The 47749-nt window shown below is 60.7% G+C and carries 45 protein-coding genes; 17 read left to right on the top strand and 28 right to left on the bottom strand.

Annotated features, from left to right (window positions below):
* Window positions 1–216 precede the first annotated feature (216 nt).
* Genes ACKVY0_RS05705 through ACKVY0_RS05690 form a run of 4 tightly spaced genes read right to left on the bottom strand, consistent with a single transcriptional unit; the run spans window position 217 to window position 4264 of the window.
* Complete coding sequence (locus ACKVY0_RS05705) at window positions 217–789, bottom strand: hypothetical protein (protein WP_409213827.1); 573 nt, start codon at window positions 787–789, stop codon at window positions 217–219.
* 14 nt (window positions 790–803) lie between these two features.
* Complete coding sequence (locus ACKVY0_RS05700; protein ID WP_409213826.1) at window positions 804–1862, bottom strand: hypothetical protein; 1059 nt, start codon at window positions 1860–1862, stop codon at window positions 804–806.
* Window positions 1862–3475 (bottom strand): hypothetical protein, encoded by a 1614-nt coding sequence (locus ACKVY0_RS05695; protein ID WP_409213825.1) that lies wholly within the window; start codon window positions 3473–3475, stop codon window positions 1862–1864. Before ACKVY0_RS05695 ends, ACKVY0_RS05700 begins: the two co-directional genes overlap by 1 nt.
* A gap of 15 nt (window positions 3476–3490) precedes the next feature.
* On the bottom strand, window positions 3491–4264 hold the full coding sequence (locus ACKVY0_RS05690; RefSeq protein WP_409213824.1) for a metallophosphoesterase: 774 nt from the start codon (window positions 4262–4264) through the stop codon (window positions 3491–3493).
* Window positions 4265–4356: 92 nt separating this feature from the next.
* On the opposite strand from ACKVY0_RS05690, the gene ACKVY0_RS05685 reads away from it, so the two are divergent.
* Window positions 4357–5091, top strand: a complete 735-nt coding sequence (locus ACKVY0_RS05685; protein WP_409213823.1) for an ABC transporter ATP-binding protein — start codon at window positions 4357–4359, stop codon at window positions 5089–5091.
* A 3-nt stretch (window positions 5092–5094) separates the two neighbouring features.
* Here the strand turns inward: ACKVY0_RS05685 and ACKVY0_RS05680 are convergent, their stop codons facing one another.
* A complete protein-coding gene (locus ACKVY0_RS05680; protein WP_409213822.1) occupies window positions 5095–5460 on the bottom strand; it encodes an ArsR/SmtB family transcription factor in 366 nt (121 codons plus the stop codon).
* An 80-nt stretch (window positions 5461–5540) separates the two neighbouring features.
* On the opposite strand from ACKVY0_RS05680, the gene ACKVY0_RS05675 reads away from it, so the two are divergent.
* The 3 genes from ACKVY0_RS05675 to ACKVY0_RS05665 are packed head-to-tail and all read left to right on the top strand — an operon-like array spanning window position 5541 to window position 8189.
* Complete coding sequence (locus ACKVY0_RS05675; RefSeq protein ID WP_409213821.1) at window positions 5541–6107, top strand: rhodanese-like domain-containing protein; 567 nt, start codon at window positions 5541–5543, stop codon at window positions 6105–6107.
* 4 nt (window positions 6108–6111) lie between these two features.
* Window positions 6112–7743: an FAD-dependent oxidoreductase gene (locus ACKVY0_RS05670; protein ID WP_409213820.1), complete on the top strand. Its 1632-nt coding sequence runs from the start codon at window positions 6112–6114 to the stop codon at window positions 7741–7743.
* Window positions 7740–8189 (top strand): rhodanese-like domain-containing protein, encoded by a 450-nt coding sequence (locus tag ACKVY0_RS05665; RefSeq protein ID WP_409213819.1) that lies wholly within the window; start codon window positions 7740–7742, stop codon window positions 8187–8189. The genes ACKVY0_RS05670 and ACKVY0_RS05665 overlap by 4 nt, the downstream gene beginning before the upstream one ends.
* Window positions 8190–8249: 60 nt before the next feature.
* Here the strand turns inward: ACKVY0_RS05665 and ACKVY0_RS05660 are convergent, their stop codons facing one another.
* Window positions 8250–8666 (bottom strand): RNA recognition motif domain-containing protein, encoded by a 417-nt coding sequence (locus tag ACKVY0_RS05660; RefSeq protein WP_409213818.1) that lies wholly within the window; start codon window positions 8664–8666, stop codon window positions 8250–8252.
* 279 nt (window positions 8667–8945) lie between these two features.
* Window positions 8946–9884: a glucosamine-6-phosphate isomerase gene (locus ACKVY0_RS05655; protein ID WP_409213817.1), complete on the bottom strand. Its 939-nt coding sequence runs from the start codon at window positions 9882–9884 to the stop codon at window positions 8946–8948.
* A gap of 120 nt (window positions 9885–10004) precedes the next feature.
* Here ACKVY0_RS05655 and ACKVY0_RS05650 point away from each other — a divergent pair, with 120 nt between their 5' ends.
* Both ACKVY0_RS05650 and mazG read left to right on the top strand, forming a co-directional pair.
* Window positions 10005–10661: a Uma2 family endonuclease gene (locus ACKVY0_RS05650; protein WP_409213816.1), complete on the top strand. Its 657-nt coding sequence runs from the start codon at window positions 10005–10007 to the stop codon at window positions 10659–10661.
* A gap of 41 nt (window positions 10662–10702) precedes the next feature.
* On the top strand, window positions 10703–11515 hold the full coding sequence (mazG, locus tag ACKVY0_RS05645) for a nucleoside triphosphate pyrophosphohydrolase (protein WP_409213815.1): 813 nt from the start codon (window positions 10703–10705) through the stop codon (window positions 11513–11515).
* Here mazG and ACKVY0_RS05640 read toward each other — a convergent pair.
* Both ACKVY0_RS05640 and ACKVY0_RS05635 read right to left on the bottom strand, forming a co-directional pair.
* A complete protein-coding gene (locus ACKVY0_RS05640) occupies window positions 11499–11924 on the bottom strand; it encodes a PIN domain-containing protein (RefSeq protein WP_409213814.1) in 426 nt (141 codons plus the stop codon). The genes mazG and ACKVY0_RS05640 overlap by 17 nt on opposite strands.
* Before the next feature lie 6 nt (window positions 11925–11930).
* Window positions 11931–12191 (bottom strand): hypothetical protein, encoded by a 261-nt coding sequence (locus ACKVY0_RS05635; RefSeq protein ID WP_409213813.1) that lies wholly within the window; start codon window positions 12189–12191, stop codon window positions 11931–11933.
* A 93-nt stretch (window positions 12192–12284) separates the two neighbouring features.
* On the opposite strand from ACKVY0_RS05635, the gene ACKVY0_RS05630 reads away from it, so the two are divergent.
* Window positions 12285–15008: a DEAD/DEAH box helicase gene (locus tag ACKVY0_RS05630; protein WP_409213812.1), complete on the top strand. Its 2724-nt coding sequence runs from the start codon at window positions 12285–12287 to the stop codon at window positions 15006–15008.
* Window positions 15009–15012: 4 nt separating this feature from the next.
* Here ACKVY0_RS05630 and ACKVY0_RS05625 read toward each other — a convergent pair whose 3' ends face one another.
* The 3 genes from ACKVY0_RS05625 to ACKVY0_RS05615 all read right to left on the bottom strand — a co-directional run bounded on the left by ACKVY0_RS05625 (window position 15013) and on the right by ACKVY0_RS05615 (window position 18697).
* A complete protein-coding gene (locus ACKVY0_RS05625; protein ID WP_409213811.1) occupies window positions 15013–17451 on the bottom strand; it encodes an MFS transporter in 2439 nt (812 codons plus the stop codon).
* A gap of 8 nt (window positions 17452–17459) precedes the next feature.
* Window positions 17460–18125: a 2-C-methyl-D-erythritol 4-phosphate cytidylyltransferase gene (gene ispD / locus ACKVY0_RS05620; protein ID WP_409213810.1), complete on the bottom strand. Its 666-nt coding sequence runs from the start codon at window positions 18123–18125 to the stop codon at window positions 17460–17462.
* Window positions 18126–18244: 119 nt separating this feature from the next.
* Window positions 18245–18697 carry a GatB/YqeY domain-containing protein gene (locus tag ACKVY0_RS05615; RefSeq protein WP_409213809.1) on the bottom strand — a complete coding sequence of 151 codons (453 nt, stop codon included), beginning with the start codon at window positions 18695–18697 and terminating at the stop codon, window positions 18245–18247.
* 129 nt (window positions 18698–18826) lie between these two features.
* On the opposite strand from ACKVY0_RS05615, the gene ACKVY0_RS05610 reads away from it, so the two are divergent.
* Window positions 18827–19675, top strand: a complete 849-nt coding sequence (locus tag ACKVY0_RS05610) for a PIG-L deacetylase family protein (protein WP_409213808.1) — start codon at window positions 18827–18829, stop codon at window positions 19673–19675.
* A gap of 66 nt (window positions 19676–19741) precedes the next feature.
* On the opposite strand, the gene ACKVY0_RS05605 is transcribed toward ACKVY0_RS05610, so the two are convergent.
* The 3 genes from ACKVY0_RS05605 to ACKVY0_RS05595 all read right to left on the bottom strand — a co-directional run bounded on the left by ACKVY0_RS05605 (window position 19742) and on the right by ACKVY0_RS05595 (window position 23713).
* The gene (locus tag ACKVY0_RS05605; RefSeq protein ID WP_409213828.1) at window positions 19742–20221 is read right to left on the bottom strand and encodes a peptidylprolyl isomerase; all 480 of its coding nucleotides are present in this window, start codon (window positions 20219–20221) and stop codon (window positions 19742–19744) included.
* 397 nt (window positions 20222–20618) lie between these two features.
* Window positions 20619–21059: a hypothetical protein gene (locus tag ACKVY0_RS05600; protein WP_409213807.1), complete on the bottom strand. Its 441-nt coding sequence runs from the start codon at window positions 21057–21059 to the stop codon at window positions 20619–20621.
* A gap of 92 nt (window positions 21060–21151) precedes the next feature.
* Entirely contained in the window at window positions 21152–23713 is a 2562-nt protein-coding gene (locus ACKVY0_RS05595; protein ID WP_409213806.1) for a M16 family metallopeptidase, read from the bottom strand.
* 89 nt (window positions 23714–23802) lie between these two features.
* Between ACKVY0_RS05595 and ACKVY0_RS05590 the strand changes: the two genes are divergently transcribed.
* Entirely contained in the window at window positions 23803–24462 is a 660-nt protein-coding gene (locus ACKVY0_RS05590) for a Uma2 family endonuclease (protein ID WP_409213805.1), read from the top strand.
* 56 nt (window positions 24463–24518) lie between these two features.
* Window positions 24519–25304, top strand: coding sequence for a hypothetical protein (locus ACKVY0_RS05585; protein WP_409213804.1), 786 nt, complete (start codon window positions 24519–24521; stop codon window positions 25302–25304).
* 3 nt (window positions 25305–25307) lie between these two features.
* On the opposite strand, the gene ACKVY0_RS05580 is transcribed toward ACKVY0_RS05585, so the two are convergent.
* From ACKVY0_RS05580 to ACKVY0_RS05545, 8 genes are all read right to left on the bottom strand, one after another.
* Window positions 25308–25706 carry a Minf_1886 family protein gene (locus tag ACKVY0_RS05580; RefSeq protein ID WP_409213803.1) on the bottom strand — a complete coding sequence of 133 codons (399 nt, stop codon included), beginning with the start codon at window positions 25704–25706 and terminating at the stop codon, window positions 25308–25310.
* Window positions 25707–25721: 15 nt separating this feature from the next.
* Entirely contained in the window at window positions 25722–27017 is a 1296-nt protein-coding gene (locus tag ACKVY0_RS05575; protein WP_409213802.1) for a glycosyltransferase family 4 protein, read from the bottom strand.
* Window positions 27018–27082: 65 nt separating this feature from the next.
* Window positions 27083–27628, bottom strand: a complete 546-nt coding sequence (gene ilvN / locus ACKVY0_RS05570; protein ID WP_409213801.1) for an acetolactate synthase small subunit — start codon at window positions 27626–27628, stop codon at window positions 27083–27085.
* 45 nt (window positions 27629–27673) lie between these two features.
* On the bottom strand, window positions 27674–28549 hold the full coding sequence (locus tag ACKVY0_RS05565) for a DNA-methyltransferase (RefSeq protein WP_409213800.1): 876 nt from the start codon (window positions 28547–28549) through the stop codon (window positions 27674–27676).
* Between the two features lie 51 nt (window positions 28550–28600).
* Window positions 28601–30328: a biosynthetic-type acetolactate synthase large subunit gene (gene ilvB, locus ACKVY0_RS05560; RefSeq protein WP_409213799.1), complete on the bottom strand. Its 1728-nt coding sequence runs from the start codon at window positions 30326–30328 to the stop codon at window positions 28601–28603.
* A 594-nt stretch (window positions 30329–30922) separates the two neighbouring features.
* A complete protein-coding gene (locus tag ACKVY0_RS05555) occupies window positions 30923–32158 on the bottom strand; it encodes a PQQ-binding-like beta-propeller repeat protein (RefSeq protein WP_409213798.1) in 1236 nt (411 codons plus the stop codon).
* Window positions 32159–32306: 148 nt separating this feature from the next.
* Window positions 32307–34364: a carbon starvation CstA family protein gene (locus ACKVY0_RS05550; RefSeq protein WP_409213797.1), complete on the bottom strand. Its 2058-nt coding sequence runs from the start codon at window positions 34362–34364 to the stop codon at window positions 32307–32309.
* Between the two features lie 73 nt (window positions 34365–34437).
* Window positions 34438–35364 (bottom strand): ThuA domain-containing protein, encoded by a 927-nt coding sequence (locus ACKVY0_RS05545; protein WP_409213796.1) that lies wholly within the window; start codon window positions 35362–35364, stop codon window positions 34438–34440.
* A gap of 88 nt (window positions 35365–35452) precedes the next feature.
* Here ACKVY0_RS05545 and ACKVY0_RS05540 point away from each other — a divergent pair, with 88 nt between their 5' ends.
* Together ACKVY0_RS05540 and ACKVY0_RS05535 are read left to right on the top strand one after the other, a co-directional pair.
* Window positions 35453–35968 (top strand): peptidoglycan endopeptidase, encoded by a 516-nt coding sequence (locus ACKVY0_RS05540; protein WP_409213795.1) that lies wholly within the window; start codon window positions 35453–35455, stop codon window positions 35966–35968.
* Window positions 35965–36435: an RNA pyrophosphohydrolase gene (locus ACKVY0_RS05535; protein WP_409213794.1), complete on the top strand. Its 471-nt coding sequence runs from the start codon at window positions 35965–35967 to the stop codon at window positions 36433–36435. The genes ACKVY0_RS05540 and ACKVY0_RS05535 overlap by 4 nt, the downstream gene beginning before the upstream one ends.
* A gap of 4 nt (window positions 36436–36439) precedes the next feature.
* Here ACKVY0_RS05535 and ACKVY0_RS05530 read toward each other — a convergent pair whose 3' ends face one another.
* From ACKVY0_RS05530 to ACKVY0_RS05520, 3 genes are all read right to left on the bottom strand, one after another.
* Complete coding sequence (locus tag ACKVY0_RS05530; RefSeq protein ID WP_409213793.1) at window positions 36440–36847, bottom strand: hypothetical protein; 408 nt, start codon at window positions 36845–36847, stop codon at window positions 36440–36442.
* 108 nt (window positions 36848–36955) lie between these two features.
* Entirely contained in the window at window positions 36956–38062 is a 1107-nt protein-coding gene (recA, locus tag ACKVY0_RS05525) for a recombinase RecA (protein ID WP_409213792.1), read from the bottom strand.
* A gap of 115 nt (window positions 38063–38177) precedes the next feature.
* Window positions 38178–39170, bottom strand: coding sequence for a type II secretion system F family protein (locus ACKVY0_RS05520; RefSeq protein ID WP_409213791.1), 993 nt, complete (start codon window positions 39168–39170; stop codon window positions 38178–38180).
* 94 nt (window positions 39171–39264) lie between these two features.
* On the opposite strand from ACKVY0_RS05520, the gene ribD reads away from it, so the two are divergent.
* The gene (gene ribD / locus ACKVY0_RS05515) at window positions 39265–40335 is read left to right on the top strand and encodes a bifunctional diaminohydroxyphosphoribosylaminopyrimidine deaminase/5-amino-6-(5-phosphoribosylamino)uracil reductase RibD (protein WP_409213790.1); all 1071 of its coding nucleotides are present in this window, start codon (window positions 39265–39267) and stop codon (window positions 40333–40335) included.
* Window positions 40332–40886, top strand: a complete 555-nt coding sequence (locus ACKVY0_RS05510) for a D-glycero-alpha-D-manno-heptose-1,7-bisphosphate 7-phosphatase (protein WP_409213789.1) — start codon at window positions 40332–40334, stop codon at window positions 40884–40886. The genes ribD and ACKVY0_RS05510 overlap by 4 nt, the downstream gene beginning before the upstream one ends.
* 22 nt (window positions 40887–40908) lie before the next feature.
* On the opposite strand, the gene ACKVY0_RS05505 is transcribed toward ACKVY0_RS05510, so the two are convergent.
* Complete coding sequence (locus ACKVY0_RS05505; RefSeq protein ID WP_409213788.1) at window positions 40909–42336, bottom strand: N-acetylmuramoyl-L-alanine amidase; 1428 nt, start codon at window positions 42334–42336, stop codon at window positions 40909–40911.
* A gap of 144 nt (window positions 42337–42480) precedes the next feature.
* Here ACKVY0_RS05505 and gpmI point away from each other — a divergent pair, with 144 nt between their 5' ends.
* Together gpmI and ACKVY0_RS05495 are read left to right on the top strand one after the other, a co-directional pair.
* On the top strand, window positions 42481–44031 hold the full coding sequence (gpmI, locus tag ACKVY0_RS05500) for a 2,3-bisphosphoglycerate-independent phosphoglycerate mutase (RefSeq protein WP_409213787.1): 1551 nt from the start codon (window positions 42481–42483) through the stop codon (window positions 44029–44031).
* Window positions 44028–44351, top strand: a complete 324-nt coding sequence (locus ACKVY0_RS05495; protein WP_409213786.1) for a low molecular weight protein tyrosine phosphatase family protein — start codon at window positions 44028–44030, stop codon at window positions 44349–44351. Before gpmI ends, ACKVY0_RS05495 begins: the two co-directional genes overlap by 4 nt.
* Here ACKVY0_RS05495 and ACKVY0_RS05490 read toward each other — a convergent pair.
* Window positions 44348–46936, bottom strand: coding sequence for a VWA domain-containing protein (locus ACKVY0_RS05490; RefSeq protein WP_409213785.1), 2589 nt, complete (start codon window positions 46934–46936; stop codon window positions 44348–44350). The two genes, ACKVY0_RS05495 and ACKVY0_RS05490, sit on opposite strands and share 4 nt — an antisense overlap.
* Before the next feature lie 132 nt (window positions 46937–47068).
* Between ACKVY0_RS05490 and ACKVY0_RS05485 the strand changes: the two genes are divergently transcribed.
* Window positions 47069–47647, top strand: a complete 579-nt coding sequence (locus ACKVY0_RS05485) for a hypothetical protein (protein ID WP_409213784.1) — start codon at window positions 47069–47071, stop codon at window positions 47645–47647.
* Window positions 47648–47749: the final 102 nt, after the last annotated feature.

Here is a 47749-nt window from a genome sequence, read left to right as displayed (position 1 = left end):
AGCGTCCTGGAGTGCGCCAGTCCTCTGGCGCTTTCGAGCGTCCCCGGGCCTGCGGTAAGCTCCAGAGGGCTGGAGCACTCCAGGACGCTGCCGCGCTCAGCGCAAACCCAACTGCATGGTTACGGCTGAGCCAACCGGCAGGTTGCTGGCAACCCTCCTGAGCGAGCTTGCGCTGCACGACATCGAAGGCGCGACGCATGGCGCTGTCACATTCCATCAGCGCGCGGGATACAGCTCGGGCATCAGCAGCGGTCGCAGCACCACCGGTATGAGATCGCGCGGCAGAGGCTTCCAAGGATGACTTTTGTCCGCAGATAAACGCCCCCACCAGAGCCGACCGCCTTGACGCCAAGGGTCGATGACCAAGCCATCCTCAAAACGCTGGCCGTTGGCGGTGACGACGATGGCGTTGTGTTCGCGCATGGTGGCACGGCGTGACGAGGTGAGGTGGAGGTTGAGCGTTTTGAGGTTCAAGCGGTGCAGATGGGGGAACAAATCATCGCGCCACTGGTAGCAGAGGCCGCGCCTGCGCAGGCCGATGTTCACGAGGCCGTTGTTCATCCAGGGAAAGCGCAGCGGTTTGAAATCGTGCGCGAGCTTGGCGGATTCCTCAATGGCGGTGAGCGCCAGTCTGTCGGCTTCACCGGCCAGAACCATCGGGCTGAGCTGCTGGAGGTCGTGGCTGAGCTGACGAGCTTTTTCCTGATGTTCGGCTGGCGTGCCGGGATTGACGCAGGAAGCAACGAGGAGGGGAAGAAGCAATGAGACGAGGCGTGAAACGGCTGACATGTGAGAAGTAGAAATCAGATAAGCGGACCATGGGCGGCTTCATGCAGGCTGCGGGCCTGCTCCTGCCATTTTTCACGCGTGGCGCGGTTTTTGAAGGCCAGGAGATCGCTGAAGGCACGGAGTTCGTCGGCATCCCACTGCGCGATCTGTTTCCAGGTGCGGATGCCGTGGGCGCGAAGCTGCTCGCTGATGACTTTTTTGATGCCTTTGATCTGCGTGAGGTCGTCATCGGCCACGGCTGCGAGTGCGGCGGCTTTTTCATGGGTGCGATGCAGCACGCGGGCCTGGCTTTGCAGGCGTTCGATGGCAGTGCTGGCGGTGTGGAGGCGTTTTTCGCTGTCGGCAAGGCTGCGGCGTGCGAGACCCAATCCAGCGGCGTCCTTGGGTGATTTTTCTTCGAGTTTTGCGACGCGGCGCAGCCAGTCGTCATGTTCTCGGGTGAGAGTGGTGATGGTGGACTGATGCTGGGCAAGATCGTTGACGAGCGCGGTGGTTTTTTCGCGAAGTGTGGCCGGTGTTGCTGCCACAGGCTTTGCTTTGGCCGGGGTGCTGCGCTTGCGCTTCGGTTTGGCCGGAGGCTCGGTGGCGGTTGCAGTGGTAACTGCGACAACTTCCGGCACCTGCGGCTGAACCTGGCGACTGCTGAGTTCGGCTTGTGCGGCGGCGGCTTGATCGCGTTCATGGCGCAGGAGTTCGAGATCACGCAGCAGTCTGGCCACTTCGGTTTCGAGAGCTTGGCTGCCTTCGCGGGCTTTGGCGGCCTCGCCTTCGCGCAGGTGGGTTTCATGCTGTGCGGATTGCAAATCTTCGCGCAGGGTGCGGAGTTCGTCCTCAGTCTGCTCTCGCAGTGTGTTGGCAGCGGCGGTGGTGGTGATGATTTGGCTGTGCGCAGTCTCGCGCTCGGTCTCGGCGGTGTGCAGAGCTTGCTGGGTGTCGGCGATCTGGGTTTGGAGATCTGCCATGCGCTTTTGCATGTCGCTGCCACGCCATTGCCAGCCAAACCAAGCGAACACTGCGGCGGTGAGGCCGAGCAGTGGGGCGAGGTAGAGCAGCAGCCAGAGGGCGGAGGACATCAGTGATTTGAAATTTGAAATTTGAAATTTGAAATCCAGAGGCGGAGCTGCTCGATGGCTTCGGCGGAGAGTGCTTCGATGAGGGCGGCGGGGATGTCAGCGGGAAGCTGCTTGGATTTCGCGAGGCCGCCGGCTTCGACAAGTTCGTTCGTGACGGGAATGAGCGTCCAGGTGCTGCCGGGAGTGGCGATGGCAAAGCTGCCTGCGCTGTGGGCGGGTGGCGGCGGTGGGAGGCTCTTGAGCGTATGAAAGGCGTTGCTGGCGGGCTGACAGTTGCCGTTGATGCGTAGTTCGTCGCTGAGGACGAGGATGCGCGGCGCATAGGCCTGACGTGCGGCGGCGATGAGCTGTGCGTGCAGCGCTGCTTCGGCGATTTGACCGGAGAGGATGGCCTTGGAACCGAACAGGGCGAGCGTGATGACGGCGGGCTGGGGTTTGGCGGGAACGGGCATGACTTTGTCGGTGCCTTGCAGCCAGTCGATGAGCGTGGCGCTGTCGCCTTGCAGTTCGGCGGGATCGAGTCCGACGGGGAGGTCTTTTTTCCAAGGTTGTCCGGCACTGGCGATCTGCCAGTCCACGGGTTTCCAGGCGTCGCCGCTCAGACTAAGGAAGAAGGATTTGCCGTTCGGTTCTTTCTCCAAGGGCAGCAAGGCGGTGGTGATGGGTCCGAAGTCACCGGTGGGACGCCGCCGTGGGCTGAGGCGGATTTCATCGATCAAACGACGTGGGGCGAAGACACGGAGCGCATCATCCAGGATGGCACGCTTCATCGCGGCGGAGCCGATTTCACCACGCATGATGACCTGCTGATCGCGCACCGCGACGAACAGATGACCCGGAGGCAGTCTGGCGAGGCGGCTGCTTTCGGCTTCGGCAAGGCTTTGCAGTTGCCAAGCATCACGCAGTTCGTTCAGCGCAGGAAGGAGGTGGTGCTGCCATTCCGAGTCACTGACACCGAGGGCGCGTGCTTCGTCCTGCAAGGTTTCAGCCGGTTGCTGCAGCGAGATTTCCCGCCACGGCTGGCCGATGCGGGCGAGATGCGCCTGTACCGTCTGCTGCGGGCTAGGCAGACCGCGTAGCGTGGTGGAAACATTGGCGGCTTCATCGTGGTTGTCGCCATCAGTGCCGAGCGTGCCCTCGGCCACGCCGCCTTTCACGCTCCAGCTTTCCTGCACGCTGCGCGTGAGGTCGCGTGCCTCGTAGTCGTTCGCGGCGGTGCCGGACAGCCGTGCGCGGGTGCCGGTGGCGGCCAGCAGCATCCAGCCAGGCGGATATGGGGCCACTTCGATCTCATTGTACACCACACTGACGGGATTGAGCCGCAGACCGAGGCTGGCGGTCAGCGGTGTGGGTGCGCGTACGAGGTCGCGCACGGTGGTTTCGATGGTGAGACGGTCCTGAATCGTACGCACGCTGCCGCTGAGGTGCGCCTGCTGGCCGTCGAAGGCGAGGCGCAACCTGCCGAGCCGTTGGAAGAGCGTGGACTGCTGATCGAGGGTGTGCTGCGCCGCTGTTTCAAGCTCACGCTGCATGCGCGGCACCACCAGCAACGCGCCGATGAGCCACAGCACGCACAGCGTGACTGCGGAAAGGGTCCAGCGCGCGCGAGTCATGGCGGAGATGAGTGATCACTCTTTCTCGGTGAGCATGCGCACTTCATCAAAGCTGAAGCGCCGCACCTCGCCACGCTGGCTGGTCTGCACAAAAGTTTCCGCGCCGACATTGTACGCAGTGAGCCAGCCTTCGCCATACACCCAGGTGTCGAGGCAGATGCGTGAGGGCCAGACGCGTGGCAGCCCGCCTTTCTGCGCGGTATGACCGCAGACCAGTGTTTTGCCGGAGAAATGCGGATGCGAGTCATCGAACCGCCGCCAGAACAGCCAGTCGTCGCTTTGGTCCGGCATGGGCAGCATGGCGTTCACGTTCGCGTGGGCGAAGATGTGGGTCGGCGTCGCATGCCAGCGGCGCAGGCGCTGGCTGAGAAAGTCCCAGTGCTCCTGTGGCACGGCGTTCCAGTCCGGCCTGTCCATGCAGCCATAAGACTGCATGGTTTGCCTGCCGCCCACGGCATACCATGAGTCGGCATCGACCATGCTGTTGCGGGCGTCGAGCATGAGAATTTCGTGGTTGCCAAGCAGCGGGATGAGCTGGGTGCGCTTTTCCAGATCCAGCAGGGTATGCAGCACACCGCGGGTGTCCGGGCCACGGTCCACATAGTCCCCCAAGGTCACCACCAGGTCATCACTGCGCGGGGACAATTCCTCCAGCATCAGGTTCAACGCCGTCGAGCATCCATGGATGTCACCGATGACCAGGGTGCGGCCGCAGGTGACTTCTCGCGGGGTCAGTCGGACCTTCGACGTGTGAATGTCGGGGGCGTCGTCGCTAACCAGAATGGGCATCCTCCATTGTTGCGCGAGGAACGCCGGACGCAACCACCGATCATGGGGATGGCGCAAAGTCTTCTCCGGTGCAAAATGCAACTCCAAGCCGCATGAACGCCCCCCAGCAGCCCCCAGCCGCCGCCCCGCCGATCTTTCAGGCGCGGGGCCTGCGCAAGGTGTACCACACTGGCGAATTCGACGTGGTGGCGCTGCAAGGGGTCGATCTCGACTTCCACTCGAGCGAGCTGGTGGTGCTGCTCGGCGCTTCTGGCAGTGGCAAATCCACTCTGCTGAACATTCTCGGCGGTCTCGACGTGCCTACGGCCGGTTCGCTGCGCTACAAAGGCTGGGATCTCAGCGGTGGCGGCGAACGCACGCTCACGCAGTTCCGCCGCAACTGCGTCGGCTTCGTGTTTCAGTTCTACAACCTCATCCCCAGCCTCACCGCCCGCGAAAACGTCGCCCTCATCACCGAAATCGCCCCGGACCCGATGAAACCGGAGGAGGCGCTCGACCGTGTCGGTCTCAGCCATCGCCTCGATCATTTTCCCTCGCAGCTCAGCGGCGGTGAGCAGCAGCGCGTGGCCATCGCCCGTGCCATCGCGAAAAAACCCGAGGTGCTGCTGTGCGATGAACCCACCGGCGCCCTCGACGTCACCACCGGCATCACCGTGCTGGAGGCCATCGAGCGCATCAACCGCGAACTCGGCACCCTCACCGTCGTCATCACCCACAACGCCGCCATGGCCGCCATGGCCGACCGCGTCCTCCACCTCTCCGACGGCCACATCGTCAAAGAAAGCCGCAACGAGCAGCGGGTGGATGTGAAAACACTCCAGTGGTGAGTATCACCCCAGTGCCCGCATGCGCTCTGCGTGCTCGGTTTTAAGCTTCGCGCACATGATCTCACAGAGCTGGTGAATCGAAAGATCGGCGATGGAGCAGAGCGTATTCAATCCATCGCGACGGGTGGCGATCATACCGGCGTGTTTGAGGATGGACAGGTGCTTGGAGACGTTCGCCTGGCCCGTTCCAGCGGCTGCAACGAGCTGGGTCACATTTTTTTCACCGTCCATCAGTGTGCTGAGCAGCCGCAGCCGCACCGGCTCGGACAGGGCACGAAAACGGTGGGCGATCATCTCCAGCGCTGAATCCGGCAGGGGGTTTGGCGTGGCGGTCTTTCGATTGCGCGTGGTGGGTGATTTCCTGGGCATAGGCTGTTATGGTTTGACTCTATATCGTTATATGGCGATATGGCAACATCGTTGATCCAACAAAAACAACCGTCCCACCCATGAAAACCGCCGCCGAATGCCCTTCCCTCTCCCCGCACGAGCTTGCCGAGCGCCTCAAGCTGGACGGTTGCCAGCTCGTCGATGTGCGTGAACCCGTCGAGCATGCAGAGGCTCACGTCTCCGGTGCCAAACTCATCCCGCTGGGCGAGATCGAGGGCCGTTGTGGTGAAATTGACCGCAATCGTCCTGTCATCGTCATGTGCCAGGCCGGGAAGCGCGGTCAGACGGCGGCGGAAAAGCTGCGCGCACACGGATTCACCGATGTGCGCAATCTCGCCGGTGGGCTGAACGCCTGGAAGGACGCCGGCATGCCCTGCGCCGCTGGTTCTCGCAACATCATGCCGCTCATGCGCCAGGTGCAGATCGCCGTCGGCTTTTTCGTGCTCACAGGTTCGCTGCTGACCGCCTTGGTCGATCCCCGTTGGGCCTATCTGACGATGTTCTTCGGCGCTGGCCTGCTCTTTGCCGGTTTGTCCGGCTTTTGCGGTCTCGCCATGATTTTGGCGAAAATGCCGTGGAATCGAGTGGAGAACACTTCCTGCTCGAAAACCTCCTGCTGCTCCTAACGCCATGACTGAGTCCAAAAAAGTCATCATCGTCGGCGGCGTGGCCGGTGGTGCGTCCTGCGCCGCAAGGTTGCGCCGTCTTGATGAACGTGCGGAGATTACGATCTATGATCGCGGCCCGTTTGTGTCTTTTGCCAACTGCGGACTGCCTTACCATGTCGGCGGCGTGATCCCGAACGAGGCCAGCCTGTTGCTCGCTTCGCCGCAGTTGTTTCATGACCGCTTCCGCATCGGCGTGCAGGTGCATCATGAGGTCGTTTCAATCCAGAGGGACACGAAAACGGTCACCGTGAAGAATCTCCTCAGCGGCGAGTCGTTTGAAGATCGCTACGATGCACTCGTGCTTTCGCCTGGAGCCGCTCCGCTGAAGCCAGAACTGCCCGGTCTCGAGCTGCCCGGCATTTTTACCGTGCGCAGCATTCCCGACACGCGGGAGATTCGCGGCTGGATTGCTAAAACGAACGCGAAGCATGCTGTGGTGGCAGGTGGCGGCTTCATCGGACTCGAAATGGCCGAAAACCTCCGCCACCTCGACCTGGAGGTTGTTTTGGTGCAAAACGGGCCGCAGGTGATGTCCACGATGGATGCTGAGATGGTGACACCGCTGCACGCGCATCTCGAAAAGCACGGCATTCAGCTCCGCTTGAACACGCCACTCACCGGAGTGACGCAGCGTGATGGCAAGCTCGTCGTGAATGGCGACATTGAAACCGACATGGCCATTCTCGGCCTTGGCGTGCGGCCAGAAACCGGACTCGCGAAAGCTGCGGGCCTCACGCTTGGTACGCGGGGCGGCATCAAGGTGGATTCACACATGCGCACGAGTGATCCGACCATTTTTGCCATCGGTGATGCTGTGGAGGTGCATGATCTGCTCACCAATCAGGACATCCTGCTCGCGCTGGCCGGTCCCGCGAATCGCCAGGGCCGCATCGCGGCGGATGTCATCGCCGGACGTGACAGCAGTTTCCGTGGCGTGCAGGGCACGGCCATTTGCGGTGTGTTTGACCTCGCCATGGCGCAAACGGGTGCCACGGAGAAGTCGTTGAAGCGTGCAGGCATCACCGATTACGAAAAAGTGTATCTGCATCCGAAGCACCACGTCGGCTACTATCCCGGCGCGCAGACACTGCACCTGAAACTTCTCTTTGCGAAGCCTGATGGCCGCATTCTCGGCATGCAGGCCGTGGGAACGGTGGATGTGGCGCGCAAGATTGATGTGGTCTCCGCCTTGATTCAGAAGAACGGCACGGTCTTTGACCTTGAAGAAGCGGAACTTTGCTACGCACCGCAGTTTGGTGCTGCGAAGGACGCACTGAACTACGCGGGCTTCATTGCCGCGAATCATCTGCGGGGCGATCTGCCGCTGTCGCAATGGAATGCACTGCCTGCGGACGCATTCCTGCTGGATGTGCGTGATGCTGACGAATTCGCCGAAGGCCATGCGGCCGGAGCCGTGAACATCCCGTTGCCCGAACTCCGCGACCGCCTTGGCGAACTGCCACGAGATCGTGCTTTGCACACCTACTGCGGTGTCGGCCAGCGTGCCTACTATGCAGTGCGTATGTTGCAGCAAAACGGCTTCGATGCGCGAGACATCTCGGGGGGCTGGATCACCGCTGGCATGATGTCATGATCTGGACGCTCGCCATTCTCATCTTTATCGTCCTCGGCTGGTATGCGTTCGAGGGGCGATGGGATCGGCGTTTGTTCAAAGCCGAGCCGGGTCGCGTGTGCGTGAATGTGCATCCAACGGAGGCGAAAGTTTTTCTCGACGCGCATCCCGACACGCAAGTGCTCGATGTGCGTTCGGATGCGGAGTTCAGCGGCGGGGCGCTGCCGGGGGCCATTCATATCTCACTCGGCGACGCCGCATTTCAGGAGAAGCTGGGCAAGCTCGACATGGCGAAACCGGTGCTGGTGTATTGCGCGGGCGGTTTCCGCAGTCGCAAAGCGGTGGCGGCGCTGAAAGCGCAGAGCTTCACGAACATCCAGCATCTGCATCGCGGCTATCATTCCTGGCAGCTTGCCCGGCTGCCAGTGCAGCGCCATCCAAGTTCAACCGTCGCTCAAGGCTCATAAAAAGCGGCATCCCGTTGCCAGGATGCCGCCGTGAATTGATTGGGGGGGTGTCAGGGGCGCTTAGTAGCGACCGCCACCACCGCCCCCACCGCCACCACCGCCGCCGCCACCGCCGGAGTAGCCGCCACGGCCACCGCCGCCGCCACCACTCTTGCCGCCACGGCCACCGCCGCCGCCGCCACCATATCCGCCGCCACCACCGCCGCCGCCTGCATAGGCTGGACGATCTTCTTTCGGACGGGCTTCATTGATGGTCAGGTTGCGACCTTGGAAGTCTTTTTCATTCAAGCCACGGATGGCTTCGTTCATGGCCGTTGCGGAGTCGAGAGTGACAAAAGCGAAGCCACGTGGACGACCGGAGTCGCGGTCCATAGGCAGGTGGATGTCAGTAACAGTGCCGTAGTCGGAGAAGAGAGCGCGGACGTCGTCTTCGGTGGCGGTGAAGGGCAGGTTGCCCACATACATTTTGGTATTCATAATCGTTTTCTTGGGTTCAGTCAGCCTGCATGAGGCTGAAGTAAGCTCCGAGATCGGATTTAAGAACACCAAAGAAACAACCTGATGAACGACTTAGCTTAGCCTTTATCAGGTTAACTTGCGGCGGGTATGTCGTCGCCTTCGCGGCATTAGCAAACGTTAGTTTGGATTGTTTGCCACCATTGCCTCATCCCTGCCGCCCAACCACGGCGCTCCGACGTCGGGTTCGTTCTGCGCTTCAAGGGGGCGACAACCTTGAACTCCGAACCTTGAACCAAATCAGTGCATCTCCACCGCACATTGCCCAAGGCCGCCGCGGAAGTAGTTGAACTGCACATTCGGGTGATCGGCCAGCAGCGACATCGGCACGGACGAGTCGGCGAGACGCTTCGAGATCATCAGCGCAGACAGGCGCTGACCCAGCGGATTGTCATGCATGCCCGCGTGCCAGATGCTGATCTTCTCGGCCATCCACGTCTCTTTCGGCCCCACGGTGATCGCCATTTGCGGCACCATGGTGATGTTGCCGCCACCCGAGGTGCGGGCGTTCTGCATAAGGGTCACGGGATGCAGTTCAACGATGCGCGTGGTGAGTTTGCGATACTCCGCCGGCGGTGGCGGCTCGTTTTTCCATTTGCCGGTGCGCTTCGGCGGATCATTGAAGGCCCAGTGCTTGATGTCGCCCTGGCCGCCCTGCATCACCGCGCAGCGCACGCCGCTCTGCCAGCTCTTGATGTAGTTCGCGGTATCCGCCTTCGGGAAATGCAGCTGCGTGTCCGGCATGCAGAGCTTCTTTTGCATGCGGTCAAAGCACAGCTCGCGGTCCGCCTTCTCAAACGACAGCGGATGCTCCATCGAGACTTCCTTCTTCGTGGCCTCGTCATACCACTCGTCCATGCCCCAGAAGTGACCGTCTTTGATCGAGATGCCGAGATCGTTCACCAGACGTGCGACGAGCGGCAGTTGCTCCGTGGGCCCAATCGGGCCGCAAATGCCGGCTGGATTGTCCGGCGTGGCCTGCTTCCACGCGTGGATGTATTCCAGCGCCTCAGCCAGATAGAAATCCTCCAGCGTGTCATACATCACCACCTTGAAGCCGGGTCGTGTGAGCTGCCGTAAATCACGTTCCGTGAGCCGGGCGGCGTCGTTGATGAGATCGTTTTCTAAAGTGGTGTAGTCCCACCAGTCCGGTGCGATATGGCTGAGTTTGCGCGGCATGGTTTGATTAAGGTTGTTACGGGATAGTCATGGAGAACGTCCGTTTTGCCAAGTGCTCATCATTCGGGGTGAAAAAAATCTCCCGGATGACAATCCGGGAGCACTGGTGCATCATCGCTCATGGTATCCCCCGCTCTGACAGAGCTTCTGGACACACCGACACTGCCGGAGGCGTTCCAGATCATCCAACGCCGCCTCGACCACGAGCGCGAGCGGCGGGACATTTTTTATGCTGAGGTCACGCCGGACATGAAGGCGGAGTTCATCAATGGAGAAGTCATCATGCACTCGCCTGCCCTTGCCCGCCACACCGCCACCCGCCGTAACCTGACCGCCCTGCTCAATCCTTTCGTCATCAGTCGTGATCTCGGCATCGTCCACGATGAAAAGACCCTCTGCGTCTTCCCTCGCAACGATTACGAGCCAGACGTGGTCTTTTTCGGCCCCACCAAGGCCGCCACGATCACGCCTGACACGATGAAGTTCCCGCCGCCGGACTTCGCCTGCGAGGTGCTCTCCGAATCCACCGAGAAACGCGACCGTGGCGTCAAATTCCAAGACTACCAGGCCCACGGCGTCGCCGAATACTGGATCATTGATCCCGTGGCGCAGCATGTGGAGCAGTTCGTGCTCGATGCTGCTGGATGCTACAGTTTGCGGCAAAAATCCAGCTCAGGAGACTTCACCAGCACCGTCATCCCCGGCTTCACGATCCCCGTGGATGCCATCTTTGACGAAAAGCGAAACCTGGAAGCGCTGCGCCGCATCCTCGGCTGAAAAATGATTCGCAGCGCGTCCCCCACGCGCTACCAACACGCATGGATGACGCCACCATGCTCAATCACCCCGATGCCCTCACCCGCCTACGCTACGTCGTACACCGCCTGCGCGCGCCCGGCGGCTGCCCGTGGGACATGGAGCAGACGCACGCGTCGCTGATCCCGCATGTCATCGAAGAAGCCTACGAAGTGGCCGATGCCATCCGCAGCGGCGATCCCGCCCAGATTTGCGACGAACTCGGCGACATCCTCCTTCAGCCGGTGCTCCACGCCGAGATCGCCAGCGAGACCGGTGCCTTCGATCTCGACCAAATGGCCAACGGTTTGACCGACAAGCTCATCCGCCGCCATCCGCACGTCTTTGGAGACACCACCGCCAACACCTCCGCTGCCGTGCTCAACCAATGGGACGCCATCAAGCGCACCGAAAAGGGCACTGAGCACGAAGGTCTGCTGCACGGCACGGGAAACGGCCTCCCAGCACTCATGCGCGCGCAAAAGCTGCAAAAGAAAGCCGCCCGCGTCGGTTTCGACTGGCCGGACGCCACGCCCGTCTTCGCCAAGATTCGCGAAGAAGCCGCCGAACTCGAGGAAGCCATCGCCAGCGGCAACAAAGCGCACATGGAAGACGAACTCGGCGATCTCCTCTTCAGCGTCGTCAATCTCGCGCGCAAACTCGGCATCGAATCCGAGCCCGCCCTCGCCGCCGCTAATGAAAAATTCACCCGCCGCTTCCACGCCATGGAAACGCACCTCCGCGCGCAAGGCCACGAACTCGGCAAACTCTCGTTGGAGCAGATGGACACGGCCTGGGATGCGGTGAAGCAAGCCGCTGCTACGAAACGGGCATAACCGGGAACCGCAGCAGAAAATCCTGCGGCGTGATGGCTGCGACTGCGCTGAGGCCAAAGTCAGCGGCGTTGCGAGTCACAATCCAGTCAGCATGACAGGCCTCGGCAGAGGCGGCTTGCAGTGCGTCCTCAAAATCACTGAAACCAAGCGAACGAGCGCGCCGTGCAGCGGCATCCGTGGCTTTTGCCACGCTTGCCCACGCGAGAATCTTGTCCACTTCCACCATTGTGTCTGCCTCACTGCGGCCGCGTTTCAGCAGGTAGTAGGCGGTCGCCAGACCGTGCCACGCCACAAACAGGTCATCCCCACGCGCTTCACAGCTTGTGATCACCGCCTCGCTGTCAACGACGAACAAAGTCCGGTTCATCAGCACATCCAGCAGGATGTTGGTATCGAGAAAGACACGCATGCTGGATCAAGCGTTCAGGCCGTATTTCCCAGCATAGTAACTCATGCGTGCATCATCGACGGTCTCGTTGGCCGACAGTTTCACGCTTCCTCGCGCGCTGAGCAGCCATTCGCCGGCCTTGCCGCGTGGTGGCGTGCTCTGATCGTCCGCGCGGCTGATCTCCACGAGAAACGCCGAATCCACCAACGACACGATGTGGAGCGTGTCGCCTTGGTGGAGGTCCAGGCCTTGCAGTCTTTCGGCAGGAATGGTTTTGGTCATTGTCATGGTGGAAGTTATCGCCTGAGCTTGTCTTTGCGAGATGAAATTCATCTCCCAGTTTGGCAATCCAAAGCGCCACGCTATGCATGCAGGCTCGTCATGATCATCGGCAACTTCTCATTCCCCAAGCTCTGGGCGCAAGTGCGCTCGAAGTCCTGGCTGTGGTTGTTTCGACGGCAGCACATCGAGGAAGCGGGACGCTTGCTCAAGCATGGCGATGTGGGGCTGGCAGGCGTGCATGTGTGTGCGGAAAACGAGTTGGAGATCATCGCCGGAGTCGGCACGGGCTTGTTCAATTCGGCATCTGTCACGGTGCATCTGCGACTGCGCGAGGATGACAGTTTGGCCATGACTTCCCACTGCACCTGCGCCGTGGGCACGCTCTGCCAGCATGCGGCCACAGTGATGCTGATGCTCGATCATGATGAAGGCAAACGCCGCATCCAAGCGATGGCACGCGTACAGGAGCGTGCTTCACCCGCACCGGATAATGATGCGGTGCCGAAGCCTGAATCGGTCGAATTACCACCTACCGAGCCGATGCCGCTGCTCCTCGTGTGTCGCATGACAGTGCAGATGCCGCAGATCACCGCGAAGCGAAACATCGGCGGCTGGGCAGACAAGAGCATCGCCTTCATCCACCCCTGCGCCGAGTATGAAGGCTGCCCGCTGCGTTTTGAGATGCTGGTGCGCAGTCCGGCGCATGAATGGAAAGATGCAGATGGCGAGCGGCACACACTCCTGCGCAATGCACGCTCCGAGCGCCTGCTGCTGGCCGATTTGACCAGCCTTGGCTTCACATCATTCTCTGAGGCACTGCCTGGAGCGAAAGCGCCTGAGTCCACGCTCGGCTTCATGGCCGTGCCGGGCGATCAGGCGTTGTTTTGGTCGCAGTTCCTCAAAGATCAGGTGCCCAAGCTGCGCGAGAGCGGCTGGCGCGTCGAAGTGCCGGAGGACATAGGCTTCCAAATTCATGAGGCAGATGAAGATGCGTGGTTCTCGGATCTCACGGGCGACCAAGGTGGCAAAGATTGGTTCGCGCTCGATCTTGGCGTCGAGATCGAAGGCCGCCGCATCTCCATGGTGCCGCTGCTGGTCGATTGCATCGATCAGGGCCTCACCGCGTCCGTCTTGGAGAAAAATCTCGACCAGCGCTTCCTGCTCTCGCTCGGTGGCGACAGCGGCGACGTGCTTTCCGTTCCCGCGAAGCGCCTCGTCGTGCTACTGCGCTTTTTTGACGAACTGCTCGCAACGCGGCCCGTGCGCAAAGACGGCAAGCTCCAACTCGACAAACTGCGTGCCGCCCAGCTCGCCACACTCGATGGCATGCCCATTCGTGCTCCAGCGGAGCTAACGGTGCTCAGTCAGCAACTCGGCAGCTTCCGTCAAATCGGCCTCATCGACCCACCCGCGACGCTGAAGGCCAGTTTGCGCGACTATCAGCGCGAAGGCGCCTCGTGGATGCAATTCCTGCGCGAGTTCGGCCTGCACGGCATTTTGGCCGATGACATGGGTTTGGGCAAAACACTGCAAACGTTGACCCACATCCTCATCGAGAAAGAAAGCGGCCGCATGACGCATCCCTGCCTCATCGTGGCCCCGACGAGCGTATTGAAGAACTGGATCAACGAAGCGCTTAAATTCACCCCCACGCTCAGTTTGCTGCTGCTGCGTGGCCAATCGCGCAAAAGCGACTTCAAGCATCTCAAGCAATACGATCTCGTCGTCACCAGCTACCCGCTGCTCGTGCGCGATGCCGATGTCATGCAGGCGCAGGAGTGGCACATCGTCGCGCTGGATGAAGCGCAGAACATCAAGAACCCCAAGAGCCTGGCTGCGCAGACTTGCAGTGGCTTGAAGGCCAAGCACCGCCTCTGCCTCACCGGCACACCGATGGAAAACCACCTCGGCGAGCTGTGGAGCCTCTACAACTTCCTCATGCCCGGCCTGCTCAGCGACGCCGACACCTTCCGCCAGCATTATCGCAATCCCATCGAGCGCGATGCCGATGCCGAGCGCCAAAAGCAGCTCACCACACGCATTCAGCCGCTGCTCCTGCGCCGCACCAAGGACGCCGTGGCCAAAGAACTGCCGCCAAAGACCGAAATCCTCCACAGCATCGAACTCGGCCCGGCGCAGACCGATTTATACGAGACCATTCGCGCCGCCATGGACAAACGCGTTCGTGAAGCCATCGAAGTCAACGGCTTGGATCGCTCGCAGATCATCGTGCTCGATGCGTTGCTCAAACTCCGCCAAGTCTGCTGCCATCCACGCCTCCTAAAACAAGAGACGGCCCAAAACGTCGAGGACTCCGCCAAAACCGCCTTCCTCATGGATGAGTTGCTGCCCGAACTCATCGAAGAAGGCCGCCGCATCCTCATCTTCTCACAGTTCACCGAGATGCTCGCACTCATTGAGGCCCGCTTGAAGAAAGACGGCACGCGCTATGTGAAACTCACCGGCAGCACCAAAGACCGCGAGACGCCCATCCAGGAATTCCAAGCCGGCCAAGTCCCCGTCTTCCTCATCAGCCTCAAAGCCGGCGGCGCAGGCATCAACCTCACCACCGCCGACACCGTCATCCACTACGACCCCTGGTGGAACCCCGCCGCCGAAGCCCAAGCCAGCGACCGCGCCCATCGCATCGGCCAAAAGAACCCCGTCTTCGTCCACAAGCTCATCTGCGAGAACACCATCGAAGAACGCATCCTCAAGATGCAGCAAAAGAAAGCCGCCCTCGTCGAAGGCCTCCTATCCGGTCGCACCGACAAACTCCAGCTCACTCAAGCCGACATCCAGGCGCTGTTCATGGCGGAGTGAGGTTTCAGATCACCAGAAAGCCATCTTCATCGAACTTCACTCCGGCGATGGTGATCACACGGGGGTCCTCTGGCATCAAACCGCTGATGCGCACGCTGTCGGCGGTTGATTCGATGTTGAAGCCGGGCAGCAGGCGACCGAGGGAGCCGGGCTTTTTGCCCAGTTGCAGGCCTTCATCGCCAGTGACCATCTGTGGGTCGGGGACTTCGGTGCTGAGGAGAATGCCGGTGGTGGCGTCGATGTAGCCGCGCAATGCGGTGGTGGCGGGCAGAGGCGAGAGATCGCTGTCGAAGCAGAAGGCGAGGCGCTCGTGGCCGGTGAGCTTGTCGAGGCTGGCACGTGTGCCGAAGGCGATGATGTGCGTGGCGTGGGCTGCGTCGGCGTGATCAATGTATTTGGAGCCGGGAATCAACTGGGTGAGCGCTTTGATGGTGTGCTGAATGATGGTGCCTGCGGGTTCGAGGCTGAGGAAGACATCACCTGCGCGATGCCATTCGGCTTCGCTAAGACGCAGGGCATTGGCAAAGGCGACTTTGTCCTCACCGGCATCGTCCCAGATGGAGCGAGACATCAGCGCTGTGCTGCTCATGGCGAGGATAGAATGACGTACGGCCTCGGCGGTGCCTTCGCGTGCTGTGTAGGGTTCGCCGAAATGCACCTCGACGGGATAGCGCAGGTGCTTGGGCCGTTTGGTGAAAAATTTGCCGCCCTGAAACGAGAAGATGCTGCCATAAAGGCCGGCGAGACACACAGGGACGACCTGTGCATCGCCTTGACGGGCCATGAGCTCGAAGCCTTTGCGCAGCTCGTTGATCATGCCATGACGGGTGATCTGGCCTTCGGGGAAGAGGCAGACGACTTCGCCTTCTTTGAGCGCAGCGGCGACGGAGCGAACGGCGTCTTTGGCACGCGTGGGTGAGATGGGCACGGTACCAATGAGACGCAGGAAGCCGTTCAACCACCACAGGCGATACAACATGTCCCAGATGACGAAACGCACCGGCCTGCGACAAGATGCGGCAACCACGAGGGCATCGACGTAGCTGACGTGGTTCGGCAGCAGCAACACTCCGCCGGTGGCGGGAACACAGCCCGCATGAAAGGGCTTCACTTTGTAGATGAGGCGCACGGCGGCGAGCAGGAGCAACTTCACCAGATCCTGCGGCAGCAGGCGCATGATATAGACGGCGGCGACAAACGTGGGAATGGCGAGCAGGAGGAATTGCGTGGAAGAGCTGAATTCCAGCCATTTCATCAAGCCGACGATGGCCACGGCAACCAGGGTGCCGAGGCAGTCCATTAAATTCATGCCGGCATGAATGCGGGCTTTCTCGTGCTTCTCCGCTTTGTCCTGGGCGAAGGCATAGAGCGGCACCATGAAACAGCCGCCTGCCGCGCCGGTGAAGATGATCCCGGCATACATCCAACTGCTGCCGAGTGTGGCGAGGCCCGACCACAGCAGGCCGACGACGAGGCCAAAGCCACCGAGGGGGATGAGGCCCATCTCGATGCGATTCTTGCTGACATGCGAGGCGAAGAAGCTGCCGCTGATGACGCCGATGCCGAGGATGCCGGCGACTTTGGCGAGTTCCATCGGCCCGTCGCCACCGGTGGTGCCGGGATGCAGTTCTTTCGTGAGCGTGACGAGGATGAAGCTGATCGCGTTCGAGATGAACCAGAAGTAGGTGACGCCGAGCGCGGCGAGGCGGATGGAACGACGGCGAAAGACGATCTTCACGCTCTCGAAATGCTCCAGCGCCATCGACTTGCGCCAATGAACCTCAGGATGCGCTGGCGTTTTCTGAATGCAGAGCGAGGCGAGCAGCTCGCCGATGCCTAGAACGCTGATGATGATGAGCGGCCAGAGCGCGGACATCCAGGCGTCGCCGGTTTTTTCATACTCGGTGCCATACCAGGTGCCGCCGGCCCACATGCCACCGAGAATGCCCGCGAGCATCGTGACCTGCAGCCAGCCGGAGACACGGCCGAGGCGGCGTGAACCAGCGAGTTCCTTCATCACGCCCATCTTGGCCGGGCTGAGCACTGCCGCCTGCACGGCGAGTAAAAAAAAACCGACAAGGCAGATTTCCAGCGAGCCAGGCACGCGCTTCATCCACAGCGCGATCGTCAGCCAGATGAAGCAAAGGATCTGCATCACCTGCATCCAGATGATGACGTTGCGCTTCGAAAAGCGATCTGACCAGTAACCGGCAAGCGGCGCGAAGATCATGTAGGGCAGCGAAAAGATCGCCCCGAGCCACAGTTCCATGTGGCGGCCCACCCACGAGTCCTTGGCGATGATGATCGACAGCGCGATCAGCAGCATCTTGACGAAGTTGTCGCTGAACGAGTTGAGCGCCTGCACCACGAGCACGAGCACGATGGAAGCCCAGTTCCGGCGTGGCAGATGCGTGGCGTTGTCGAGTGCGTCGGAGTCGGGCATGACGTCGTTCAATCCACAAAACGTTCTGCGAGCACGATGTCTGCCGGGAACGTGATCTTGGGGTTGGGCTCGGAGTTTTCGACGACAAAAACGGGTTCGCCGAGGTGCTGTACGGCGGAAACTTCATCGGTCACTAGCAGGGAGTCGCGAATGACGGCCTCGTAGGCGCGCACAAGCAGTTCGCGGTGGAACACCTGCGGTGTTTCCATGATCCACGCGTTCGCACGGTCGATGGAATCGGTGATGCGGCCGTCGCTATCACAGCGCTTGAGCGTTTCGGTCATCGGTCGAGCGCAGGCGACAGCGGCCCGCGTGCGCGCGGCTTCGATGCAGCGCGTGATTTGATGCACCGAGATCAAAGGGCGCGCGCCATCATGCACGGCGACGATGTCGCAGGCCGGATTCAATGCTTGCAGGCCGGCGTGAACGGAGAGATGCCGTTCGGCACCACCGGTGATGATTTGGGTGATCTTCTCGCAGCCGCTGGAGCGCCAGACGTCGATTTCCATGCGCAGCGCGTCGCTGGTGACGACGATGATCTCATCAATGGCCGCGCATGTTTGAAACACACCCAGCGTGCGCCGCAGCACCGGTTCGCCACAGAGCGGAGCCATGAGCTTGTTGAAACCCATGCGCCTGCTGCTGCCGGCGGCGACGATGATGGCGGAGGTCATGGTTTGAAGAAGTGGGGAAGTGCTCAGTTCTTAGTGCTCAGTTAGAAGCCAGCGGTGATAGAAATGTAACTGAGCACTGAGCACTGAGCACTGAGCACTGAGCACTGAGCACTCGACCGTCAAGCCAGCCGTTTCGCCACCTCCGTGGAGATCGACTTGCTGTCAGCACGACCGGCGACGCGTTCTTGCAACGCTTTCATGACGTTGCCCATGTCTTTCTTGGAGGTGGCGCCGAGTTCGGCGATGACGGCTTCAACGAGCTTCCCCAGCTCATCCGTGCTCATGGCGGCAGGGAGATATTTTTCCAACACAGCGATCTCAGCCTTGGCGGCGGCTACGGCTTCAGGCCGACCGGCTTTTTCCGCGCCTTCCACAGAATCCTGCAGCTTCTTGATCTCCTTGCGGACGACGGCGAGGGCGTCGGTGTCGCCGAGTTCGCCGTCAGCGCCGAGTTTTTCGATGGCGGCGTACTTGAGGGCGGACTTGAGGTTGCGGATGACGTTGAGGGCCACGGTGTCCTTGGCCCGCATGGCGGTTTTGAGGTCTTCGGAAATGCTGGCGATAAAGCTCATGGAAAAGTGGATGGGTGGGTGGAACTGGGCCGCGATCATGGCGTGGCGGGTGGCTTTGTCCAGACGATAGGCAGCATGGGATGGATTGCCCTTTGCGCTGCTTCTCCAGCCGCGCATGATCGGCTCACTGTGCAATTTCGACATCCCAAACACGACCTCTACATCCCCGACGAAACCGAACCCTGGACCGCGCTGCGCCGCGTGACGCACCTGGGCATCGTTTCACATCAGGATGACCTCGAAATCGCCGCCTACCATGGCATCACCGAGTGTTTTAAAAGTGAAGACCAATGGTTCGGCGGCGTGGTGGTGACGGATGGCGCAGGCAGTCCGCGCAAGGGGCCGTATGCCAAATACACGGACGAGGAAATGCAGAAAGTGCGCCTCATCGAGCAGCGCAAGGCGGCCTATGTAGGCGAGTACAGCTTCATGGCGCAGCTCGGCTATCCGAGCGAGGAAATCAAGAAGCCGAAGCATGAGCCAGCCGTGGCGGATTTGAAGTTCGTGCTGGAGCATGCCCAGCCCAAAATTCTCTATCTTCACAATCCCTGTGACAGGCATGACACGCATGTGGCGACCTTTCTGCGCTGCCTGGAAGCCATTCGCGAACTGCCGCCGGAAATGCGGCCGGAGAAAGTCTATGGCTGCGAGGTCTGGCGCAAACTCGACTGGCTGCTCTCGGATGACAAAGTGATGCTATGGGTGGACAAGCACCCGCACATGCTGCGTCCGCTGCTGGGCGTGTTTGATTCGCAGATCAGCGGCGGCAAACGCTATGACCTGGCGGAGGAAGGCCTGCGCCATGCGAATGCGACTTACTTCGACTCGCACACGACGGACAACACCAGCCTGCTCACCTTCGCGATGGATCTGACGCCGCTGACGCAGGACGACAGCCTCTGCCCGGTCGAGTACGCGGTGAATTATGTGAAGCGCCTCGAAACCGATGTGCGTGACCGCGTGAAGAAGTTCATGTGATCATAAAAAATGCCAGCCGGAGCGACCGGCTGGCATTTTGAATTTTGAATCGAGTCGTATCGGAAACTATTCCGCGAGCTTGGCGCTCTTGATGATGACCGGCTCCACTGGCACGTCTCTGGCCCCGGTTTTGACCGCCGCGATGGCATCGACCACGTCTAGGCCTTTCGTCACCTTACCGAACACGCAGTAGCCCCAGCCATCCTGTCCTGGATAGTCGAGGAAGCTGCTGTCTTTGTGGACGATGAAGAACTGCGAGCTGGCGCTGTGCGGATCCGGCGTGCGCGCCATGGCGATGGCACCACGCACATTTTTGAGGCCGTTCTTGGCTTCGTTCTGGATCTTGGCGTCGGTTTCCTTCTGCTGCATGTCGGGGGTGAAGCCGCCGCCCTGAATCATGAAGTCGGAGATCACACGATGAAAGATCAGGCCGTCATAAAAGCCCTTCTTCACATAGCTGACAAAGTTGGCAACGGAGATCGGTGCCTTGGCGGCGTCGAGTTCGAGTTCGATGGTGCCTTTGGAGGTCTCCATCACGATTTTCACAGGTTTGGCATCACTCACGGTTTGTGCTGGGGTTGTGCCGGTCAGGCCAGCAAGCGTGAAGGCGATGGCGGCAAGAGTCGGTGCGATTGATTTCATAATGGTTGGGTTGAGGGCGGCGAATGAGCCACTAAGTCCTTGATATGCAATGATCAAATCACCACCGGCAGGTCAGCCGGAACCGAGTTGTCTGAAAACAACTCGGCCCGGAAGGACCCAACCAAAATCCTTCCGGGCCTTTAGGTGACCAGAGAGCCCCCAACCATGAAGCGACTCTCCAGCTCGTTGTGTTTTTCCCCCAGGCGAACCCGGGGAAATTGTGTGTGGCTTGCGCCCCAACCGAGTTCTTGATAGAGCAGCCGCCGGGCCAAGTTTGGCGGCGAATTTCAGAATTTTTCAGTCACGGCGAGTTTTCTCCGCCACCGGAGAGATTTTGGATCACGCTGACCAGCGGTTCAAAGAGCGCGGCGACGGCGAGATGACCAGTCACGATCAATGTCAGTGCTGTCACCACGGCAGTGACCCAGACATACCGGGCGCGTTTGACCGTGAACATCAGAACCGTCGCCAGGGCGGTGAACAACCAGATCACCGCCAGCAGCGGCAGTGCATAATCAAGCAGCATGCTGGTCAGGACGGGCAGCTTGGCCTTCGATCCCAGCATGTCTTCGAAGATCCGCTCAAACTTGGGCGCTGCCAGCAACACACGTGTGCAGTAGTAGAGCGGCAGAATATTCAGCACCACGAAGACGCAGCGAATGCCAAACGCCCACTCTTTGACCTCGGCGCTCAGCTTGGAGTCATTGCCGGGAACCGCGGTGCTTTCGTTTTGAGTGTGCATGAAACAGGCAATACCAAATCTGACACCTGCCTGTCACGCACAAACGTCATGCTGCTTCAGCAGCGAAGCAGCATGGAATGCCGACACCAGCACTACTTCGGCGTCACGCGGACGATGAAGGCTTTCTTCTCGCCGAAGTATTTGGCGGCGACGCGCTGGATCTCTTTGGCAGAGATGTCGGCCATGATGCCGGGGAGTTTTTGGAAATGGTCCCAGCCGAGGCCGTTGATTTCATTCCAGGCGCAGATGTCAGCCATGCCGGGGTTGCCCTGCTGGGCGCGAAGCCAGGAGGAACGCCAAGTCACTCGCGCACGGTCGATTTCATCGACGGTGAGGCCGTTGGCGGCGAGATCGTTGATCTGGGCCATGAGCTCTTTCTCGGCGAGCTTCATCTTCTTGGGATCAGTGCCGACGTAGAAGTAGAAAGCTCCAGCGCCCATGGCGGCGAAGTTTTGTGCGCCAACATAATAAGCGAGGCCGAGTTCTTCGCGGATGCGGTTGAACAAACGGCTGCCCATGTCGCTACAGGCTTCGTCGATGAGATTGAGCGCATGCACATCGCGATCTTCGAGGCCGACGGTGCGGAAGCCGACGACGATGACGGCCTGTTCTTTGTCGAGATGCTGGGTCCATGCCGCAGGTTTGGCGCTGGCGTGGTATTCACGCCCTTGCGCGATCTGACGCGGGCCACGTGGGAGTTTGGCGAAAGCTTTTTCGACCTGCTGCTTGACCTCATCTGCTTTCACGTCGCCAAACACGGAGATGACGCCGTTGCCAGTGGCAAAGCTGGCGCGGAGCATGTTGCGGCAGTCGGCAAGCTTCAAGACGGCGACAGTTTGCTCGTTGCCGAGCGCGGTGCGGTGGAAGGGCTGACCGGCGAAAATCTCGCGGCGTGCTTTGCGCATGGCGACGGTGAGCGGGTCTTCCTGTTCCTCGATGATGTTGGCAATCTGGCGCTTCTTCACTTCAGCGAGCTGCGGTTGTGGCAAAGCGGGATTGAGGATGAGATCGGCCAGCAGGTCGAGCGCGGCAGTTTCATCGCCGCGCATGACATCGGCGCCGAGGATGTAGCGGTGCGCGTCAGCCGTGCATTGGAGGCTGCCGCCGCGATTTTCGAGTTCGGCGGCAATTTCGGCCGCAGTACGCTTCTTGGTGCCTTTGAGCAGCATCTGCGCGGAGATCATCGTCACACCGGCGGTGGCATCAGTTTCGGCGAGAACTCCAGCGAGGAAGTTGGTGCGCACGCTGACGAGCGGGAGGCGTGGATTTTCGCCAACGAGCAGGATGAGGCCGTTGGTGAGCTTAAAGCGCTGAATGGCCGGACGTGCGGAGTCGGTGGTGGAACTGGCTTTGCTCGCGGTTTCAACCTCGGGGCCGACGAGCACCGTGCTGAACGCGTTTTGCGGCAGATAACGCCGTGCGGCATCACGAATCACGTCCGGAGTGAGTGCGATGATGGCGGCGAGGAACTGGCGCTGGTAGTCGAGCGAACCGGTGAGCAGCCAGCCGTTGCCGAGGGTGCCGGCCTGGCCTTTCACCGTGCTCAAGGAGCGCACCTGGCTGCTGAGTGTGGCGCACACGGCTTTGTCGAGTTCCGCACGGCCTGGGCCGGTACGCTGCATCTGCGCGATGACCTCGTGCATGCCGCGTTGCAGTTTTTCAGCATCGGCGGGATTGCATTCGGCCTCGATGGTGAACAAGCCACACTCGGGCGCGCACCATGCACCGGCCGAGACGTAGTGCGCGAGACTGCGCTTCTCACGCAGCTCTTGGTACAGGCGTGAACTGCGGCCAGAGCCGAGCAGGAAGGCCAGCACGTCGAGCGCAGGCTTGTCAGCGTGGGTTTCGCCGGGAATCTGCCAGCCGAGCGCGATACGCGTAAGCTCAGTGGCAAAGTTTTTCGCGGCGAAGCGGCCGCCCTGCTGGCGCGGCTCATCGGGAAGCTGCACAGGGTCAAAGGCGCGGCGCTGCCATTCACCGAAGTGACTGCGGATGGTTTCGATGACGGCGGCGGCCTCGACATCGCCGGTGATGACGATGAAGGCGTTGTTCGGCACGTAATGGCGCTGCACGAAGCCATGAACATCCGCGCGGGTGATTTGATCGAAGACGGCACGATGACCGATGATGGGATGACGCAGCGGATGTTGACGAAACGCGGTGGCTTGCAGCAGATGCTGGATGGTGCTGCCGGGATCATCGTGATCCATGGCCATCTCACGGCGGATCACGTCTTTTTCACGGGTGAGTTCATCCGCGTCGATCTTCGAGTGGCGGATCATGTCGGCGAGGATGTCGAGATAGCCGTCCGTGTGCTCGGCGAGGCCGTCGATCCAATAGACGGTGCGGTTGAAGGAGGTGTAGGCGTTCACATAACCGCCGAGGGCCTGGATGTGTTGCGAGATCTGTGCGGCCTCGCGCTTCTGGGTGCCTTTGAAGAGCATGTGCTCCACGCAGTGCGCGATGCCGGCGCCGCTGTGCTGTTCTTCATGCAGGCTGCCCGCCTTGATCCACACCTGCACGCTGACGAGCGGGTGGGCGTGGTCTTCGCGCACGATGACTTCGAGGCCATTGTCCAAGGTGGTCACGCTGGCATCCAGCGGTGGCACGGTGATGGCGGAGGCTTTGGCGGACGAGGAGCGGCGTGGGGTCATGGTGGGGGCGCTTACATGGCAAGGGATGGCGCGTGGGCAAGGCGGAGAGAAGGATTGAAAGACAGTTTGAGCCGCGTTAGGATCGAGCCATGCCAGTAGCGACTCTGCCAGCGCCCAAAGTTTCACGCCGTCGTGCGCATACGACGGCACGGCATGGCGGTCACGTTTCGCTGCCGTTTCCGAAACCCTCGCCGGGGCAGACCGTCATGGTGGGACTTGGAGACTGGGACAGCTATCTGAATCTGGATCAACTGTGCGAGAAGCGCGGGATGAGGGTGCGCTTTCATCGTGGCATCATCGAAATCATGAGCATCTCGTTTCCACATGAGTCGTTGAAGTTTGCCATCGGACGAATGGTGACCGCCTGGTGTGACAGTCATGAGATCGACTACAACGCCTGGGGCAGCACCACGCAACGGGTCGAGGGCGTGATGGGCGGCGAGCCGGATAACTCGTTCAGTTTTGGCGCGGAGCTGAAAGCACAGCCGGATTTGTTCATCGAAGTGGCGCTGAGTTCCGGCGGGATCGACAAGCTGGAGTTCTGGAGCGAGATCAAGGCCGCTGAAGTGTGGATCTGGCAAAACCAGAAGCTGCACGCCTTTGTGCTGAGCGGTGAGGGCTACCAACCGGTGAAAACGAGCCAGGTGCTGCCGGGCATTGATTTGAAGCTGATCGAGGAACTGGCGGAGCTGAAGCCGCACTCGAAGGCGATTCGTGAATTCCAACAAAGGTCCGTGCGCAAGGAGTGAGCGACCAGCCTGGACTCCGGTATTGACGAATCTGGAACGACAGGCACACTCCGGCAGTGAATCCTGCGCTGCTGCAAGAAGCCATCGACTCCATCCTGACCCATGCCCCGCTTTCAAACCAATCCCAAGAAACTGCTCGAGGCGCGATTGAAGTCGCCCAAGCCGTCCTTGCAGGACGCGCAAAAGCGGGCGCAGGCTGGCATCACCGCACAAACCGCGCTTTCGCCTTACCCGCCCAAACCGCGTGTTTAGCGCAGGCCGTAGTGCCATTTGAGATTCCTGGAAGCGCAATCGGACAAGGCGGTGAACATGTGGCGAAATACGATCCTGCCGCAGGGATCGTGTACAAAACCAACCTGCCAGAAGCTCGCAAATACGGCTATGTGGTGGATCAGGCGGGCGAGGCGGATGACTTGCGCCTGTGCCTGCGTGAAGCCCTGCCGTCCGAGTATCTATTGCGTCTGGGACTGCAAAATGTGGTGTTTGGTGATGCGATCAGCCTGCAAGCCATCGCCAGCAATCCGTGCATTGAAGATTATCCGCTGATCGTCACCGCCCAGCCCTATGCTGGTGGAGAGATGCCGACTCTGGAGGAAATCGCCATGCTGATGATGGATGCAGGATTCAAGGAGCTGCCCATGGCAATGCTCCGCCCGGCGGCATTTCGCTCACCAGTTTGGTATCACGCAGAAAACGAGATCGCCGCCACAGACGCCACGCCAGGCAATTTTACCAAGCTGAGCAACGATGTGATTGTCCCGATTGATTTGATCATTCATCCGCTGCCGCTGGCAATTCTGCAGGAGACGGCACGACGCACGAAGATTGATCTCGCTGTTTGAAGCTCACGCCAGCGCCCGCTGCGACGACGGCAGAAACGGCTCGCTGAACGCGGTGGTGAAAGCGTAGCCGCCAGCGAAGTCTTCGAGGCTGTCGCCGTCGTTGCGGCCGAAGTAGCCGACTTCGATGAGGTTGTAAACGATGTTGCCAACGTCTTCGCCGCGCTGGAGGCCCCATTGATCGAGGAGGATGGAGGACATGGGGCCGTATTCGGCCAAAACGTGGTCGCGAAAGCCGGCGAGCAGTTCCTGGCCGCTGACGTGCTGGTCGTCGGCATTTTCATCGCGGAATTTCTTCGCGGCGATGTGCAGTGCATCACGCACCAACTCATACGCGGCCGGGTGGTAGCGTGGGTCTTGATGAATCGAGCGCCGGACGGCCTCGCCAAAGCTGATGGATGTCATGGGCAGGCGGCAGCTTTAAACGGCGACTGCACAGGCTTCAAGCAGCACGGCTTCAAAACGTTCGGCCATGCGGGTGGCGCTGAATTCTTGGCGGACCTTTGCCATGGCGGTTTTGGATAATTTCTCACGCTGTTCGTCGTCGTTGAGCAGCGTTTCGAGGGCGTCGGCGAGGGCTTTGGCGTCATCCGGTTGGCACAGCACACCACCGCCGGTGGCGGCGACGAGTTCGGGGAAGGCACCGTGAGCGGGCTGCACGACGGGCACACCGCTGGCGGCGGCCTCGATGACATACAGGCCAAACGCTTCGCCATAGGTGGCAGGAACGCTGAAGACGGTGAGGTCGTGGAAGAAGTGAACCTTGTCCTTGAAGCTGACATTGGGATGAAACTCGACGCGATTCGTGAGACCGGCGGCCTTGAGCTTGCCCACGAGTCCGGCAACGTAAGTTTCATCGACGGGTGTTTTCGCGCCGCCGATGCGCAATTTGACGCGTGGCACGGTGCCACGTTTGGCGAGTTCGATGAAGGCATCGACGAGGGTGGTGAGGCCCTTGCCATGAATCATGCGGGCGAAGTAGCCGATGGTGGGCCAGTTTGGGTCCGGCGATGACGTGGTAAATGAAGATGCATCAATGCCATTGGGGATGACTATCATTTGATCGGGAGCGGCAGCGAGCCGCTGGCGCATGAGGTCCGCGTAATACTGGCTGGGGGCGATGAAACGGCGGATGCTGCGGGCGTTGGTGCGCATGGCGTCCCAGCATTGCTCACGATAAGGTTCGGGCAGCGTGTCGAGGAAGGAGTCCTCGCCTTGGAGCGAGCAGACGACGGGGATGCCGAGTTCTTTGGCAATCGTGGGCGCGAGGCCGGAGAGCAGGCTGTTCGAGAAAGAAACCACGTCAAACTTCGGCTCGTTACGAATCCATTCGATGAGTTTTTGCCACTCGCCCCACTGACGGCCTTCGGTGCCGAGCAGGCTGCCGAGCGCCATTTCGCCGAGGGATTTGGCGCTGGTCATGCCCATGCGGCGCGCCGCTTTGCGCAAACGATCCGGTGTGTTCAGCCAGCGATGGACGAACTTGGGCAGCCTGTGAAACCAGGTGAATTTCTGCTGCAAAAACAGCGAGATGCCGCCGATCTGCACCGGCAGCTCCTGCGTGCCGAACTCGCGATCGGTGACGAGTGGTAGATACAACGGCGCCATGAGCGCATCATGGCCGCGAACGCGGAGAGCTTTGATCAGCGCATGGTCACGCAGGCAACTGCCGCAATGGAAATTGCCGGTGCCGGGGGTGAGATGAAGGATGCGCATTGGGGTTTCCAATAGGACGCATAGGCCCCGTGAGTCATATAGGACCTATGAATGGTGGCGAACGCTTATGTTTCGGCCAAACCGCGGGCCATGACGACTTTGCCGGTGCGCACGGTCTCGACGATGTCGAACTTGCTCAGCAGACGGACAGCAGCGTCGAGTTTGTCGGTGTTGCCGGCGATCAAGGCGATGAGGCTGTCTTCCTGGAGATCGACGGTCTTGCCGTTGTAGTGCTCGATGATCTGGAGGATCTCGGTGCGCTCGGCGGCACTGGCGGCGACTTTGATGAGGACGAGTTCCTTGGCAACGGCGTCGCGGTCGGTGTGCTCGATGCAGTGGATGACGTCGATGAGCTTGTTCACCTGCATGATGATCTGGTGCAGGCCCTCAGGATGACCGCTGATGCCGATGGTCATGCGGCTGAAGCGCGGATCACGGGTCTGTGAGACGACGAGTGACTCGATGTTGAATCCACGACGGCTGAACACGGCGCAGATGCGACCGAGGACGCCGGGCTGGTTGTTCACCATGACGCTGAGCGTGTGGATGTTGATGATGTCAGCCTGCGGGGCGGGCTTTTTGTCGGTGGTGGCGGGGATGCGGTCGGACATGGCGGGTGGTGGAAAGAGAGAGGTGGGTGTGGTGGAGGGGAGTGCTCAGTGCTCAGTGCTCAGTTCAAAGAGATCGGGCAGCGCTTTTGATGACTGAGCACTCGGCACTGAGCACTGAGCACTTGATCTCACACTAGATGAATGACGTTCGACCGCCTTGAGCCGTTCGGTCGCGATCTGGACGTACCCGGCGTCTTTTTCGATGCCGATCCATTTGCGTCCGAGGCGCTTGGCTGCGGCGGCGGTGGTGCCGGAGCCGAGGAAAGGGTCGATGACGAGGTCGCCTTCATCGGTCGAACAGGCGATGAGTTTGTCGATGAGGTCGATGGGCTTCTGCGAGGGGTGACCGCACTTTTCCTTCGAGATGCCTTTCAAACTGGGGACGCGGAGGATGTTGGTGGCGAATTTGCCGGCGTCGAGATGGGCGCGGCGGGCGTCCATGTCCTTGTAGCGCTTGTCTTTGAGGTAGGTCTCGATGGTTTTGGCATCGTAGGGGATGCGCACGGCGTCTTTGTTGAACTTCACACGGTCGCCTTTGCGCAGCACGATCACCATCTCGTACTGCGGCGTGAAGCTGTCGCGCCGCTCGTCATAGCCGACCGCACGATCCCAGATGATGAGATCGTGAAACTGGTGCTGCATGGCGAGGCGGGACATGAGGTGCAGGAAGGTGTGCTCGCGCTTGCCTAGCTGGCCGAAGATGAAGGCGAGGCCGTCATCACGCAGGACGCGCATGGATTCGCGCACCCACGCATCGCACCAGGCGAGGTAGTCGGCGGCGGTTTTCCATTGGGTGTCCCAGGCTTCATCTTCGAGCACGTTGAAGTAAGGCGGATCGGCGATGATGGCCTGGGCGGCGGCAGCGGGGAGTTTGCTGAGCTCCGCGAGGGCGTCGCCGTGGATGATCTGGTTGGTTTTCATTGGTCAGATCGGTCAGATCGGTCGGATCAGACCGATCATCGCGGAAGACGATCACGTCGAACCGGTGGGCTTTTCCATTTTGTGCTTCGGCGCCTCGGTGAGCATGTCTTCGAGGGCGGCACCGGCGGGGATCATGGGGAAGACGTTTTCGAGCTTGATGCACTCGGCTTCGATGATGCAGGGGCCGTCGTTGTAATCGAGCGCCTGCTGCAGGATGCGCTCCACATCAGCAGGGCGGCGGATGTGCCAGCCTTTGATGCCGTAGGCTTCGCCAAGCTTCACGAAGTCGGGATTGCCGATGAGATCGACGCCGCTCTCGCGATTTTCAAAGAACAGTTCCTGCCACTGGCGGACCATGCCGAGGTAGCTGTTGTTGAGGATGAGGATCTTGATCGGCAGCTTGTGAATCGCGGCGGTGGCGAGTTCAAAGAGGGTCATCTGGAAGCCGCCGTCGCCGGAGATGGAGACGACGGTTTTGTTTGGATAGGCGAGCTGGGCACCGATGGCCGCAGGGAAGCCGAAGCCCATGGTGCCGGCACCGCCGGAGCTGAGCCAGTGGTAGCTGCTGTCGTTCTTGTAGAACTGTGCGGCCCACATCTGATGTTGGCCCACATCGGTGGAGACGATGGCCTTGCCCTTGGTGAGATTGTACAGCTCATCAATGACCTGCTGCATGCGCAGACCGCCCTGCTTCTTATAAGAGAGCGGGAACTTCTTCTTGTAGCCGTCAAGATGGGCGAGCCAGTCTTCGGTCGGCAGTTTTTCGACGTGTGGCAGCAGGTCGCTGAGCGCGGCCTTGGCATCGCCTTTGATGGCGACATCGACCTTGATCATCTTGTTGAACTCAGCAGCGTCGATGTCGATGTGGATGAGCTTGGCGTTGCGGCCGAACATGTGCGGCTTGCCGATGATGCGGTCATCGAAGCGGGAACCGACATTGAAGATGAGGTCGGCTTCGCAGATGGCTTTGTTGGCATAAGCGGTACCGTGCATGCCGAGCATGCCGAGGGAAAGCGCATGCGTTTCCGGGAAGACGCCTTTGCCCAGCAGGGTCGTGGTGACCGGGCAGCCGAGGGTTTCGGCCAGCGTGATCAGTTCCTTGTCCGCACGGGCGATCATGGCGCCTTGACCGGCGAGAATGACGGGGCGCTTGGCTTGGGAGAGCAGGCGGGCGGCTTCTTTAATACCAACCTGATCAATCTTGAAGTTTTCTTCGGGATGGTAGCCGGGCAGATCCATCGGCTCGTCAAAGGTGCCGGTGAAGGCACCTTGGCTGATGTCCTTCGGAATATCGATGAGCACCGGACCCGGACGCCCTGTGGTGGCGATGTGGTAGGCCTCTCTGGCGATACGCGGCAGCGCATTCGAGCTTTTGACCAGGAAGTTATGCTTCACGACCGGAGCCGTGATGTTGAAGATGTCGGCTTCTTGGAAAGCGTCCTTCCCCAGCATCCAGGTGACCTGCTGGCCGCAAAGGATGATCATGGGCACGCTGTCCATCTGCGCGGTCATGATGCCGGTGACGGTATTACCAGCGCCGGGGCCGGAGGTGACGAGCACGACGGCTGGTTTGCCGGTGGCACGGGCGTAACCGTCAGCCATGTGAACGGCACCCTGCTCGTGACGGACGAGGATGAACTTCATGTCCGTCTTCACCGTCTGGAGGGCGTCAAAGATCGGGATGGCAGCGCCGCCGGAGTAGCCGAAGACATACTCGATGCCGAGATCGCCGAGAGTTTTGATGAGCGCCTGCGCGCCGTCCATTTTTTGCTGACTCATGATGATTGGGGTGAAAATTGCGGTTTGGGCGGCCAAAGTGGGGTTAAAGACGAAAATCACAACTAAAAGTTTGGCTTTTGAAGGCAAAGACGAAGCTTGTCGTTGGGGCTTTTGCCAAAAAAGTGCCAATTAGAGCCTGAATCATGATTCTAAAGGAGCGACTCGTCGAAAGATTGCCCTTTGAGAGATCTTGGCGTTTTTCGGAGACTGGGGGCCGTGCAAGAGCCGCCGACATCCTTACCCCAGGGGAAACTCAGTGAGCCAGTTCTTCTCTGCGACCGTCCATCCTCTGCGGTTACCTGGTTTTAACCGCAGAGGCTGGACGGTCGCAGAGGCTCATTGACATTCCTTGTCACGGTTCGAGAAGCGCCCGAGGGCAGGATGTCTGAGCCTCCCCAAGGGTTTTTCGGTCATTCGGATTTCCAGAGGTGCCGCCGAAGCGGTTTTCCGGTCACTCCTGTTTTAGGGGGTGCTTCATGGCGTCGTCGGCACGAAAGAAAAGCAGAATAGCCTCCCAATTCTCAAGCAGAGGCCCAACAGGGGCTCAAGAATGGCGGCGACGAGTTCGGACATGATCTGGCAAGTCGCAGGGTATCACTTCTTGATCCGATACAGATTGGCCTCGGTGCGAATGAGGAGGTCGGAGCCGATGACAGCGTAGGAGGCGAGGCTGCGCTCGGCGAGATCGTTTTTGGCGAGGATTTGGAAGGTCTTGCCGGGTTTCACGACGACGCCGAGGCCTTTTTCGTCCTGAAGATAGAGTTTGCCGTCGGCAACGAGCAGGGAACTGGAGATGGGGCCGGTGCAGCGCTCGGAGTAGTGGATCTGGCCGGTTTTGGCGTCGGCGCAGGTCAGGATGCCGTTGTCGGCCACGAAATACAGTTCATCACCGATGACGGCCATGCACGGAGTGTGCGGCGCGGCTTTGTCGATGGTCCAGGCGAGGTGTGTGGCGGTGACATCGCCATTGCCGTCGGCCTTGATGGCAAGGAGCACGGGCTTGTCGTAGCCGGTGGAGATGTAGAGCATGCCGTGGGCGTAAACCGGGCGAGGGATGACGGAATAGCCCTGGTCGTAGTTGCAGCGCCAGATTTCCTCGCCGGTTTTCGGGTTCAGCGCGTTCACCACGCCGCTGCCGGGGGTGATGAGCTGCTTCTGGCCGTTCACCTCAATGATGAGCGGCGTGCAGAAGGAGAATTTCTTTTTCGCCTCCGACTGCCGCGCGAAGGCCCAGCGCTGTTTGCCGGTGGTTTTGTCGAGCGCGATGACTTTCGGGTCGGTTTCAGCGTCGGCGGAGAAGATGAGCAGGTCTTCAAACAGCACGGGGCTGCTGCCATTGCCATGCACGGGCGAGTACGCGAACTCCTGCGTGGCCCAGATGGACTTGCCGGTGGCGGCATCCAAACAGGCGGTGCCGAGGTGGCCAAAGTGGACGTACAGCCTGCCGTCCTCATAAACGGGCGTCGGGCTGGCATGGCTGTTTTTGCGATGCATGCGCGGCGCAGTGGCCGTGAAGATTTCCACATCCCACACCGGCTTTCCGGTGGCGACATCAAGCGCCAGGGCGTGCAGCGAGCGGTCGGCCTTGGGGTCTTCCACGCCGCCGATGGGTAGCGCGGAGGTCAGGAAGATGCGATTCCCAATCACTACGGGCGAGGACCAGCCAATGCCTGCAACGGCGGACTTCCACACCACATGCTGTGATGGACCCCAGTATTGCGGGAGGTTTTTCGCGTCCGAGTGGCCTTGGGCGGCGCTGCCGCGGAATTCGGGCCAGTCGGCGGCGAAGAGATACGATGTCGAGAGGAGAAGAGCGAGAGTGGTGCGCATGGAGCACAAAGAACGCAACGAAGACACCGGCGTTTGCAAAGATCGCGGCAGCGTTTTGGAGTGCTCCAGTCCTCTGGAGCTTTTCGTGGGCTCGAAGACGCTCGAAAGCGCCGGAGGGCCGGCGCACTCCAGGACGCTGTCGCGCCGCTCACGTCCCTTCCGGCAGCGCCACATACGGCGCCTCATTCAGCACGATCTGCTTCGAGCCGCTGAGGAGCTTGATCCACTCGCGCAAGCAGCCGAGGAAGATGATGGCGACGGCGAGGAGGAAGAAGGCGGTGACGACGGTATCGACGGTGAAGTTGAACTGCTGTGCGGCCCATTCCTTCATTTCCTTGTCGGTGCCGCCGGCGGCGATCTTACCGGCGTAGAACTTGGTGGCGGAGATGAAGCCCATCTTCGGATTGGGGTCGAAGAGCTTGATGTAACCGGCGGCGAACGTGACGCTCATGAGGAACAGCAGCGGGATGACGGTCACGGCAAGGTAACGCGCCTTGCCCATCTTGATGAGGATGGTGGTGCCGAGGCAGAAGGCGATGACGGCGAGAAGCTGATTGGCGATGCCAAACAGCGGCCACAGCGTGTTGATGCCGCCGAGCGGATCGACCACGCCCTGATAAAGGAAGAAGCCCCAGGCGGCGACGAGCAGGGCGCTGGCGAAGACATTGGCAGGCAGGCTGCGCGTGTTGCCGAGCGGCTTCCAGATGCCGCCGAGGAAGTCCTGGAGTATGAACCGTCCAACTCGCGTGCCCGCATCAATGGTGGTCAGAATGAACAATGCCTCAAACATGATGGCGAAGTGATACCAGAACGCCATCCAGGACGGGCCAAAGGCGCGTGCAAACATCTGCGCCATGCCGACGGCAAAAGTCGGCGCACCGCCGACGCGGCCAAACATCGTCTTCTCGCCGATGTCAGCGGCCAGTTTGTCCATGCCGGCGACGGTGACGGGGAAGCCGGCCGTGGTGATCATCTGGGTCACGGCAGCAGCCTGGGAAGGATCGGTTTGAACGATCTTGGCGGCACCGGCATTGATGGCGAAGTACTCACCGGGCTGCAACGCGCACGCGGCGACGAGCGCCATCAGCGCGACGAGCATTTCCGTGATCATCGCGCCATAGGCGACGCTGCGGATCTGGTCCTCGCGGTCGAGCAGCTTCGGCGTCGTGCCGGATGAAATGAGCGCGTGGAAGCCAGAGATGGCACCGCAGGCGATGGTGATGAAGACGAAGGGAAAGACGGTTCCCAAAAAGACGAGGCCCGTGCCGTCAATGAACTTCGTGAGCTTCGGCATCTGCAAATCGGGAGCCACCCAGATCACCACGACGGCCAAAACGGCGACCGTGCCGATCTTCATGAAGGTGCTGAGGTAGTCACGCGGCGCGAGGAGCATCCAGACCGGCAGCACGGAGGCGGCGAAGCCGTAAATCATGATCGACCACGCAATGGTTTCACCTTTGTAGTCAAATAAGTGCTCGATGCCCCAGTCCTTGAGGTGGCTGCCCGCCCACACGCTGACAATGAGGCCGACGATGCCGAAAATCGTGATGTCGCGCACGCTGACTTTGAAAATCGTGTGACCGAAGCCCATGATGAAGGCCAGCGGGATGGTCATGGCGATGGTGAACAGGCCCCAGGGGCTTTCCGCGAGCGCTTTGACCACCACGAGGCCGAGCACGGCGAGGAGGATCGTCATGATCGCCAGCACGGAAATCATCGCCACAAAACCGACAAACGGATTGACCTCCTCCTTGAGCATCTGGCCCACCGATTTACCGCCACGGCGGATGGAGGCAAACATCACGATGGCATCATGCACACCGCCGCCGAGCGTGGCACCGATCAAGATCCACAACATGCCCGGGAGATAGCCAAACTGCGCCGCGAGCACCGGCCCGACGAGCGGCCCCGGACCTGCGATGGCGGCGAAGTGATGGCCGAAGACGACCCATTTGTTCGTGGGTACATAGTCCTTGCCGTCCTTGTTCGTGTGGGCTGGCGTCGCACGCTGCTTGTCGAGCACGAGCACCTTGGTGATGAGCCATTTGCTGTAGAAGCGATAGGCGACCGCGAACGAACACATGCCAGCGACGACGAGCCAGAGGGCATTGATGGTTTCTCCTTTATGGAGAGCGGAGAAAGCGACGGAACCGGCTCCAAGCGCGGAGATGGCGATCCAGATGAGAATTTGAAGGGCTTTGGGCATGGTTTGGAAAAGTTGTCCAGTTGCTGTGCAACTGGAGATTTAGAATGAGGGGACCAGTTGCACAGCAACTGGGCTACTTTTTGGCAGGCTTCGGCGGCGGAGGCTCGACATAGGGCGGGTTGGTGAGCGCACCGGGGGCGGTTTCTTTGAGGTTGGGATAGATGTCGGCTTGAGCGTCGCCCAGTGCCCATTTCACGCCGCCGACGAGGATGTTTTGGAAGGTGGGATTGGTCCAAACGTCTTCGCGATGACCCATGGCGGTGTACCAGACGCGGCCCTGGCCTTCTTTACGTGCCCAAGTGCTCGGATAAGCCGGGCGCTCATATTCCTTGCCGGTCATGGCCGGTGCGTCGATCACGCTGAGCACATGGATGTCAGGCGTGAAGTCCTTGAGCGAGTACCATTCTTCCTGGAAGCCAAATTCAGCACCGACTTTCTCGAAGCCGGGGAATTTCGGGTTCGTGACCGTGTTTTTGGCGACTTGCTGCGCACCATGCTTGATGAATTCGCCACCGATGAAGCGCACATACGCATCCGCCTTGTCGCCGTGGTTCAAATAGCGCTCTGGGCCTTTCTTGGACTCGTTGTCGGTGTGGAAGGTGTCGCTGGCGGAATGCGTGCCGATGAAGCCTTTGCCGGCTTTGACGAAATCAAACAGCGCCTGCTTGCCCTCAAGCGACATGGCCGGCTGCTTGTCGGTGCCCTCGCTGCACAGATCACCGGTGGTGTAGAAAAACACGGCGTCGAACTGGGCGAGGTAGTCCTTGCTGAACTTGGAGCCGTCCTTGGAAAACTCGAAGTCCCAGCCGTTTTTCGCGCCGAGTTCGAGCAGCACTTTTTCTGCGTGGCTGGGCTGACCATTCTTCCACGAGATGACGCTGTGCTCAAAGCCGCTCGATTTGGAGAAGAAGAGAATCTTGCGCTTGGCGGCGGGTGCGGCGAAGGCAACGACGCAGGCGATGGCGGCAAGCAGGAGCGGGGCGATGAGTTTTTTCAGCATGGCGGGCGATTCTGGCGGGTTTTTGAAAACATGGCAAGGCAGTGTTGCGCGCCTTGTCATTTCGTGAGTGTTGCATACGATGGCGGCCATGCTGCGTCTTTTACCCAATCTCCTGCTGCTGCCGCTGTGCATGCTGCTCTGCCAATGCGGCTCCAGCGCTGGCAGCCGCTGGGAGTACAAGTATGCGCCGGGCAAGACGGCGGTCATCATCGGCGGCCGGGCCGTGCCGCCGGCGAATGCGCCGGCGGATGTCATGCGAGCCATCACGGCGGGCAACCGCATCTGCACGAAGCCCTATCGGCGTGGCGGCGGGCATGCGAGGTTTGAAGACAGCGCGTATGATTGCTCGGGCACGACTTCGTATGTGCTACATGCGGCGGGCAAACTGGATGAACCGACGACTTCAACCGCGTTTCGCAGCTACGGCAGCAGCGGCAAGGGCAAGTGGATCACGGTGTATGCGCGCAAAGGCCATGTGTTCCTGGAAGTGGCGGGATTGCGACTGGACACGGGTTACAGTGATGCTGACAGCGATGGCCCCCGCTGGAGCAGCCGCTCGCGACCGACGAAGGGCTACACCATGAGGCATCCATCCGGCCTATGATTCCCGCTGAAGCCATCGTCTATCGACCGAATGTCGCCGCCATCCTGCAGCGGGCGAATGGCGACATTTTTGTGGCCGAGCGCATCAACATACCCGGTGCGTGGCAGTTTCCGCAGGGCGGGATTGATGAGGGTGAAGACGCGGAGCAGGCGCTGTTTCGCGAACTGGCGGAGGAGATCGGCGTGAAGCGTGAGTTGCTGGAGATTGTGCAGCGGCGTGACGGCTACCGCTATGCCTTCACGAAGGGACGACTGAAGTACGGCATCTACGGCGGCCAGGAACAGGCGTATTTTTTGTGCCGTTTCCTGGGTGAGGACCAGGACTTCGATCTGGATGCCACGCATCGCGAATTCGCGAGCTTCAAGTGGATCAAACCGTCCGAGTTTCAGATGGACTGGGTGCCGAAGTTCAAGCGCCACGTCTATCGCCAGGTGATGCTGGACTTTTTTGGCATCGAGTTCGAGTAGGCCGTCAATTCAGGCCGAAACGGCGCAGGCCGGGCAGCGGTGGCGTGAACCAGCACAACGGCGCGGGGATTTTCGGCGGCGGCATGCAACCGCAGAGCGCCTGCTCCATGAGCAGCGAGACTTCAAAGCCGGATGAGCCATCGGTACGCCGCTGCGGCGGACAGGCGACGACGAGGCCCTTTAACATGACCCACTTGGATCCCGAACTCGATAGCACATGGCAAGCGGCGAGCAGGGCAGAACGTTTGATGCGCACCTGCACCTCGGCACCGATCTCAAAGCGATGTCGTGACCAGAAAACCAAGCCGCAGGCCGAAATTTCACAGAGTTCGACAACAGCCTGCCTGCCTCCGCTGGACGACTGGTTCTCGTTCGCGGAGGTGTCCTGCTGTTGCTGGCCGTGTTTAGCCATACGAGTCGCGGAATGACCGCGAAAGGAGGCGCACAGGGCCGGAAAAGTCAACCGCTGTGGCGAATGGCCGGGAAGCCGGACCGGAAAGTCCGGCATCCCAATCAAGATTTACTCATCGGCGTCTGATGCTGGCGCACCTTTGGCGGACGAACCTTTGTCAGCGGCGGCACCTTTCTCGGCCTGCTTGGCTTTCACGGCGGCTTCGATCTCGGCATAGACGGTGGCGTCGTTGCGGAGGACTTCCTTCGCGGCGTCGCGGCCTTGGGCGAGCTGGGTGCCTTTGTAGCTGATCCAGGAGCCGCGTTTTTGCAGGATCTCGTATTCCATCGCGAGATCGAGCAAGGAGCCGACATTCGAGATGCCTTCGTTGTACATGATGTCGAACTCGGCCTCGGTGTAAGGCGGTGCGAGCTTGTTTTTGACGATTTTGACCTTGGTGCGGTTGCCGGTGACGACACCGTCGGTGGTTTTGATGGCGCCGATGCGGCGGATGTCCACGCGCACGCTGGCGTAGAACTTGAGCGCTTTGCCGCCGGGGGTGGTTTCGGGATTGCCGAACATGACGCCGATCTTTTCACGGATCTGATTGGTGAAGATGCAGCAGGTGCGTGCCTTGGCGATGATGGCGGTCAGCTTGCGCAACGCGGCGCTCATGAGACGTGCTTGGGCACCGACGGTGGAGTCGCCGATGTCGCCTTCGAGTTCCTGGCGGGTGACGAGAGCGGCCACGGAGTCGATGACGATGACGTCGAGTGCATTCGAGCGCACGAGTGTTTCGCAGATGCGCAGCGCTTCTTCACCGGAACTCGGCTGCGAGACGAGCAGTTCATCCATTTTGACGCCAAGACGACGGGCGTAGGCGGGATCGAGCGCATGCTCCACGTCGATGAAAGCCGCGAGACCGCCCGCTTTCTGCGCTTGGGCGATGACGGTGAGTGTGAGCGTCGTTTTACCGGAAGATTCCGGGCCGTAGATTTCCACCACACGACCACGCGGGAAACCACCGGTGCCGAGCGCTTGGTCGATCAAGAGATTGCCAGTGGGGATGACGGCGATGTCTGATTTCAAGCCTTCGCCGCCCATGCGCAGAATGGCTCCTTCGCCGTAGTCTTTTTGGATCTGCTGGATGGCGAGATCGAGATTGCGGCCGCGTGCTTCGGCGAGTTTGTCGGTCTTGGGGGTCGCTTCGGAGGATTCTTTGGGTGCGCGGGCCATGGTAGTAGTGTGTGAGGTGGGAAATAAAGCTGTTCGGTCGAACAGAAAGCGCATGCCACACATGCCGTAAAGCACTTTCACGCGCTGGTCACAAAATATCAGCCGCCAAGCGTCCTCAAAGATTCTCGAGCTGCTTCAGGCTGCCAAAGTAGCCACCCATCATGCTGAGGATGCGATAGACCACATAGAGGACCACGAGGCCGTAGGCGAATTTGGGGATCCACTGCGCTGCACGCTGCACGGCGTCGCTCGCCTCGATGGTTTCAGCGGCGGCCCAGCGGTTCATTTCATGGTCCAAGGTGCCGGCTTCCTCCGCCGTGGCGGTGCCATGCACAAACACGATGGGGAAGCCATGCACATCCGCCATGGCACCGGCGATGGTTTCTCCGGCGGCGATGCGCTGGGCCGCATCCCGCGCCGCACGCCGCAGCAGGCCGCTGTGCGAGGCACCACCGGCGAGCAGCATGCACTCCGTCATGCGCATCGAGGCAAGCAGGCAGGCATGAAACACCTGTGCAAACCGAGCCAGCGCCCAATGCCGACGCACGCTGCCGATGAGCGGGATGCGCCCGAGCCAGGTATCGACCGCTGCCGATTCTGCACCCAGCCGCGACAACCAGCGCCAGAGCAGAAACGACGACAGCAGGATCAGCCAGAGAATCGCCAGCGGCATGAGCATGCCACCCAGCGCGTAATTTTTTCCCTCCATCGAGGCAGTCACCATCGTCGGCAGCTCCGGCAGCACGATGCCCAGATGCGCGAGCACCAGCGGGTAGATCATAGCACCCAGCGCCTGCCGCACCGCCACGTCCCAGGCTTCAAAATAGCGCGATAGATGGCTGAACGCATCGTTGAGCCGTCCGCTGCGTCCTCCCGCCTCGATCAAGGCAAACTCCAGCGTGCCGGAGAATGCGCCACAGTGCGCAGTGAGCGATTCCGCAATGCTCTTTCCTTCGGCGAGTCCCTGCTGCAGCCCCAGCAGCCATGTTTGGCGTGCATGCGACGGCTTTTGATTCAGCAGGAGCTGAATCGAACGGTCGAGATGGAAATCTGCGCCCACCAGCTTCGCCAGTTCGCGATACAACAGGGCTTTTTCGGAGAGTTTCATCAGTGGTGGCAAAGTAACGCCGCCACACCATCTGCGGCGAGCTTAAACTTCTTACTTCTCAGCGTCGTCACAGTGTTTATGATGCGCGCCTCGCATGCCACCACCCACCGACAAAAACGAAACGCCCGACCAGCGCTGGATGCACCTCGCGCTCGATCAAGCACAGCGCGGCGTGGGTCTCACGAGTCCGAATCCGCCTGTGGGTGCCGTAATCGTCGCGCAGGGCAAAGTCATCGGTCAGGGGTACCATCACAAAGCCGGTGAAGCGCATGCCGAGGTGGAGGCGATTCGGGATGCGCAGCAGTCCAATCCGAAGCTGCTGCCGGGTGCCACGATCTTTGTCACGCTCGAACCCTGCTGCACCCAGGGCCGCACGCCGCCCTGCACCGAGGCGATCAAGGCCGCAGGCATCAAGCGTGTCGTCTATGGCGCGCATGATCCCAATCCCAAGCATCTCATGCAATGCCGCGACATTTTCCTGCTCGCCGGCATCGAAGTGACCGGCGGGGTGCTGGAAGCGGAATGTAAAGCGCTGATCCGCCCCTTTACCAAATGGATCACCACCGGCATGCCCTATGTCATTGCCAAGGCCGGCCAGAGCCTCGACGGCCGCATCACGCGTCCTGCCGGCGAGAGCCCGTGGATCACCAATGACTCCGCCCGTGCCCATGGCCGCAGGCTGCGCATGCGTGCCGATGCGATCATCGTGGGTGCCGTCACCATCCGCATGGACAACCCGCAGCTCACCTTGCGTGACGGCAGCGTTGGCAGCGGCAAGCTGCAGCCCTGGCGGGTGGTGCTCACCCGTAGTGGTGAAATTCCGCCGCACTCCCACATCCTCACCGACGAGTTCCGCGAGCGCACGCTCATCATGCACGGCAAGGATCTGCCCGAGGTGCTCAAAGACCTCGGCAAACGCGGCGTCCTCACCGTCCTCATCGAAGGCGGCGGCATCATCCTCGGCCAGGCGTTTCGCGAAAAATTCGTCGATGAGGTCTATTGGTACATCGCCCCGCGCCTCTGCGGTGGTGGCCGCCCTTCGCTCGCCGGACCGGCGTTGCCACAGTCCATTGAACTCGACCAAGTCACCGTCCGGCCCATGGGCGATAATGTGATGATGCATGGCTTCCCGGTGTGGCCCGCGATGAGCGCTTCCCAGCCATGAGCAACGCATTGCGCCCCGCCGTATTCTTTGACCGCGATGGCGTCGTCAATGTCTCGCCCGGCGCGGGCTATGTGCTGCGCTGGGAGGAGTTTCATTTCTCGCCGGGTATTATCGCGGCGCTCGCACTGTGCCGTTCACGCGGCTATGCCACGATCCTCGTCACCAGCCAGCAGGGCGTGGGCAAGGGATTGATGACGCAGGCCAGTTTAGACGACATTCATGCCCGCATGCAGGCCGAACTCGCGCCGCATGCCGCCGCGTTCGATGGCCTCTATGCCTGCACACATCTCTCCGGCACCTGCACCTGCCGCAAACCGAGTCCCGAGATGATTTTGCGTGCCAAAGACGAACACGGCCTCGACCTGACGCAAAGCTGGCTCGTCGGCGACCACGACCGCGACATTCAAATGGCTATCAATGCCGGTGTGCCGCGCACGATTCGCATTCTGAGCCATCACGAGCCTCAGGTGACAGCGGAATTCACGTTGGAGAGCACCGTGCAGCTTGCGGAACTGCTCTCCAGATGCCTGGTGCCCGGTTCTAGCATCTAGCCACCAGCATCAAGCATCCAATTCAGCGCTTCGACGCCATCGCGGATTCCAGCGCCTTGCGGTAATTCACCACGGCGTCGGCGACGGCGGCAGAAACCTGCTGGCGATAGGTGTCGGAGGCAACGAGCAGGCATTCCGCACCATTGGTGACGAAGCCGCCCTCAAACAGGATGCCGGGGCGTTTGCAGCCGCTGAGCACGCTCCACTGCGCACGCTTGACGCCACGATCGACGAATTTGAAGCGGCTGATGACACTTGCATGCACTGCCGTGGCGAGCGCGATGTTCGCGGAGTCCTGCTTGTTGCCGGTGACACCGTTCAAGTTGAAGCCGCCACCGCGGCTCATTGTGGCGGAAGCGTTCTGCGGCGTCAGCGCCCAGGTTTCGATGCCTGTGGCCGCGGAACCGCCGGAGTTGAAGTGGAAGCTCAGGAAAATGCTCTTCGGCGTCTGGTTGGCGATGGCGACACGTCCACCCAGCGTGATGAAGGTGTCGTTGGCACGGGTCAGGATGACCTTGAAGCCGCGCTGCATCAGCGCTGTGCGCACCGACATCGCCATTTTCAGCGCAAAGTCTTTTTCATAGCCATAGATGCCGCGCGCACCGGCGTCATGGCCGCCGTGACCGGCATCGACGACCACGGTGTCGAAGTACTCGGCATTTTGAATGTGGCTCGGATAGAGCACTGGATCGATCAGCTTGCACAAATCGAGGCGTGAGAACAGCACCTTGCCGTTATGGGACAACACCGGGAAGCTGAGGATGAACTTGATGTTGTTGATCAGCATCTCCTGCGAGCCGATCTGCGCCTTGAGGATGAGCTTCGAGGAACCGAGCCAGAAATGATTGCCCTGCAGGCGGAAGGTCGTGAAGCCATAGACCGGGTTATAAAAATTGCGGATGCTCTCGGCCGTCACGTACTCACGACCTTCGATCTTCACGATGTCCCAGCCGTCTTTGGCGGGCAGCACCGTCGCTTCTGCTTTTGCTGCGGCAGCCTTGTCGTCATTATCGCCCTTGAACTCGCCTTCGCCCCGTTTGGCTGTGGCGGTCACGTCTTTGATGGGTTCCAGCTTCGGCTCGGCCTTGGGTGTCTCTGTCTTGGCCGCTGTTTTGGTGGGCGCTGGCGTTGTGGTCTTGCCGATCTCGACTTTCTTCTTCGAACCGCCACCGGTCGTGGTGATGATGACCCGCGGTGGTTTGCCGGTCGGCGGCGCGGATGCGGTTGGTTTCGCGGTCGTTTTGGCCGGTTCCGCCTTTGGCTTGCTTGCCGGGGCTGGTTTCTTTTCGGGCTCAGGCGGAGTCTCGGTCTTGCTACCGCCACCAAAGAGTTTTTTGAAGAACCCAGGCTTGTCTTCAGCACGCACGGTGTCAAACGCAGCTGATCCCAGCGCGAAAACGAATGTGGCGATGGTGATCTGGGGGAGTTTGGAGAGCAGTCCGGGAGTCATGACGGGAATGACGGCGAAAACGTGGAAAAGGCGGCCTTTTATAGTCCGAGTCGGCCCCGAGCGCAAACGTTCTGACACCTCGGTTCTTTCCCGCCCTTGATTCCCGGCCCGACTTGGCACAAGGAGCGCTGACAAACACACCTTATGGCCAAAAAACCCGTTGTTCTGATTATCCGTGATGGCTGGGGCATCAACCCCGGCGGCAAAGCTCAAGCCGCCGCCAATGGCGATGCCACCCTGCTCGCCAAGACCCCGTTCCACGATCACCTCTACGCCACCTACCCGCGCGGCACCGTCAGCGCCAGCGGCGAGGATGTCGGCCTGCCCGACGGCCAGATGGGCAACAGCGAAGTCGGCCACCTCAACCTCGGGGCTGGCCGCGTCGTTTATCAGGATCTCACCCGCATCAACAAGAGCATCCGTGATGGCGAACTCGCCAAGATGCCCGTGCTCGTCGAGGCCTTCGAGAAAGCCAAGGGCAAGCGCCTGCATTTCCTCGGCCTCATCAGCGATGGCGGCGTGCATTCGCATCAGGATCACCTCGCCGCTCTCTGCAATGCCGCAAAAGCCGCTGGCGTCACTGATCTCATGGTCCACGCCATCACCGATGGCCGTGACACCTCCCCCAAAGGCGGCGCTGCTTATCTTGCCAAGCTTGAGGCCGATTTGAAACCCAGTGGTGCCAACATCGCCACCGTCATCGGCCGCTATTACGCCATGGACCGCGATACACGCTGGGAGCGCAACAAGCTCGCCTGGGACGCCATTGTCCTCGGTCGTGGCGAAGTCCGCACGGATCTGCCGAGCGCCGCCGTGCAGGCCGCCTATCCGAGCGACCCGCGTGGCGATGAGTTCATGCAGCCCATGATCTTTTCAAACGCCAACGAGCAGCGCATCCGCGATGGCGATGTCATCCTGTGGTTCAACTTCCGTGCCGACCGCGCTCGACAGCTCAGCGATGCCTTCCTGAAGGCCGATTTCGCCGGCTTCGACCGCGAAGTCACGCCGAAGACCGGCTACTACACGCTCACCGAATACGACGCCACCTACACCGACTTCGGTGCCCGCGTCATTTTCGCTTCGGAGAGCCTGCACAACAACCTCGGCCAGATCATCGCCGCCGCCGGCCTCACGCAGCTCCGCGCTGCTGAAACGGAGAAATACCCGCACGTCACCTTCTTCTTCAACAGTGGTGTCGAAGAGCCAAATCCCGGCGAAGACCGCTACCTCGCCATTTCGCCCAAGGAAGTGCCCACCTACGACAAAAAACCGCAGATGAGCGCCCCCGACCTCACCTTTGAAGTGCTGCGTCGTCTGGAACAATACGACGCCGTCATCATGAACTACGCCAATCCCGACATGGTCGGCCACACCGGCGTCGTTGAGGCTGGCATCCACGCCTGCGAGACCATCGACCTCGGCGTGCGCATGATCGTCGAAAAAGTGCTCGAACTCGGCGGCAAGCTCTTCATCACCGCCGATCACGGCAACTGCGAACTCATGCGCAACCCCGACGGCACCCCGCACACTGCTCACACCACGAACCTCGTCCACGGCATCTACGTCGCCGCCGATGCCGCGAACTACACCGTCGCCAGCGGCAAACTCGCCGACATCGCCCCGACGCTGCTCGACATGCTCGGCGTGGCGAAGTCTGCCGAGATGACGGGGAAGAGTTTGATCGTTCGCAAGTGACCCACCTCCTCTTCCTCTGTTCCCGCAACCAATGGCGCAGCCCGACTGCGGAGGCCGTTTACCAAAACGATCCGCGTGTCGAGGTGCGCAGTGCGGGAGTCAGCGCTGCCGCGCGACAGCGTGTCACGGAGAAGTTGCTGTTGTGGGCGGATCGGGTGCTGGTGATGGAACACGCGCACAAGCGGCGGCTGCGTGACCAGTTCCCAGCCATCGCTCACGATCTGCGCATCGACGTTCTCGACATACCTGACGATTACCCGTTCATGGACCCGGAGTTGGTCGCGCTGATTCGTGAACGCGTCGAGCCACTGCTGGCCTAAACGGCCTTGCGAATCGGGACGAGCTGCCAAAGGCCGACGACATGCTCCCAGCGGCGGATGGCGGTGTCGATGAGGAAGATGAGCAGCAGCGCGAGCAGCAGTGGCGGCCAGAGTTCTTCGTGCTGCACGGCTTTGGTGGTCTCCAGGTTCGGTAAGCGCGTGGTATCAAGATAATCGCCGCCGGTGATGCGCACAGCTTCCTTGAGCAGGGTTTCATTCACGGTGCCGAGGCTGGCTTCGGTGGAGGGATTGTGAATGAGGCCGGTGGTGACCATTTCAGCGCCGGATTGCGCGCGGATGAGATACACGCCGGCCTGTGTCGGTTTGAAATCGCTGGTGTAGGTGCCGGGCGCGTCCTGGCGCAGTGAGAGCTTTTGCACGGCTTTCATCGGCGCACCGAGCGCATCAGCGGCCACATGAAACACCTCGGCTTCGACCACGGCATTGTTCGCACGTGTGCCCGCATCTGCGAGGAGATCGACGCTGATGTGAGCGTCATCGCCTGCCATGCGTGCGGACAGATCCATGAGCCGGCCTTGCGGTGCGCGGGCTGTTTCACGCAGCACCTGCGACCAGAAGCGGCCATAACCGCTCCAACGTGCGATCCACAGCGAGGCCCAGCGGCTTTTGGCATCGGAAGTGAATGCGGTGGCCTTGCCGAGGCCAAAACGCCAGTGCGCGAGCAGCGGATCGCCGGTGTCGGTGACGAGCGGCACTTGCGCGGAAGTGCGGCGGGTGGTTTTCACATAACCGAGCAGCGTGGGCGAGTCCCACTTCTCGAATCCGGCCAGAATGGGATGTTTTTCCTTCAATTCAGGAATGAACGGGTCCTCGCGGATCATGCGGCCCGTGTGCATGAGCGTGTCCTGCGTGAAGATGCGCGTGATGCCGCTGGCGTCGATGGTGGAGTAGGACTGCCCGCCGCCGCTGGAGGCAATCGCTTGCAGCAGCGCCACATGCGAACCTTCGCCGATGGCGACGGTGGAAATGGTGAGACCTTCGCCACGGCACTGCGTGGCGAGTTGTTCATAGCCAGTGCCTGCGGTCTGGCCGTCCGTGAGGATGATCATGTGCTTCACCCGTGCCTTGGTGCGCAGCAACGCCTCGCGCCCGAGTTGAAACGCGGGCTGCAAGTTCGTGCCACCACCGGAAGCCACAGCGGCGATTTGACCGGAGACCGCATTCGTTGAGGTGAGTCGCGTCATCGGCGCGACGACATGTGCTTCGGAGTCAAAGGCCCACACGCCGAGTGAATCGTTGTGACCGAGCACTTCCGCCGTCGCAATGGCGGCGCTCTTGGCCATTTCGAGTTTCTCGCCAGCCATGGAGCCGGAACGGTCCATCACGATGGCCACGGCGGCGCTTTGCTTCTCCTCTTCATCAGGCGCTTTCAATCGCACGGGCAGCACTTCCTCGATGGGCGTTCGATAAAAGCCGCCGACACCGAAGGAACCCGGTCCGCCGAGCATGATCAGGCCACCGCCAAGTTTATCGACGTAATCGCGCAGCGCATTCATGAGTGGTTCGCCGAGCTGATGCGCGGGAACGTCAGAAAGAATGACGCCGTCATAACCACCGAGCTGATCAAACGTGATCGCGAGATTGCCCGGCTGCCGCAGATCGAGTTCGACGCCCTCCTTTTCCATCGCCTGCATCAGGTAGCGTGCCTCATTGGCATCGGACTCGATGTAAAGCAGCCGCAAGCGCCCGCGCACATCGACGATGGCGAGAGCGCTGTCGTTGCCAGGCAGCGTGTCGCCTTGGATGCCTTCGAGCACGGCGCGATATTGAAACGTGTTCCGCGTCGAGGGCGTGCGCGTGAAGGTGATCTCCTGTGTAGCACCGGATTTGAGCACGACGGGCCGCTTTTCGACCTCGATGCCGTTCTCATAGAGCTTCAGCGTGCCAGCGCCCTCGATGGTGCTCTCAAACACGGCTGTCAGGCTCAAACTGGCGCCTTCAAACAAGCGCGTGCGGTTCGGTGTGAGCGCAATCATACGCGCATCCGGCCTGCGCGGCCCGGAAACCGGCAGCGCATGCAGTTTGATGCCCGAAATGGCCGCCTCGCGTGCCGTATTGAGCAAACTGCCGCGTGTCTCATGTCCGTCACCGATGACCAGGATGTTGCGGCTCGCGCCCGGTGGGAACAGCGCCTCCGCGTACTCGATGGCATTGGCGTAATGGCTGTCGCCGCCGTTTTTCTGCTGCCATTCGGCCTGCATGGCCGGAGTGCTGCCTTCGGGCAGAAGTTCTGGCTGGGAGCCGAGTTGCACAACAAACGAATCAATCTCGCTGCCGAGCGCGGCACGCACTCGGGCGGCTTCGACGAGAGATTTCGCCAAACCCTCCTCCCCCATGCTCTGACTGGCATCGACGACGATGCCGAGCGCCTTGCGGCCCGTCTGCGTCACACGTGCCGGACCCGCGAGTGCGGCGAGGGCGAGCATCACGCCAACAGCACGCACGACAAGCAGCAGCCGCTTGCGCAAGGCAGGCATGGGATGCGATGAGCGCGATTCGATCCACAGCAGCAACGCGAGCGTCGGCAGGATGAGCAGCAGGAGTTTTGGTGATTCCCAGTCCAAGCCGTTAGTTCAAGGTTCCCGGTTCAAAGTTCAAGGTTGAAAGTTGGCAAAGAAAGCATGGCGGAGCCGTTTCATCGTCTGACTTGGCCGCCCTGCCCCCAGGCGACCGTATTTCAGAACCAATCCAACCCTATGAAAACGATTCGCATGATGCTCATTACCCTGGCCGTGGCAGGCATTGCCGCCCAGGCCGAGGACAAACCGGGCAAGAAACCTGCCGCAGACGACCAACCAGTTGTGAAGAAGGCCGAAGCCGTTGACAAGCCGGTCGTCAAAAAGCCAAAGCTCGCGCCCGAGGGCACCAAGCCGGCCATCAAGAAGCTCCCCGCTGACCCAAACCAGCCTGCGGTCAAGAAACCGGCCGCTGATCCAACGAAGCCCGTCGTGAAGAAGCCTGCGCCCGACGGCAGCAAGCCAGTCGTCAAAAAGCCCGATGCCGGAGCCACGCCACCGCGCGTCAAAAAGCCCGGTACAGCACCGAATCAAGGCATCAAAAAGCCCGGTGCCGATTCAGGCAAAACGGAGTTCAACAGCATTCTCAAGAACTGTGACGACGACAAAAACGGCAGTGTGACGCTGGAAGAATTCCGCCAGCACCAGCCTGCTGGCAAAGATCCCGGCAGCGTGGACCTGTGGTTCAACACCCATGACAAAGACAAGGACGGCGTGCTCACGGCCGCCGACTTCGCTCCGCCGCCGCAGAAGAAATAATGAAGCCCGGAGGTCAGGCATGCTGCCTGACAACGGACAGAGGGTTCGCTTCGCGGCTTCGCAACCAGCCTTGTCTCGGGATCAAAGGCGGGACGCCTCGAT

Source organism: Prosthecobacter sp. (assembly GCF_046154365.1).
Lineage (GTDB): Bacteria > Verrucomicrobiota > Verrucomicrobiia > Verrucomicrobiales > Verrucomicrobiaceae > Prosthecobacter.
This window is presented reverse-complemented; position numbering and strand designations above follow the sequence as displayed.

What these genes read in the sequence shown, in the direction of transcription:
- ACKVY0_RS05705 (WP_409213827.1), bottom strand. Translation starts at nt 789, where the DNA reads ATGTCAGCCGTTTCACGCCTCGTCTCATTGCTTCTTCCCCTCCTCGTT.
- ACKVY0_RS05700 (WP_409213826.1), bottom strand. Translation starts at nt 1,862, where the DNA reads ATGTCCTCCGCCCTCTGGCTGCTGCTCTACCTCGCCCCACTGCTCGGC.
- ACKVY0_RS05695 (WP_409213825.1), bottom strand. Translation starts at nt 3,475, where the DNA reads ATGACTCGCGCGCGCTGGACCCTTTCCGCAGTCACGCTGTGCGTGCTG.
- ACKVY0_RS05690 (WP_409213824.1), bottom strand. Translation starts at nt 4,264, where the DNA reads ATGCCCATTCTGGTTAGCGACGACGCCCCCGACATTCACACGTCGAAG.
- ACKVY0_RS05685 (WP_409213823.1), top strand. Translation starts at nt 4,357, where the DNA reads ATGAACGCCCCCCAGCAGCCCCCAGCCGCCGCCCCGCCGATCTTTCAG.
- ACKVY0_RS05680 (WP_409213822.1), bottom strand. Translation starts at nt 5,460, where the DNA reads ATGCCCAGGAAATCACCCACCACGCGCAATCGAAAGACCGCCACGCCA.
- ACKVY0_RS05675 (WP_409213821.1), top strand. Translation starts at nt 5,541, where the DNA reads ATGAAAACCGCCGCCGAATGCCCTTCCCTCTCCCCGCACGAGCTTGCC.
- ACKVY0_RS05670 (WP_409213820.1), top strand. Translation starts at nt 6,112, where the DNA reads ATGACTGAGTCCAAAAAAGTCATCATCGTCGGCGGCGTGGCCGGTGGT.
- ACKVY0_RS05665 (WP_409213819.1), top strand. Translation starts at nt 7,740, where the DNA reads ATGATCTGGACGCTCGCCATTCTCATCTTTATCGTCCTCGGCTGGTAT.
- ACKVY0_RS05660 (WP_409213818.1), bottom strand. Translation starts at nt 8,666, where the DNA reads ATGAATACCAAAATGTATGTGGGCAACCTGCCCTTCACCGCCACCGAA.
- ACKVY0_RS05655 (WP_409213817.1), bottom strand. Translation starts at nt 9,884, where the DNA reads ATGCCGCGCAAACTCAGCCATATCGCACCGGACTGGTGGGACTACACC.
- ACKVY0_RS05650 (WP_409213816.1), top strand. Translation starts at nt 10,005, where the DNA reads ATGGTATCCCCCGCTCTGACAGAGCTTCTGGACACACCGACACTGCCG.
- mazG (WP_409213815.1), top strand. Translation starts at nt 10,703, where the DNA reads ATGGATGACGCCACCATGCTCAATCACCCCGATGCCCTCACCCGCCTA.
- ACKVY0_RS05640 (WP_409213814.1), bottom strand. Translation starts at nt 11,924, where the DNA reads ATGCGTGTCTTTCTCGATACCAACATCCTGCTGGATGTGCTGATGAAC.
- ACKVY0_RS05635 (WP_409213813.1), bottom strand. Translation starts at nt 12,191, where the DNA reads ATGACAATGACCAAAACCATTCCTGCCGAAAGACTGCAAGGCCTGGAC.
- ACKVY0_RS05630 (WP_409213812.1), top strand. Translation starts at nt 12,285, where the DNA reads ATGATCATCGGCAACTTCTCATTCCCCAAGCTCTGGGCGCAAGTGCGC.
- ACKVY0_RS05625 (WP_409213811.1), bottom strand. Translation starts at nt 17,451, where the DNA reads ATGCCCGACTCCGACGCACTCGACAACGCCACGCATCTGCCACGCCGG.
- ispD (WP_409213810.1), bottom strand. Translation starts at nt 18,125, where the DNA reads ATGACCTCCGCCATCATCGTCGCCGCCGGCAGCAGCAGGCGCATGGGT.
- ACKVY0_RS05615 (WP_409213809.1), bottom strand. Translation starts at nt 18,697, where the DNA reads ATGAGCTTTATCGCCAGCATTTCCGAAGACCTCAAAACCGCCATGCGG.
- ACKVY0_RS05600 (WP_409213807.1), bottom strand. Translation starts at nt 21,059, where the DNA reads ATGCACACTCAAAACGAAAGCACCGCGGTTCCCGGCAATGACTCCAAG.
- ACKVY0_RS05595 (WP_409213806.1), bottom strand. Translation starts at nt 23,713, where the DNA reads ATGACCCCACGCCGCTCCTCGTCCGCCAAAGCCTCCGCCATCACCGTG.
- ACKVY0_RS05590 (WP_409213805.1), top strand. Translation starts at nt 23,803, where the DNA reads ATGCCAGTAGCGACTCTGCCAGCGCCCAAAGTTTCACGCCGTCGTGCG.
- ACKVY0_RS05580 (WP_409213803.1), bottom strand. Translation starts at nt 25,706, where the DNA reads ATGACATCCATCAGCTTTGGCGAGGCCGTCCGGCGCTCGATTCATCAA.
- ACKVY0_RS05575 (WP_409213802.1), bottom strand. Translation starts at nt 27,017, where the DNA reads ATGCGCATCCTTCATCTCACCCCCGGCACCGGCAATTTCCATTGCGGC.
- ilvN (WP_409213801.1), bottom strand. Translation starts at nt 27,628, where the DNA reads ATGTCCGACCGCATCCCCGCCACCACCGACAAAAAGCCCGCCCCGCAG.
- ACKVY0_RS05565 (WP_409213800.1), bottom strand. Translation starts at nt 28,549, where the DNA reads ATGAAAACCAACCAGATCATCCACGGCGACGCCCTCGCGGAGCTCAGC.
- ilvB (WP_409213799.1), bottom strand. Translation starts at nt 30,328, where the DNA reads ATGAGTCAGCAAAAAATGGACGGCGCGCAGGCGCTCATCAAAACTCTC.
- ACKVY0_RS05555 (WP_409213798.1), bottom strand. Translation starts at nt 32,158, where the DNA reads ATGCGCACCACTCTCGCTCTTCTCCTCTCGACATCGTATCTCTTCGCC.
- ACKVY0_RS05550 (WP_409213797.1), bottom strand. Translation starts at nt 34,364, where the DNA reads ATGCCCAAAGCCCTTCAAATTCTCATCTGGATCGCCATCTCCGCGCTT.
- ACKVY0_RS05545 (WP_409213796.1), bottom strand. Translation starts at nt 35,364, where the DNA reads ATGCTGAAAAAACTCATCGCCCCGCTCCTGCTTGCCGCCATCGCCTGC.
- ACKVY0_RS05540 (WP_409213795.1), top strand. Translation starts at nt 35,453, where the DNA reads ATGCTGCGTCTTTTACCCAATCTCCTGCTGCTGCCGCTGTGCATGCTG.
- ACKVY0_RS05535 (WP_409213794.1), top strand. Translation starts at nt 35,965, where the DNA reads ATGATTCCCGCTGAAGCCATCGTCTATCGACCGAATGTCGCCGCCATC.
- ACKVY0_RS05530 (WP_409213793.1), bottom strand. Translation starts at nt 36,847, where the DNA reads ATGGCTAAACACGGCCAGCAACAGCAGGACACCTCCGCGAACGAGAAC.
- recA (WP_409213792.1), bottom strand. Translation starts at nt 38,062, where the DNA reads ATGGCCCGCGCACCCAAAGAATCCTCCGAAGCGACCCCCAAGACCGAC.
- ACKVY0_RS05520 (WP_409213791.1), bottom strand. Translation starts at nt 39,170, where the DNA reads ATGAAACTCTCCGAAAAAGCCCTGTTGTATCGCGAACTGGCGAAGCTG.
- ribD (WP_409213790.1), top strand. Translation starts at nt 39,265, where the DNA reads ATGCCACCACCCACCGACAAAAACGAAACGCCCGACCAGCGCTGGATG.
- ACKVY0_RS05510 (WP_409213789.1), top strand. Translation starts at nt 40,332, where the DNA reads ATGAGCAACGCATTGCGCCCCGCCGTATTCTTTGACCGCGATGGCGTC.
- ACKVY0_RS05505 (WP_409213788.1), bottom strand. Translation starts at nt 42,336, where the DNA reads ATGACTCCCGGACTGCTCTCCAAACTCCCCCAGATCACCATCGCCACA.
- gpmI (WP_409213787.1), top strand. Translation starts at nt 42,481, where the DNA reads ATGGCCAAAAAACCCGTTGTTCTGATTATCCGTGATGGCTGGGGCATC.
- ACKVY0_RS05485 (WP_409213784.1), top strand. Translation starts at nt 47,069, where the DNA reads ATGAAAACGATTCGCATGATGCTCATTACCCTGGCCGTGGCAGGCATT.